At 48.6% G+C, this 41,322-nt stretch carries 39 protein-coding genes, 1 tRNA gene and 1 riboswitch; of the genes, 3 read left to right on the top strand and 37 right to left on the bottom strand.

Annotated elements, in window-relative coordinates:
• Positions 1 to 1,498: 1,498 nt before the first annotated feature.
• From LKD71_RS13400 to mgtE, 14 genes are all read right to left on the bottom strand, one after another.
• The gene (locus LKD71_RS13400; protein ID WP_227615848.1) at positions 1,499 to 1,897 is read right to left on the bottom strand and encodes a hypothetical protein; all 399 of its coding nucleotides are present in this window, start codon (positions 1,895 to 1,897) and stop codon (positions 1,499 to 1,501) included.
• Positions 1,858 to 1,953: a helix-turn-helix domain-containing protein gene (locus LKD71_RS18580; protein WP_255633052.1), complete on the bottom strand. Its 96-nt coding sequence runs from the start codon at positions 1,951 to 1,953 to the stop codon at positions 1,858 to 1,860. The genes LKD71_RS13400 and LKD71_RS18580 overlap by 40 nt, the downstream gene beginning before the upstream one ends.
• A gap of 127 nt (positions 1,954 to 2,080) precedes the next feature.
• Positions 2,081 to 2,151, bottom strand: a tRNA-Trp gene (locus LKD71_RS13390).
• Positions 2,152 to 2,166: 15 nt separating this feature from the next.
• Positions 2,167 to 3,069: a trans-sulfuration enzyme family protein gene (locus tag LKD71_RS13385; RefSeq protein WP_227615847.1), complete on the bottom strand. Its 903-nt coding sequence runs from the start codon at positions 3,067 to 3,069 to the stop codon at positions 2,167 to 2,169.
• Between the two features lie 162 nt (positions 3,070 to 3,231).
• Positions 3,232 to 4,608: a DNA repair protein RadA gene (radA, locus tag LKD71_RS13380; protein ID WP_227615846.1), complete on the bottom strand. Its 1,377-nt coding sequence runs from the start codon at positions 4,606 to 4,608 to the stop codon at positions 3,232 to 3,234.
• 202 nt (positions 4,609 to 4,810) lie between these two features.
• Positions 4,811 to 5,224, bottom strand: coding sequence for an endosialidase (locus LKD71_RS13375; RefSeq protein WP_178047289.1), 414 nt, complete (start codon positions 5,222 to 5,224; stop codon positions 4,811 to 4,813).
• 115 nt (positions 5,225 to 5,339) lie between these two features.
• Positions 5,340 to 7,820 carry an ATP-dependent Clp protease ATP-binding subunit gene (locus LKD71_RS13370; RefSeq protein WP_227615845.1) on the bottom strand — a complete coding sequence of 827 codons (2,481 nt, stop codon included), beginning with the start codon at positions 7,818 to 7,820 and terminating at the stop codon, positions 5,340 to 5,342.
• An 11-nt stretch (positions 7,821 to 7,831) separates the two neighbouring features.
• Positions 7,832 to 8,206: a GntR family transcriptional regulator gene (locus LKD71_RS13365; RefSeq protein WP_178047287.1), complete on the bottom strand. Its 375-nt coding sequence runs from the start codon at positions 8,204 to 8,206 to the stop codon at positions 7,832 to 7,834.
• A 308-nt stretch (positions 8,207 to 8,514) separates the two neighbouring features.
• Positions 8,515 to 9,651, bottom strand: coding sequence for a cadherin-like beta sandwich domain-containing protein (locus tag LKD71_RS13360; protein ID WP_227615844.1), 1,137 nt, complete (start codon positions 9,649 to 9,651; stop codon positions 8,515 to 8,517).
• A 22-nt stretch (positions 9,652 to 9,673) separates the two neighbouring features.
• On the bottom strand, positions 9,674 to 10,945 hold the full coding sequence (gene purD, locus LKD71_RS13355; protein ID WP_227615843.1) for a phosphoribosylamine--glycine ligase: 1,272 nt from the start codon (positions 10,943 to 10,945) through the stop codon (positions 9,674 to 9,676).
• 17 nt (positions 10,946 to 10,962) lie between these two features.
• Positions 10,963 to 11,589, bottom strand: coding sequence for a phosphoribosylglycinamide formyltransferase (gene purN / locus LKD71_RS13350; protein ID WP_227615842.1), 627 nt, complete (start codon positions 11,587 to 11,589; stop codon positions 10,963 to 10,965).
• Positions 11,583 to 12,608: a phosphoribosylformylglycinamidine cyclo-ligase gene (gene purM, locus LKD71_RS13345; protein WP_178047283.1), complete on the bottom strand. Its 1,026-nt coding sequence runs from the start codon at positions 12,606 to 12,608 to the stop codon at positions 11,583 to 11,585. Before purM ends, purN begins: the two co-directional genes overlap by 7 nt.
• 55 nt (positions 12,609 to 12,663) lie before the next feature.
• Positions 12,664 to 13,173: a 5-(carboxyamino)imidazole ribonucleotide mutase gene (purE, locus tag LKD71_RS13340; RefSeq protein ID WP_178047282.1), complete on the bottom strand. Its 510-nt coding sequence runs from the start codon at positions 13,171 to 13,173 to the stop codon at positions 12,664 to 12,666.
• Positions 13,174 to 13,485: 312 nt separating this feature from the next.
• Positions 13,486 to 14,883, bottom strand: coding sequence for a magnesium transporter (gene mgtE, locus LKD71_RS13335; protein ID WP_178047281.1), 1,398 nt, complete (start codon positions 14,881 to 14,883; stop codon positions 13,486 to 13,488).
• A gap of 834 nt (positions 14,884 to 15,717) precedes the next feature.
• On the opposite strand from mgtE, the gene LKD71_RS13330 reads away from it, so the two are divergent.
• A complete protein-coding gene (locus tag LKD71_RS13330) occupies positions 15,718 to 16,572 on the top strand; it encodes a DegV family protein (RefSeq protein ID WP_227615841.1) in 855 nt (284 codons plus the stop codon).
• 84 nt (positions 16,573 to 16,656) lie between these two features.
• Here LKD71_RS13330 and LKD71_RS13325 read toward each other — a convergent pair whose 3' ends face one another.
• From LKD71_RS13325 to LKD71_RS13240, 18 genes are all read right to left on the bottom strand, one after another.
• Positions 16,657 to 18,708: an aminopeptidase gene (locus LKD71_RS13325; protein WP_227615840.1), complete on the bottom strand. Its 2,052-nt coding sequence runs from the start codon at positions 18,706 to 18,708 to the stop codon at positions 16,657 to 16,659.
• Between the two features lie 3 nt (positions 18,709 to 18,711).
• Entirely contained in the window at positions 18,712 to 19,299 is a 588-nt protein-coding gene (locus tag LKD71_RS13320; RefSeq protein WP_178047321.1) for an HD domain-containing protein, read from the bottom strand.
• A gap of 155 nt (positions 19,300 to 19,454) precedes the next feature.
• Positions 19,455 to 19,772: a DUF6142 family protein gene (locus tag LKD71_RS13315; RefSeq protein WP_178047279.1), complete on the bottom strand. Its 318-nt coding sequence runs from the start codon at positions 19,770 to 19,772 to the stop codon at positions 19,455 to 19,457.
• Positions 19,765 to 20,223 carry a VanZ family protein gene (locus LKD71_RS13310; RefSeq protein ID WP_178047278.1) on the bottom strand — a complete coding sequence of 153 codons (459 nt, stop codon included), beginning with the start codon at positions 20,221 to 20,223 and terminating at the stop codon, positions 19,765 to 19,767. Before LKD71_RS13310 ends, LKD71_RS13315 begins: the two co-directional genes overlap by 8 nt.
• A gap of 11 nt (positions 20,224 to 20,234) precedes the next feature.
• Entirely contained in the window at positions 20,235 to 20,387 is a 153-nt protein-coding gene (locus tag LKD71_RS13305) for a hypothetical protein (protein ID WP_178047277.1), read from the bottom strand.
• A gap of 23 nt (positions 20,388 to 20,410) precedes the next feature.
• Entirely contained in the window at positions 20,411 to 21,085 is a 675-nt protein-coding gene (gene pyrE / locus LKD71_RS13300) for an orotate phosphoribosyltransferase (protein ID WP_227615839.1), read from the bottom strand.
• Between the two features lie 117 nt (positions 21,086 to 21,202).
• Positions 21,203 to 22,603: a family 43 glycosylhydrolase gene (locus tag LKD71_RS13295; protein ID WP_227615851.1), complete on the bottom strand. Its 1,401-nt coding sequence runs from the start codon at positions 22,601 to 22,603 to the stop codon at positions 21,203 to 21,205.
• A gap of 59 nt (positions 22,604 to 22,662) precedes the next feature.
• The gene (locus tag LKD71_RS13290) at positions 22,663 to 23,514 is read right to left on the bottom strand and encodes a carbohydrate ABC transporter permease (RefSeq protein ID WP_227615838.1); all 852 of its coding nucleotides are present in this window, start codon (positions 23,512 to 23,514) and stop codon (positions 22,663 to 22,665) included.
• A 20-nt stretch (positions 23,515 to 23,534) separates the two neighbouring features.
• Positions 23,535 to 24,482: a carbohydrate ABC transporter permease gene (locus LKD71_RS13285; protein WP_227615837.1), complete on the bottom strand. Its 948-nt coding sequence runs from the start codon at positions 24,480 to 24,482 to the stop codon at positions 23,535 to 23,537.
• A 36-nt stretch (positions 24,483 to 24,518) separates the two neighbouring features.
• Entirely contained in the window at positions 24,519 to 25,808 is a 1,290-nt protein-coding gene (locus tag LKD71_RS13280; RefSeq protein WP_227615836.1) for an ABC transporter substrate-binding protein, read from the bottom strand.
• Between the two features lie 134 nt (positions 25,809 to 25,942).
• Positions 25,943 to 27,706 (bottom strand): sensor histidine kinase, encoded by a 1,764-nt coding sequence (locus LKD71_RS13275; protein WP_178047271.1) that lies wholly within the window; start codon positions 27,704 to 27,706, stop codon positions 25,943 to 25,945.
• Positions 27,703 to 29,175, bottom strand: coding sequence for a response regulator transcription factor (locus LKD71_RS13270; protein WP_227615835.1), 1,473 nt, complete (start codon positions 29,173 to 29,175; stop codon positions 27,703 to 27,705). Before LKD71_RS13270 ends, LKD71_RS13275 begins: the two co-directional genes overlap by 4 nt.
• A gap of 105 nt (positions 29,176 to 29,280) precedes the next feature.
• Positions 29,281 to 30,186: a dihydroorotate dehydrogenase gene (locus LKD71_RS13265; RefSeq protein WP_227615850.1), complete on the bottom strand. Its 906-nt coding sequence runs from the start codon at positions 30,184 to 30,186 to the stop codon at positions 29,281 to 29,283.
• Entirely contained in the window at positions 30,186 to 30,962 is a 777-nt protein-coding gene (locus LKD71_RS13260; RefSeq protein WP_227615834.1) for a dihydroorotate dehydrogenase electron transfer subunit, read from the bottom strand. The genes LKD71_RS13265 and LKD71_RS13260 overlap by 1 nt, the downstream gene beginning before the upstream one ends.
• A 72-nt stretch (positions 30,963 to 31,034) precedes the next feature.
• A complete protein-coding gene (gene pyrF, locus LKD71_RS13255; RefSeq protein WP_227615833.1) occupies positions 31,035 to 31,961 on the bottom strand; it encodes an orotidine-5'-phosphate decarboxylase in 927 nt (308 codons plus the stop codon).
• Between the two features lie 24 nt (positions 31,962 to 31,985).
• The gene (locus tag LKD71_RS13250) at positions 31,986 to 33,299 is read right to left on the bottom strand and encodes a dihydroorotase (protein WP_227615832.1); all 1,314 of its coding nucleotides are present in this window, start codon (positions 33,297 to 33,299) and stop codon (positions 31,986 to 31,988) included.
• Positions 33,300 to 33,472: 173 nt separating this feature from the next.
• On the bottom strand, positions 33,473 to 34,969 hold the full coding sequence (locus LKD71_RS13245; RefSeq protein ID WP_227615831.1) for a serine hydrolase domain-containing protein: 1,497 nt from the start codon (positions 34,967 to 34,969) through the stop codon (positions 33,473 to 33,475).
• Positions 34,970 to 34,991: 22 nt separating this feature from the next.
• A complete protein-coding gene (locus LKD71_RS13240; RefSeq protein ID WP_227615830.1) occupies positions 34,992 to 35,225 on the bottom strand; it encodes a hypothetical protein in 234 nt (77 codons plus the stop codon).
• 228 nt (positions 35,226 to 35,453) lie between these two features.
• On the opposite strand from LKD71_RS13240, the gene LKD71_RS13235 reads away from it, so the two are divergent.
• Together LKD71_RS13235 and LKD71_RS13230 are read left to right on the top strand one after the other, a co-directional pair.
• Positions 35,454 to 36,407, top strand: a complete 954-nt coding sequence (locus tag LKD71_RS13235) for a TIGR01212 family radical SAM protein (RefSeq protein ID WP_227615829.1) — start codon at positions 35,454 to 35,456, stop codon at positions 36,405 to 36,407.
• Between the two features lie 10 nt (positions 36,408 to 36,417).
• Positions 36,418 to 36,948 carry a DUF4364 family protein gene (locus LKD71_RS13230; RefSeq protein WP_178046357.1) on the top strand — a complete coding sequence of 177 codons (531 nt, stop codon included), beginning with the start codon at positions 36,418 to 36,420 and terminating at the stop codon, positions 36,946 to 36,948.
• A gap of 43 nt (positions 36,949 to 36,991) precedes the next feature.
• On the opposite strand, the gene LKD71_RS13225 is transcribed toward LKD71_RS13230, so the two are convergent.
• The 5 genes from LKD71_RS13225 to LKD71_RS18385 form a co-directional block, all read right to left on the bottom strand.
• Positions 36,992 to 38,305, bottom strand: coding sequence for a replication-associated recombination protein A (locus tag LKD71_RS13225; protein ID WP_227615827.1), 1,314 nt, complete (start codon positions 38,303 to 38,305; stop codon positions 36,992 to 36,994).
• Between the two features lie 11 nt (positions 38,306 to 38,316).
• A complete protein-coding gene (locus LKD71_RS13220; protein WP_227615825.1) occupies positions 38,317 to 39,000 on the bottom strand; it encodes a polysaccharide deacetylase family protein in 684 nt (227 codons plus the stop codon).
• Between the two features lie 72 nt (positions 39,001 to 39,072).
• A complete protein-coding gene (locus tag LKD71_RS13215) occupies positions 39,073 to 39,576 on the bottom strand; it encodes a hypothetical protein (RefSeq protein WP_178046360.1) in 504 nt (167 codons plus the stop codon).
• Between the two features lie 78 nt (positions 39,577 to 39,654).
• On the bottom strand, positions 39,655 to 40,197 hold the full coding sequence (locus LKD71_RS13210) for a nitroreductase family protein (RefSeq protein ID WP_227615823.1): 543 nt from the start codon (positions 40,195 to 40,197) through the stop codon (positions 39,655 to 39,657).
• 142 nt (positions 40,198 to 40,339) lie between these two features.
• A riboswitch (cyclic di-GMP riboswitch) is annotated at positions 40,340 to 40,423 on the bottom strand.
• 102 nt (positions 40,424 to 40,525) lie between these two features.
• A complete protein-coding gene (locus tag LKD71_RS18385; protein ID WP_227615849.1) occupies positions 40,526 to 41,239 on the bottom strand; it encodes a LytR/AlgR family response regulator transcription factor in 714 nt (237 codons plus the stop codon).
• Positions 41,240 to 41,322 lie beyond the last annotated feature (83 nt).

The following is a 41,322-nucleotide window of genomic DNA, read 5'->3' as shown; positions in this document are numbered from 1 at the left end:
TGGCTACGTCGATTGACGACAACGCAGCAGATGAAAAATCAGACAAGTCAATATGGCGGTTACTTAATATTCACTGTGCTAGATAGTCCGACAGGATATGGTACAGCGCCGTCCCGATCAGAACCACTCCCACCAATCCCAGCAGGAACTCAGGAAGGTGACTGTTTTTCTTTTTCATCGTATGGTATTCTCCAGTTTGTTTTTTCTAACTTCTCTCTGAGGTATACCATAGAGGGGAGTTTACTGTCAATATTTTTTGTCTTTTCTTAGATTATGCGGCGCAAAAATCTGATTGGTTTTACTTTTCTATTGTTGCTTTTTATATTGCATATATCAAGTTTTACTATTATAATAAAAATATAATATGCTTACCCAGGGAGCTGGGGGACGTGCTCTCACCCGATCCGAGACCTTACGGAAGAGGTGATTTTATGAGTACATATGAGGAATTTATGGTCATTATAGCGATTGCAAGCTTAATTGTATCGATTCTGAATTTGACGCATAAAAAATAGCCGTCCCGCTCTCGACAAAGTTTGGACGGCTACTTTTTGTAGGAAGTTTTAATTTTCGCCGGGTCGGGTGATCTGCACTCACCTTCCGGCTCCCTTGTTAAACATATTATAAATCCATTTCGTTTATTTGTCAAATCTTTATTTCATTATTGCAAAGGAAATGACTGCTATAACAAATTTATTTAACCTATAGGCTGCACCATAAAATAAATTATATTTTTTCTCTTACAAAGTTGTGATACATTTAAAAACCGGATAAAAAACGGCCTGCACCTTTGCGGTGAGGCCATTGGTATTTCCAAATCGAATGAGTATTTACTGGAAAGGGCTTAGCCAATGAGTATTTTGGATTTCATTGCAGTCGTGAGCTTTGGACTCACCTGCTTCTGTGCCGGATACACATTCGGCAGAGATAATAACAAGATACAAAAATAACCGCCCCAGCCTGCAAAACTGAACGGTTACTTTTGTAAGTAACAAATATGCGGACTAACCGTCTATCGGTAGTGCCCTTTTCAATAATCACATTAGCACGCATTTATAGAAATGTCAAGTTCTTTTGAATTTATGCAAAGTTTTTCTTGTGAATACTAGACTTAAACCTATCTTCCGCAAAAAATCTAATATGCTTACCCAGGGAGCTGGGGGACGTGCTCTCACCCGATCCGAGACCTTACGGAAGAGGTGATTTTATGAGTACATATGAGGAATTTATGGTCATTATAGCAATTGCAAGCTTAATTGTATCGATTCTGAATTTGACGCATAAAAAATAGCCGTCCTGACTTTGGCGAGCTGGCGACTATTTTTTAAACTATTAATTTTTCGCCGGGTCGGGTGATCTGCACTCACCTTCCGGCTCCCTTGTTAAGCATATTATAAATCCATTTCATTTGTTTGTCAAATCTTTATTGCATAATTGCAAAGGAAATGACTGCTATGGCAGATTTATTTAATCCATAGGCGGCATCATAAAATCATCTTTAATGGTCTGTATTATTTGCCCGGATAATTGTTACAATTCCAAGCACCAATGCTACTCCTCCAATAATCCCAATCACAATCACTGCCGGAGGAAAATTTCCGATCCGTCCAGCTACAAAGACTGCCGTCGGTCCGTCGCTTCCCGGCAGCATGAAAGTCCATGTGCGCGTTATAAAAAGCTTCAGTGCGTACAGCAGCATGAACATACCCGCAATGCACAACACTCCGCCGCCGGCAATCCTTTTAACCATTCTTTTCCTCTGACTCCTCGCAATCTCAAGACTCGCTATGATTTCTTCATCCCGTGCACAGTTCATCAGCTCCGTCAGTGTGATCCCAAGCGCGTCCACCAGCGGTTCTAACGTATTGATATCCGGATATCCAATCCCCGTTTCCACCGGCTCACCGCCTTGTCTGTCACATGCAGCCGCTCTGCGAGCTCTGCTTGCGTCATCTGTTTTTCCTTCCGCAGATCTGCGATCACATAGGGATGAAAGAAATCTCTGACGTGCAACTTCTTTTTTGTCTGAAAAACAAAAAAACGGAAAACCTTGATTTCCAAGATTTCCCGGCTTCAGTAACAGGGGATGAGAGAATCGAACTCCCACTAAGAGTTTTGGAGACTCCTGTCATGCCATTTGACCAATCCCCTATGGATTTGCGTTACTCATATTTTATAACACATTTTTTCAGGGATGTCAACGATATTTTTGAAATAATTTGAAAAAATTAACGCAATTTCTACATTTTCCACACAGTCCTGCTTTTTCAGCCACTCTGCTGCTGCCAGGGCATTGCTCTGATGGCGCTCCATCCGAAGTGCCAGAGTTTTCAGGCCTCTCAGACAAAGCCAGCTCTCAAAGGGGGCCAGCGTGCCGCCGGTCGTTTTGGATATCAGACGGAAATGCTGAGCCAGTTTTTGATCCTTGCTGCAGAGGAAGCCGCAGATCGTATCGTTATGGCCGCTTAAATATTTTGTGCCTGAATGAATGACTACATCTGCTCCGAGGCTTAACGGATTCTGGAAGTACGGCGTCATAAAGGTATTATCCACGATCAGAAGAGCGCCTGCTTCTTTTGCAATCTCAGCCGCTGCCCGGATATCCGTCACATGCATCATGGGATTGGTGGGCGTCTCAAAATAGATGGCCTTCGTATTTTCTCTGACTGCCGCCTTCAGAGCCTGAAGATCACTGGTATCCACATATTCGACCTCAATGTTATTTTTCGCGCTGATCACAGCCGCCAGCCGCACCACGCCTCCATAGAGGTCTTCGCCGCAGATCACATGGTCTCTCGGCTTGAAATATTCAAACACCGCCGCAACGGCAGCCATTCCGGAAGCAAAAGCGACAGTATCACAGGCTCCCTCCAGCGCGGAAACAGTCTCCTCCAGAAGACCTCTCGTTGGGTTGGACTCTCTGGTATAACCAAAACCATTTGGATTATGGCCCGGCGTCAGATGACTGAATGAGGCGGTCTGATAAATCGGATAGCTGATGGCATAATTCTGGTCCTTCACTGCATGTTCTTTGCCATGCACACAGATGGTATCCATTGATTTTGACATAACGTAAAACCTCCTTTTTCTGCCGTTATTATACGCAGGGAGGTTTTGAAGCGTCAATCACAAATAACCTATAGCTCATCATAGGAAATTTATATAGGCAACGCCCTACAAAGGATGCCTACGAATTGCTTCGCTGCTCTGCAGTTCACGCAATTCTACATCTTACAGACTCCGCAGCACATCCTTCAGCGTGCGGACGCCGATAATCTCGATGCCGTCTATTTTTCCCATGCCGCGGATGCTGACCGCTGGCATGATAACTGTGTGGAAGCCCAGTTTTTTGGCTTCCTGGACGCGCTGGGCGGCCTGGCTCACGGCACGAACCTCGCCGCTTAAGCCCACCTCACCGAAGACAATCGTTTTCTCGTCGATAGGCTTATCCCGGTAGCTGGAAAGAATCGCCATAACGATGCCAAGGTCCATGGCCGGCTCGTTCATCCGGATGCCGCCAGCGATGTTCACATAGGCATCGCAGACGCCAAGGCGGAGACCGAGACGTTTTTCCAGAACCGCCATCAGAAGGTTGACACGGTTATAATCGGCTCCGTTGGCCGTACGGCGGGGCATCGGAAGGTTACTCTGGCAGACCAGGGCCTGGATTTCCACCAGAATTGGCCGGGTTCCCTCCATCGAGCAGGCCACCACGGAACCGGAAGCGTTCTCCGGCCGTCCGCTCAGCATGTATTCCGAGGGGTTTGGCACCTCTACCAGACCTTTTTCCTGCATCTCAAAGACGCCGATCTCATTGGTGGAGCCGAAACGGTTCTTCACTCCCCGGAGCACCCGGTAGGAAGCGTGGCGGTCTCCCTCAAAATAAAGGACTGTATCCACCATATGCTCAAGGACTCTGGGGCCAGCCACAACGCCCTCTTTCGTCACATGGCCCACGATAAAAATCGTGATGCCTAAGACCTTCGCCAGCTGCATGAGGATTCCCGTGGCCTCGCGGACCTGGGAAACGCTGCCCGGAGCGGAATTGACGGACTCGCTGTACATAGTCTGGATGGAGTCGATGACCACGATCTCCGGTTTGCTCCGTTCCAGAATCTCCCGGATGTCACCGAGATTGGTCTCACAGAGAATCAGAAGATCGTCACCGGCCTCGCCCACCCGGTCGGCCCGGATCTTGATCTGCTGGGCGGATTCCTCTCCGGAGATGTAGAGCACTTTTTTTCCCCTGTTTGCGAGGGTCTTACACACCTGCAAAAGCAGGGTGGATTTTCCGATACCCGGATCGCCGCCCACCAGCACCAGCGAACCGGTGACGATGCCTCCGCCCAGGACCCGGTCCAGCTCTTCCATTCCGGTGGAAATCCGGAGATTTTCCTGGGGCTTGATACTTACGAGGCGCGAGGGCTCCTGAAGCTGCATCCGTCTCGTGCTTCCGGCAGCTGCGGAGGTCTTTGTGCCGGTCGTTTTTACCACGGGTTCCTCCACGAAGGTGTTCCATTCCCTGCAGGCCGGGCACTGGCCCATCCATTTGGCGGACTCGTAGCCGCAGTTCTGGCAGAAAAATGCGGTTGTTTTTCCTTTCGCCATTTGCTCCACTCCTTTTCTTTCATGGAAAAAGGCTGGCGGGAGTTGCTGTCCGCCAGCCTTTCTTAAATTATTCAGAGCCATCTCGATTCCGCTTCGCTTCATCTCGATGTGGCTGCTCGCCACATAGCTTGCTGGTCAAAAGTGCTCATTCATGCAAGCATGAGTCACACTTTCGTCCAACAAGCTGCATGGCTCTGAAGAATTACATTTTTTCGATTTTAATAGAAGCTTTTCTGGAGGGATCCAGCTCTACACTCAGAGCCAGCTTGCCACCCAGGTTTGTCTTCATCTCGCCGATCTCTTTCTCGTCAACGAATACCTGATAGGAAGTATCCTCCTCAAGCTCTACGGTGATCTGTGCATCTACAGCTCCCTCTACCTGGAAGGTCATGCCATTCTCAGTTACCTGCAGATGATCCACGGTGGTTCCCGGAACGGACTCATAAACGAACATGCCGTTGCGCTCCAGTTTGGTGATCTCCTTGAAGGTTTTTACTTTATATAAATCTCCCTGATGCTCGAAATCCTGTTTTTTGGATTTGCTTTCCAGTTCGTAGTTTCCAAAGCTTAATGTACCATCTGCTTCTGAGCGGATGAGTTCGCTGATTACTGACATCTCTTATGTCCTCCTGATCGTCTTTCTGTTCTTCCATTATGCAAGAAACGCATGTTATCTCTCAACGGCCGCCCGAAAGACAGCCGCTGAAATTTGAATCTCATTTAAAATTTTATCATAAATCGTCGTTTTTTTCCAGTTCTTTATGGTTCTTTACCACGAATTTCACTTCTTTTTTAGAAACGCCCACGGCAACAGTATCTCCGGCTTTCACTCTGCCCTCCAGAATCTCCTGGGCCAGAGCGTCCTCCACCTTGGTCTGGATGGCCCGTTTTAAGGGGCGGGCTCCGTATTTCTCATCAAAACCGGCCTCTGAAATCAGCTCTTTCGCGGAGGGCCGCACCTCCAGCGTGATATTCAGCTGCTCCTTGCACCGTCTGGAAAATTCATTCAGAAGGATACCGGCGATCTTTTTCACATGGTCCTTATTCAGTGAATGGAAAACGATGATCTCGTCGATTCGGTTCAGAAACTCCGGCTTGAAGATCCGGCGCACCTCTTCCATGACATTGTCCTTCATCACCTGATAATTCCGCTTCTCATCGTCCACGGCGGCAAACCCAAGCTTCTTCGGCGACATGATGGAGGACGCGCCTGCGTTGGAGGTCATAATGAGGATCGTGTTCTTGAAGTCCACCTTTCTTCCTCTGGAATCGGTGATGTGGCCGTCATCCAGCACCTGAAGCAGGATGTTGAACACATCCGGATGGGCTTTCTCGATCTCATCAAAAAGAATCACGGAATAAGGATTTCGGCGGACCTTCTCGCTGAGCTGGCCGCCCTCCTCATAGCCCACATAGCCTGGTGGGGAACCTACCAGCTTGGAGACGCTGTGCTTTTCCATATATTCGGACATATCGACGCGGATCATGGCCTGCTCGCTGCCAAATACTACCTCCGCCAGTGTCTTGGAAAGCTCTGTTTTTCCGACGCCGGTGGGGCCCAAAAACAAGAAGGAACCGATGGGTCTCTTCGGGTCCTTAAGGCCCACTCTGCCACGGCGGATGGCTTTCGCCACGGCCTGAACTGCCTCATCCTGGCCCACCACCCGCTGATGAAGGGTGTGCTCCAGCTTCAGGAGACGGTGGGATTCCTTCTCTGCCAGACGCTGCACCGGAATCCGGGTCCAGAGAGCCACCACCTCGGCGATATCCTCCTCCCGGACTTTCGTGGCGTTCTCACCGGCTTTTTTCTGCAGGCGTTTGCGCTGCTGCTCGAATTTCTGCCGGACCTCCACCTGTTCCTTCTTATAATCTGCAGCCTTGCCGAAATCATTTTCCACAATCGCAGCTTCTTTTAACTCTTCCAGCTCCTCCGCCCGGTTTTTCAGTTCTTCCAAAGCCTTCGGAATCTTGTAACCCTGGAGCTGCTTTCTGGCGGCTGCCTCATCCAGAAGGTCGATGGCCTTGTCCGGAAGGAAGCGGTCGTTGATATAGCGCTCGGACAGGGTGACTGCCGCCTGGACCGCCTCGTCAGTGATCACAACGCCGTGATGTTTCTCATAAGCCTTGCGAAGGCCTTTGAGGATCTCCACGGTCTCCTCCATCGTGGGCTCCTCCACGGTCACAGGCTGGAAACGCCGCTCCAATGCAGGGTCTTTCTCGATGTATTTCCGATATTCCTCGATCGTGGTAGCGCCGATGAGCTGGATCTCGCCGCGGGCCAAGGAGGGCTTCAGGATGTTGGAGGCATCCATGGCTCCCTCCGCTCCGCCGGCTCCGATGATCGTATGGAGCTCGTCGATGAAGAGAAGAACCTCCTGGCTCTCCTCCGCCTCCTTGATGACACGCTTGATCCGCTCCTCAAACTCTCCCCGGTATTTGCTTCCTGCCACCATACTGGCCATATCGAGAGTCAGAAGTCTCCGGTTCTGTAAGGGAGCCGGAACTGCGCCCATGGCGATCCGCTGGGCCAGACCTTCCACAATGGCAGTCTTTCCAACGCCCGGCTCGCCTACCAGACAGGGATTATTCTTGGTCCGGCGGCTCAGGATCTCCATGATCCGCTCAATCTCCTGCTCTCTTCCCACCACAGGATCCAGTTTTCCCTCTTCTGCCAGGGCAGTGAGGTCCCGGCTGTACTGCTCCAGAGTCGGCGTATTTCCACCCTCACTCCGGTTTGCATTTCTGGCTCCCTGGTTCATCTCCCGGTAAACCTCCTCCGGGATGCCCATGCTGTCCAGAATGGCCCGATAAAGCTTCTGGAGATTCACGCCCATCGTGTGAAGAAGCCGCGTAGCCACGCACTCCGGATCCTTGATGATCGTGAGCAGGATGTGCTCGGTTCCCGCCTGCTCCATATGAAAAAGCTCTGCCTCCCGGACACTGTTTTCCAGGATCGCGGAAGCTCTGGGGGTGTAACCCTCCCGGGATGCCAGTCCCACGCCGCCTTCCGGGGCGATGAGCTGGTCGATGAGGCTTTTAAGCTTCTCCTCCTCCACCCCGGCTCCGATCAGAACCTGGGCTGCGGTTCCCTCCCCCTCTTCCAGAAGTCCCAGAAGAAGGTGCTCGGAACCGATATAGCTATGGCCTCTCCGTCTGGCCGCCTTCGCGGCAAGCTTCAGGGCACTGGCTGCTTTCTTTGTAAACTGCTCCATCTATCGTCCTCCTACTTGTCGTCATATCCGTCAAAAATTTCATCCACCATATCGTGGATTTCCTGCCTCGTGATGTTCTTGCATCTGCCTTTTGCCAGCAGTACTCTTAAGTTCTTCTGCATTTCATCCAAAGCCTGCAGCTTATCCACATCCAGACTCACGATGGCTCCCCGACGCCGGTCGATGGTCACAAAGCCTTCCTGCCGCAAAACGGAGTAGGCCTTATTCACCGTATGCATGTTGATGCCGATATCCTCAGCCAGCTGGCGCACGGAGGGCAGCACGTCTCCCTCCCGCAAAGTGGAGGTGGCGATGCCTAAAATAATCTGATTGCGAAGCTGGATATAGAGAGCCTCGTCGCTTTGAAAATCAATCTTTATCACCATATTTTACCGCGGAACTTTTGCCCGCGCTTCACCTCGTTTCTGTTGTTATACACATAATAGCACAGATACCTCCTGATTGCAAGATACAAGTTCGCCCGCCTTTCTATAGTACAGTAAATATTAAGTAACCGCCATATTGACTTGTCTGATTTTTCATCTGCTGCGTTGTCGTCAATCGACGTAGCCACCGCTACGCCTCATTTCTCCGCCTTGCATATGAAGAAATCATCCTGCGTCAATATAGCAGATACTTAATTTTCACTGTACTAGGCACGAAAAAAGGAGCTTTCGCTCCTTTTTCCTCATGATCAAAGCTCGACCATGGTTACATCTACATCTTTTTTCTCGCCGTCAGCTGCTCCCTGGTTCTCCGGCTGTGCTTGGGGAGCAAAGGCTTCCTCCATGCTGGGGACCTGCTGCTGGGGAGCCTGATTTACTGGCTCTGCCTGCTGGTAAGGATTCTGCTGCTGGTAAACCGGCTGCTGTGCCTGCTGGTAAGGGTTCTGCTGGTAGACCGGCTGCTGCTGCCAGGTCTGCGGTCCCTGCTGCCAGGTCTGGGGTGCCGGATCCTGATAATTCATCTGGCGGCCATCCTGCTCCGGCTGATAAGCTCCATTGCCGGAGTTCTGGTAAGCATCTTGCTGCTGCTCGGGCTGGTTGCCTTTTTTCTTATTGCGTTTTTCTTCTTTCGCCCGCTGTTTTTCTTCCTTCTTGACCTGCTTTTTCTCCTTGCGGGTCATGGGTTTCGCGGGTTCTTCATAGTAGTTTCCGTTGTCTCCGTAGGTTTCCTGGCCGTAACCGCCCATGTTTGCTCCCATCTCCTCCATGTCGCGGAGATCATCCTTGAGATCCTTATTTCTCAGAATCTGGTTGATGATGATGAAGAGAAGCAGAACAGAGAAAGCGATCAGTCCGTAAATGATCTTCATAGAGAGATCCAGACGCTCTTTGTAGGAATTTACCTGATTGTTCAGCTTGATATAAGCTTCGTTCTGGGTGATCTCCGTAGCCGGAGTCTCGGTAACGGCCTGGGTAGGCGCCTCGGTCGGTGCTTCCGTCGCGGGCTCGGTCTCACTCTCCGTCTCCGGAGCCAGGCTCTCATCCACAGATACATGAAGTGTGTAGGTAAAAGCGCTGCCATTCTCGGCGGTGACAGTGATCAGTACGGTTCCGGTTCCGTTGTCCAGGGTGGTTCCCTCAATGGAAGTCACGGAAGCGTTGGAATCAGATGTTGTGGGGTTCAGGATCAGTTCTGTGGTTCCCGGTGCTACCTTTACGTCGTACTCCCAGGTGCTGTACACAAAATCCGGAGAAACGGTTCCGTTCTCCACATTCAGTGCGGACAGAGAGTTATCAGAGGACGCCAGCGCCGTGACACTCATCATAAAGAGAAGGATCAGGCCAAGGATCAGCGCGCCCTTCCAGTTTTTCTTTGTTTTGTTCATAAATCTTGTACCTCTCTTACTTTCAAGCCTCGTCGATGGCTTTTCCAATATCATGACGATAATACTTGTTGTCAAAATCAATCCATTTGACAGCTTCGTAAGCATTGGCTCTGGCAGCTTTCAGGTTTTCGCCCTTTGCCGTCACACCCAGCACACGGCCGCCGTTGGTGACAATCGTATCTCCGTCAAATTTTGTTCCTGCGTGGAATACATAGTATCCCTCTTTTCCCTTGAAGTTTTCCAGTCCGCGGATGGGCAAGCCTTTGTCATATTTCACCGGATAACCTTCACTTGCAAGAACCACGCAGACAGCTGCATTGTCCTCAAACTGAAGATCTACCTCATCCAGTTTTCCATCGATGCAGGCCTCGCAGACCTCCACCAGATCATTTTTCATCCTAGGAAGAACCACCTGTGCCTCCGGGTCGCCGAAACGGGCGTTGTACTCCAGCACGCGCGGGCCTTTTTCCGTCAACATCAGACCGAAGAAAATGATTCCCTTGAACTCACGGCCTTCTTTTGCCATGGCATCCACCGTTGCCTGATAGATGTATTTTTTGCAGAAATCATCGACTTCATCCGTATAGAAGGGGCTCGGTGAAAAAGTTCCCATTCCGCCGGTGTTCAGTCCCGTATCGCCGTCTCCTGCCCGCTTGTGGTCCTGAGCGGAGGTCATGGTCTTGATGGTCTTGCCGTCCACGAAGGAAAGGACGGAAACCTCACGGCCGGTCATGAACTCCTCGATGACCAGACGATTTCCGGCAGAGCCGAATTTCTTGTCGGTCATGATCTCCTTGACGCCCTCTTTTGCCTCATCGAGGTTCTGGCAAATCAGAACGCCTTTTCCGAGAGCCAGGCCGTCGGCTTTGAGAACGATGGGGAAATCAGCATTTTCCAGATAAGCGAGCGCCGCCTCCGCGCTGTCGAAGGTCTCATAGGCAGCTGTGGGAATCTGATATTTTTTCATCAGGTCCTTGGAAAATGCTTTGGAGCCTTCCAGGATGGCCGCATTTTTTCTCGGACCGAAAACCCGTAAGCCCTGGGCCTCAAAGGTATCCACGATACCACCCACCAGAGGATCATCCATTCCCACAATCGTAAGATCTACGCTGTTTTCTTTTGCAAATGCAGCCAGCTTGTCAAACTCCATGGCTGTAATAGGAAGACATTCTGCATACTCTGCGATACCGGCATTTCCCGGCGCGCAGTAAATCTTGTCTACTTTGGGGCTCTGAGCCACTTTCCAGGCAATGGCATGCTCTCTGCCGCCGCTGCCAACAATCAATACTTTCATCTTTGTATGCTCCTTTATCATTCGGAGATCACTGTCCGGTGATCCACTACCTTTACTTTTCCGTTTGCAATCAGATCAATGGCCTTCGGCATGATGACCCACTCAGCCTCCTCCATGACACGGCGCTGGAGAACCTCCGGCGTATCGCCGTCCTTGATTTCCACAGCCTTCTGGAGAATGATCGGGCCGGTATCCGTACCGTCGTCCACGAAATGTACCGTGGCTCCCGTTACCTTCACGCCGCGCTCAAGAGCCGCCTCATGAACCTTGAGTCCATAATAGCCGGTTCCGCAGAAGGAAGGGATCAGGGACGGATGAATGTTGATGATCCGGTTTGGATAGGCATCCACCATGATCTTCGGGATGACCACAAGGCAGCCGGCCAGCACCACAAGATCCACCTGATAGGACTGGATTTTCTCAAGGAGAGCCCGGTTGAAGGCCTCCCGGGTCTCATAATCCTTCGGGGACACCACAGCCGCGTCGATACCGTTCTGCTTCGCCCTCTCAAGAGCGTAAGCAGAGCGGTTATTGCTGATTACAACGGCGATCTCAGCGTTGGTCACGGTTCCGTTTCCAATGCTGTCAATGATCGCCTGGAGATTGGTCCCGCCGCCGGAGACCAGGACTGCCATTCTCAGCATACGGTTACTCCTTTTTCTCCTGCCTCGATGTGACCGATGACATAGGGAGTCTCGCCTGCTGCTTTCACAGCCTCCAGAACGGTATCTACATCCTTCGGATCGATGGCAAGCACCAGACCAATACCCATGTTGAAGGTATTGTACATCATATGCTCCTCGATATCTCCCTCTTTCTGGAGCATGCGGAAGATGGCCGGAACTTCATAGCTGCTCTTCTCGATGACAGCGTGAGCGCCCTCCGGAAGCATACGCGGAACGTTCTCGTAGAAACCGCCGCCGGTGATGTGGCTGCAGCCTTTTACGGTAACGCCTGCCTTTTTGATGCTCTTCATGGTCTTTACATAGATTTTGGTCGGAGCCAGAAGGGCCTCGCCAAGGGTTTTTCCAAGCTCTTCATGGTAGGTATCCAGAGTCTCTTTGTCCATCTTGAAGACGCTGCGGACCAGAGAAAAGCCGTTGCTGTGAACGCCGCTGGATGCGATTCCGACAAGGGTATCGCCTGCTTTGATGTTTGCTCCGGTGATGAGATCCTTCTGATCTACCACGCCAACTGCGAAGCCGGCCAGATCATACTCATCTTCCGGATAAAAGCCCGGCATCTCGGCAGTCTCGCCGCCGATCAGAGCTGCGTCGGACTGGATGCAGCCGTCAGCCACACCTTTTACGATGGAAGCGATTTTCTCCGGATAGTTTTTGCCGCAGGCAATGTAGTCCAGGAAAAACAGCGGCTCGCCGCCTGCACAGGCAATGTCGTTCACGCACATAGCCACACAGTCGATACCGACGGTGTCGTGTTTGTCCATGATAAATGCCAGTTTCAGTTTGGTACCCACACCGTCGGTTCCGGATACCAGCGTCGGATGCTCCATGCCTTTGAACTTGTCCATGGAAAATGCACCTGAGAATCCACCGATCCCGCCAAGCACTTCCTCGCGCATGGTTTTCTTTACATGCTCTTTCATAAGCTCTACTGATTTATAGCCAGCCTCGATATCTACGCCTGCCTTCTTGTAATCCATTTGTAAAGTCCTCCTTATTTATCTGATCTCGTGTTTCTCTTAACGCCTTTTCGCATTATTTGTTCATGTATTCCTTATATCCGACCTTGTCAAGCTTCTCGGCTTTGGCCACTACCTGCTCTTTCATCTCCTGGGAGTATGCTTTCAGTCTCTCAAGAAGCGCCTCATCAGAGGTAGCAAGGATCTTGGCTGCCAGGATACCTGCGTTGGCTCCGCCGTTAATGGCTACCGTCGCCACCGGAATGCCTGTGGGCATCTGAACGATGGAGTAAAGGGAGTCTCTTCCTCCCAGAGAGGTGGTGTGCATGGGAATACCGATGACCGGCATCGGGAAAATTGCCGCGCACATTCCCGGCAGATGAGCCGCCATACCGGCTCCCGCGATGATCACCTTGAAGCCTTTGCTCTCAGCGGATTTCGCATACGCAAAAAACTCATCCGGTTCTCTGTGTGCAGAAATAATAGTCATCTCATAATCGATTCCCAGTTTTTCCAGGATATCCGCAGCTTTCGCCATAACCGGCATATCCGAATCACTGCCCATTACAATACCGACTTTTGCCATGATTCATAATCTCCTTTAAGTATGTATATTATTTTTTCAGTTCCTATCCTGTTATTTTACTAACTCTTACTGGCATTGTCAACTGATCTTCCCTAACGCTTTTCATAAAAGTTCAGAGCCACCTCCAAAATGCTACGCATTTCGTCGGTTTGGCGTATCCGCCAAATAGGCTTCAAGACAAAAGTGCTCATTCATGCAAGCATGATTCGCATTTTGCATTGAAACCTGCTTGGCTCTGAACAATAAAAAAATCCCACGAACTTTATGAAAGCATTTTCACAAAATCCGCGGGAAATCTTCCTATATAAATAGTTATCCGGCCAGATGCAGGACACCCACAAGCAGGAGGCCGCAGAGACCATAGTAGGAAATAACTGCCACCAGGTCGTTGATGGTGGTGATCAGGGGACCGGAAGCTACAGCCGGGTCCACATGAATCTTCTTGAAAAACAGAGGGATGCAGGTTCCCACCGCCCCGGAAATGACCATGGCCAGCACCAGGGAAAGGCCGATACAGCCGGACACCGCGTAAGCAAAACCGAAGGTCTTGCCCTTGAAAAGCGCGATGTAAAGACCGATGATCAGGAAGGAAAGGACTCCCAAAATCACACCGTTGGAGAAACCGATCCGCATTTCCTTCCATACCAGCTCCAGCTTCTGTTTGCCGGTGAGGGACTCATCCATCAGGACACGGATGGTAACAGCCAGGGACTGGGTACCCACATTACCTGCCATGTCAAGGATCAGAGACTGGAAGCACATGATGATGGTCAGCTGGCTGACCACCTGCTCAAATACGCCCACGACGGAGGATACCACCATGCCAAGGCCCAGCAGTATCAGAAGCCAGGGGAGACGTTTCTTGATGCTCTCCTTTAAGGGCTCCTTCAAATCCTCCTCTGCGGTCAGACCTGCGAACTTCGCGTAGTCCTCTCCCATCTCGTCATCGACCAGCTCTACAATGCTCTGAGAGGTGATGACACCCAGAAGCTTGTTGTCGTTGTCGAGCACTGGAATGGAGTTCTCGGAATAATCCTTCAGTTTTTCGATACAGTCATCGATCTGCTCCTGGCCGTAAACGTACGGGTAGGAGGTCACGATCTGATCTTCCAGAGGGGATTCCTGCCGGGCGATGATGAGATCCTTCAGATCGATGGCTCCATAGAAAGTACCATCCTCTGTCACCACAAAGATTGTGGAGATGTTGTCATTTTTTGCCGCCTGATCGATGAGGCCGCTCATGGCCTGTTTTACCGTGAGGTTCTCACGGATCACGATGCAGTTGGTTGTCATGCGGCTACCGATCTCCTCGTCATCGAAGGAAGCGATGACTGCCATATCTTTTCTGGCTTCCGCATCCATGAGATCGATGAGAACCGGCCGTTTTTCTTTGGAGGTCATCCGCAGAACGTCCACGACTGCATCTGTCTCCATACCGGAAAGGATAGCTGCCGCTTTCTTGATATCCATCTCATCGAGGTAGGCAGCTGCCTGTTTTTCATCAATGTGTTCAAAAATATCGGAAAGCATCCCAATGTCGAGAATGCGGTACACTTTCCGTCTTTCCGTGATCGTCAGCTCCGGAAACACCTCTGCCAGATCGTTCTCATGATAATCTTCCAGTTTATCACGCATGATCCCCGGTGAGGCGTTGCTTCTGACAATGTCAAGGATTTCTGATTTGTAATCTTCCTGTACGTTGTTTTCCATTTCGCCCTCCTGTTTTGTCTACTTACTTTACATGATGTTGGGGTCAAAAGGTCTTTTGCCCCCAACTGATGCCTACGAATTGCTCCGCTGCAAAGCAGCTCCCGCAATTCTACAAACATTCGAAATTCGCTGATTTACTGCGTAAATCGCTACTTTCTCATGTTTGGCGGGTCTCAAGTTCAAAAGCCTTATCATGCAAGCATGAACGGCTTTTTGACCTTTTGACCCTGGCATCTTTACATTTGCCCACGCAAAAAAGATGCTGCTGTCGAAAAAACACTTTCGACCATGACATCAAAAGAAATGAAGAACGATTCGTCCTTCACAAACAGTTGCAGTTATAGCGATGTTCAGGCTTGGAATTTGAAAACAGAACAGGAAATATCAGAGTGAACAGAACAGACTGCCGCTCATTTCCCGTTCCATATTTCTACTTCGCCCATGACTGTCGCAACCGTCCATTCTGTTCACCTGCCTTTATCTTTGAAATGTTGGAAAAAAGACGAGCCGGGAGTTTCCCGACTCCTTTGCTATTATATTACCTTTCCCCGGAAATTGCAACATATTCCAAATACTGTTCTTGCAATTATCAGCCCCAATCTGTATAATATTGGAGTAACAGAGCAGAGAATCTCCGAATTGAATAGTCAAACTACACAAGCTTGCTCGTGGTAGGCTGATGATTCAATTTGGGATGGGCGGAACGCCCATAAGCCGCAGACAAGAGCTGCAACAGCAACGGATAATGCATGCAACGCATGCATGGGTCTGTGGCTTGCTGATCTCGTACTTGCTGATTTCACACCAGAAGACACCAACTAAAGGAGAATATATATGAGCGTAGCAGTCATGACTGACACAAACAGCGGACTTACCCCGGCGCAGGCGAAGGAACTTGGCGTTTATCTTCTGCCCATGCCCATCCTCATCGACGGAAATGCTTACTATGAGCATCAGTCCATCACCCCGAAGGAATTTTATGAGAAAATGCGGGCCAAGGCAGATATCAGCACCACCCAGCCCTCCCCGGCTGACCTGATGGATCTCTGGGAGGAGATCTTAAAGACCCACGACGAGGTCGTACACATCCCCATGTCCAGCGGTCTTTCCGGAAGCCATGAGACTGCTGCCGGTTTCGCCAGAGAATTTAACGGCCGTGTCCATGTGGTGGACAACCACCGGATCTCCGTTACCATGCGCCAGTCCGTTCTGGAAGCTCTCCAGATGACGAAAGACGGAAAAACAGGAGCTGAGATTAAAGCTTACCTGGAAAAAGACGGCCTGGAATCCAGCATCTACATCGCTGTCAATACCCTGGAATACCTGAAAAAAGGCGGCCGTGTCACCGCTGCCGGCGCTGCCATCGGCACCGTCCTCAACATCAAACCGGTCCTCCAGATCCAGGGTGGAAAGCTGGATGCCTACAAAAAAGTCCGCGGCATGAAAGCCGCCATCAAGGCCATCATCGACGGCCTGAAGGAAGATGAAACCGTCCGCTTCAAAGGCCAGAAGCTTCTGATCCGCGCCGCTTACTCCGGAGACGACTCCGTGGGCGAGATGTGGCAGGCAGAACTCCAGAAAGCCTTCCCGGATTACAAGATTGAGAAAGATCCCCTTCCCTTAAGCATCGCCTGCCACACAGGCGCCGATGCCCTGGGTGTCGGTATCATGAAGGATATCATCCGGTAAATTATTTTTCCGAAAAAACAAACGCCGTGAAAGACAGTTTCGTTTCTGTCTTTCACGGCGTTTCTTCTTATTATAAATATCCCTTTATTCGTCCAGTGGCTCGTTGAGCTCTTCCGTTACCGGCAGGACGAAGCGGCCATTCTCGATAATGGAGATTTCGCTTCCGTCAGCCTTAATGACACGGACAGCTCCCAGTTCCTTATAGGGCACGGTAATGTCGGTGTGACAGCCGAAGTAAGCTTTAGATACATCTTCTTTTCGGAGAATGGAAACCTCGTTGTCCCGGGCGATGATCTCCTTGCCGTCCGGATTGTAAACCGGACAGTCCTCGCCCCAGCTGTAGCAGGTATCGCCCACAGCGAAATGCGGTCCCATCTTTTCCGCAATCAGCACCGGCAGCTGATCGCCGATGCCATACTTCTCAGACACAGCGTAGGCCGTGGTGTTTGTGCCAATCGCAAACTCACCGATGGGAAGGCTCTCGTGGCGGTTCATGATCGTCTCTTTCAGATACTCGAGGTTCTTCTCCTCAGAGTCAAAGTTGGAACAGTGATACTCTGTCACCATACCATCCCGGAATACCACCCGGAGATCCTTATAGTAAAAGCCGGCCAGGAAGGTCTCGGTCACTTCCAGCACACCATTGGTTCCCGCAAGCTTCGGTGAAGTGAAGACCTCTCCCACGGGAATGTTACAATCCGCCACGCAGTTTTCAAAGATCGTCTCCTTTGCAGGATCCTTAAGCTCATGGAGAGCCACGGTGATATCCGTATGGTTCGCTCCTCTTCCCAGCACATGAACCTTCACGCCCTGATCCAGGGTGTCGATAATGGTCTGCTGAATCGTCTGATATTTCTTATAATCCAGCGTGTTGATCCGGATAATCTCGCGGAAGATCTCCGGGAACTTCTCTCCTACCTCCGGTGTCGGAAAGCAGAGCACGGTAAAGCCGGTCTCCTCACCGTTGATGTAGCGGTTCCGAAGCTGGGCCAGATCATTCTGATATTCCAGCGCAAGCTTCTGCTGCCGCTCGGAGAGATGGCAGGCGCTCTCTTTGTCCACCGGAGCAAAAGGCTTACCGCCGAAGACCTCCTGGCAGGCCGGACCTGCAAACACAGCCGCCAGCTCTTTGTTCTTCTCATAGGCCGTCCGCATGACGCCCAGTCTTCTCTCGTTATAATTTCCATCCAGGAAAAGGGCCTCGTCCGCCCGGTGGTCATAGGCAAACTGCTTGTTGGGGATGCCGCCGCAGTAACCGACCGGACGCACGCCCGGGGCTGCCCGGTAGATCACAGGCTCCAGTCCCATGGCCCGGAAATTTTCCACCGCTTTTCGGATCATCCGCTCGAAACCAATGACAAAACGCACATTGACGGTCTTCTTTTTGGAGAGGTCTTTCCGGCTCTGTACAAAATACAGGCGCAGGCCTTCGCTGTATACATCTGCCATGCGCTGAACAGTCTCCTCCGACAGCTGGTTGATGTATTCCGCCATCTTCAGCTCATTATCGGAAATATACTCGCCATATTTATAGAGATAAGAGAGGTCGGAAAGATCTGCTTCCATCAGGATCTTCTTGGCAAAATCGTGATCCGGATTAAGCTGATCCTCCAGCCGCTCCGTCAGGAAAAGCTCACTGTAATCGCTCTTGAACCAATAAAGGATCTGCTGAATCTCCCGGTAGGAGGGAAGCTCTTCGCCCTCAAAGGCATTGTATACTTCAATGAAAAGCTCTGCCAGAACCACGATCTCCTCCAGCCGCTGCTCAAAGGCGCTGACGATCATCGTCCGAAGTTCTGTATACAAAAAACACAGGAGTCTGCTGTGGGTCTCACCCAGCTGCTCCAGGGCGTAATCCGGGTTTGCATAGCTTTTCTCATAATGTTCCGGAAGAATATCCTGATAGAGACTCCAGTTCAGAGTCTGCCACTCTTCCAGTGTATACTTTTCTGTGTGACCGTTTTTTATTTCGCCGTAGAGACCTTCCATAGTCAGGATAAAACCGGCGGTTCTTCTGAAATAAGGCTGATAGGCTTCCGGCACCGTAGCCTCCCCGGCGATCTCACCGATCCGCTCCATGGCCAGAGCGAAACGCTCCCGGAGCACGCCGTTTTCTTCGTTATTTTTCGTTTCCATGTTCTACCTCGTTTTGATATTTCCGTTTTTTACATTTTCATCCAGAATGTTTTTTGTATACTCCCAGAGAACCTCGCTGCCTTCATGTACCCGGGCATCGCGTTTCAAGATCTGATCAATGTATACCGTATGACTCGTCCAGGAAACGCCGCCTGCAGCGTCGTTGAGGATTGCCGGCTGGATCTTGTCCAGTGTGTTGGCAAATTTGGACTCCGGTGTCTCCATGGCCTCGAACTCATCCCAGAGTTCTCTTGCCATTTTGGCCTGATCCGGAGGAAGAAGGTTGTAGATCCGGTCTGCGGCTTTCAGCTCCCGCTCCTCCTTGCTCTTATTCGCCTCCTCGTCGTAAGCATAGGTATCACCCGCATCAATCTCCACCAGATCATGCATGAGTACCATCAGCATCGTGTGAGCCACATCAATTTTCTCATTGGAATACTCTGAGAGAAGGGCACACATCACAGCCAGATGCCAGGCGTGCTCCGCATCCGTCTCCTGACGGCTTGCATCGGTGATCAGTGTCTGACGCTTAATATTTTTCTCTTTGTCAATCTCCAGAATAAAGTCCATCTGTTTTTTCAGTCGTTTCATATCCATTTGATTTTCCTCCAAATCTAACTTCCCGTTTAGATCAAGCCACAGACCCGTGCTTCGCACTCTCGCTGCATTCGCAGCTTCTGCTCTGAACTGCTGTCTAAAAAAACGCCGCAGAGCGACAGTTCCGCCCTGCGGTGAGGTGACTACATTTACGATACGCCCAGCAGGATCACGAAGATCCACAGCACCAGCGCCACACTGCTGACGATGGAACCCGCCTTGGAAAACGTATACAGGATATGTTTTTCACGGAAACTGGTCAGACCGCTGACCAGGCCGCAGAGAGCAAAAACGATTCCCGTAACTCCTAAGGATCCGAGGATCGCTCCCCCTTCACCGTAAGACCACCAGGCAAAGTAAGTCAGCGCGATAAAAATGACCACAGAAATGCTCCCCAGCACCGTGGAGGTGATCCCTTTTCTGGAATGGCGGCGTTCGGAAAATGTATACATTTTTTTCTTAGCCATAAATATGTCTCCTTATCCGGTCGCACAGGGCAAAAAATAAATACCCGAGCACAGCCCCCAGGGTGTTCAGCATCAGATCATCCACATCAAAGGTCCCCACCCGGGTCACAAGCTGGGTACACTCCACCAGAAGGCTGAAGGAAAAGCCCAGAAGCATCACCCGGAAAAAGCCCCGCATCCTTCGGCTGATCACCGGCAGGATCGCCCCGAACGGCACAAAGGCCAGAACATTTCCTGCCAGATTGATGAACACTGCTTTAAGCCCCAGAAATTCCCGGTAGTTCCAGAAACGGCGGATCTCCAGAAACGGAGTCAGATTGTAGCTGAATTCCCGCTCTGCCGTCCTGCCGTATTTTTCCGAAAAGAAGAGAAAATACGTCAGAACTGCCAGATAGAGGAAAAACAGAATCACTCCGATCACCCTGATTCTATTTTTTGTTGATTTTTTCATAATTTAAAATTTCAGAGCAGGATTCCCTTTTTCTTTTTCAGAAGATTTGCTCCGGAAACGATCAGCAGGATTCCGCTGGCGATCCCTGTCACCAGAGTCACGATTCCAACTGCAATATTCAGTGCTCCGGTATTTTTCATGGCCTTATAAATCTTTTCGCTCATGGAAATTCCTCCTTCTTGTCTGCTTATTTTGCTCCGTACTGCTCATAGTATGCGTCGATGGCTGTTTTGATGCCATCATCGATAACAACTTTTCCGCCGCACTCTTTGTTGTAAAGGTGCTCGGTCACTTCTGCCATATTTACGATGGCATTGGCCGGGAAACCGTATTTCTCCTGGATTTCCTCCAGAGCGCTCTTCGTTCCCTGCCCTCTCTCCATGCGGTTCAGAGATACGATCAGCCCTTTGATCTCTACTTTTCCCTGGGCCTGGATGATAGGGAAAGTCTCCTCGATGGATTTTCCGGAAGTGGTCACGTCCTCAATGATCACCACGCGGTCGCCGTCCTTGATGGGGCTTCCCAGCAGGATTCCCTTGTCTCCATGGTCTTTGACCTCCTTACGGTTGGAGCAGTAGCGGACATCTTTTCCGTAAAGCTCGCTGATTGCCATAGCGGTGGCAACGCTTAAAGGAATTCCCTTGTATGCCGGTCCAAAAAGAATATCAAAATCCAGTCCGTAATGATCGTGAATGGCCTTCGCATAATACTCACCCAGCTTGCGAAGCTGTGTTCCTGTGGTGTAGGCACCTGCATTCATAAAAAACGGTGATTTTCTTCCGCTTTTCAGGGTGAACTCACCGAACTTCAGCACGTCACTGGCAACCATAAACTCGATAAACTCCTGCTTGTAGCTTTCCATTTATTGAAACCTCCTGTGTTTTTCCGATTTTCTTTCTTATTTTAACATAAGCTTTGGCAAATAACAATCCTTTCCGAAAAAAGCCCGCATGTCACTTTCTGACACGCGGACTTATTGTTATTTGAGACCTGTATATTGAAAATCCTGAAACAGCACTGCATTTTCTCCCACGGCAAAGATTCCCGGCCGCAGGCTTAAAAAACCATTATAGGCATGCGTATTCTGGCTGGCCGTATTGATCACATAATTCATTTTATGATAGCTCACACCATCTTCACTGTAGTAGAAAGAGACGTACTGCTCTTCGTTTCTCATTTTCAGCCAGTAGGCTTTCTTTCCTGTTTCTTTTGCTGCCAGGCATTGTCCAAGGCGGTAAATTTTTAAACAGCCATTTTTTAAACTGATGGCATTATAAATCTTATCATCATATTGTAAAATGATTCCCGCTTCACAATTCTTTTCCGGTGATACATGTATTGTGATTTCATAACTATGATCGCCTGTAATAATCGTCAGTGGATGTCCCATTCCAATGGTCATATTTACCGCTTTTATAAGCAGTCCTTTTTCAGATTTTTGATACCTTGTCCAGTCCTTTTCTTCCCATGAACGCCAGCCCTTTATCTCATCTCCCTGAAAATCATCAGAAAAGCAACTGTTATCTTCGATTACTTCTCCAACAGGTTTCAACGTAGCTTCATCTGCAGGCTTTGTTACCCGAAACCAACCATCCGCCATAAATTCTACCGGAGACAGCAATAATTTTCTTCCCAACGCATCATAACCTTTTTCATAGGAATGATAGATCACCCACCATTTTCCTTCTATATCTTCCACAAAATGACCATGCCCTTTCGAATGCCATTTTTCTTCTCTGCTCCAGGTATGGACAATGGGATTGTAAGGTGACATTTCCCATGGTCCATACAGATTTTTAGCTCTCGCAGACATAATCATATGTGAAGTAGCCGGCCCCGAGGTTCCGCCATCCGCATAGGTCAGATAGTAATACTCACCCCTTTTAAATACATTGGGGGCCTCCGGAAAGGCACCTTCAATATCCCAGGATTCAGAAATCGGCGGAGCTTTCAGCACCTGCACCATCTCTCCGGCAACCGAAAGGCCATCATCCGAAAGGGGAACCAGATAATTATCCGACAGGAACAAATATCTCTTTCCCTTTTCATCAGCCACATGCCCTGGATCAATATGACCTACATGGAGATCGATCGCTTCACTCCATTTTCCATCGATTTGATCCGACCAGATCACCCAGTTGCTTCCCTCGGCGCAAAAATAGATGTAGTATTTTCCATTCATTTTCAAAATATCCGGTGCCCAGACAGAACCCTCAAATTTTTCCAAGGGATGGCAAAGCAATCTCCAGTTTACAAGATCCTTCGACTCAAAAATTGACAAACCTGGCCGGTATTGGCCGGTAGAAACCGTCAGATAATACGTTTCTCCTTCCCGAAAAACTGCCGGATCTGCATAATCTCCATCCAATATCGGATTCATATAGTAACCATTTCCAAGATCTGCCTTATGTACCAATTCTTTAAACATATTTTTTCTCCTTATCCCTTCAATCCACTGGTAACAACGCCCTGTACAAAATATTTCTGGCAGGTCAGATAAAGAATAAAGGTTGGAATGACGGCAATCAACGCCGCTGCCATCATCGGGCCCATGTCAAGGGTCGCTCCCTGCGATGCCTTCAGCATGACTAGTCCAACCGCCAATGTATATTTTTCCATATCGTTCAGATAGATCAACGGCCCGAAAAAGTCATTCCAACTGCCAACGAAACAGAACAATGCTACGACAAACATGACGGTCTTGGAATTTGGAAGCAAAATGCGCCAGAAAACCCCAAAATAACTGCACCCGTCCAATCTGGCCGCTTCATCCAGTTCTTTTGGAAACGACAGGAAAAACTGCCGTAGGATAAAAACAGAAAAGGCATTCGTCGCAAGAAATGCAGGAACCGTCAATGGCAAGATTGTATTCACCCATTTTAATTTTGTATACATTCCAAACTGGGGAATGATAAGTGTAAAATTAGGAATCATCATCGTCGAAAGAAGAATGGTGAACCAGATATTTTTTTCTTTACAGTTAAATCTGGAAAAACCATAAGCCACAAGGCTGCAGCTTAACAGCGTTCCAAAAATATTAAGCCCCACAATTACTAGGCTGTTTCGGATATATTTAAAGATCGGGCTTATCGCAAACACTTCTTTAAAAGCCCTCAAGCTGAAGGGCCGCGGAATAAAGGTCGGCGGATAATCCACACACTGAGGACCTGTCTTAAATGCCGTAGATAACATCCAGATAAACGGAAGCACAAACAAGATTGCAAGTATTCCCATAACGATGTACCAGATCACAGCTTCCACGTTTCTTCTGGTTTTACTTCTCTTTTTCATCTTTTATCCCCTCCTTTCTGTCAGCGATCATAGACAACTTTCCGGTTCATCAGTTTCATGACTATCACCGTGAGTACCACTAATAATAGGCAAAGAATCCAGGATTGTGCTGCGGCTTCTCCGAACTTGAAGAACAAAAATCCTGTATTATAAATCAGCATTCCATAGGTATAGGTCGCCTTCATCGGTCCGCCTTCCGTCATGATAAAGGGCTGGTTGAATATCTGAAATGCGGAAATCAGCCCCATTACGGTATTTAGAAGGACAACCGGCGAAATCATCGGAACAGTAATTTTTATAAATTTATCCCACTCGGAAGCACCGTCAATCTCAGCGGCTTCATAGTAAGTGAGAGGAACCTGCTTTAGCCCCGCCAAAAAAATCAACATTGCCTGGCCGCAGAATGTCAGATTCATGATAATCAAGGACGGCATCGCCCATTCCGTACTGGTGAGCCATCTCGGTCCTTCTATTCCGATCAGAGAGAGCAGATAATTAAATACACCTGTCTCTGAATTAAACAGCCATATCCATACCATATAAACTGCTGTTCCGGCAGCTACCGAAGGAAAGTAAAAAAGTGCCTGAAAAATTCCGGCTCCTCTATGTTCTTTATTTAAAAGAAAGGCTAAAAATAATGCAAAAATAATACTTGTTGGAACAGAAAATACTGCATACACACAGGTGTTAGTTAAAGCTCTTTTGAAATCCTGATTACTAAAAATTGTACGGCTGTAGTTTTGTACCCCTTTAAACACCGGTGCTGACATTCCATCCCAATCACATAATGCACAGTAAAATGAATAAATCATTGGTCCCACGGTCAGACAAAAAAAGCCAATCAGCCATGGAGATATAAAGAGATAAAAGTATTTTCTCTCTCTTTTTTCTAATATACTTACTCTGTTTTTCATCCCTGACATAGTATCAACTCCTGTTTTAGCAAGACAGGGAAGGATCTCATCCACCCTTCCCTGTCTTTCCTCTTTTTCGCTGTTATTCTATCATTCTGCGTCAAAAATCTTCTGACCATCTGTCTGTATATTTTCAAGCACGGTTTTCAGGTCTGTAGAATCCGGTTTTAAGATCAGGCGCTCAATTTCAGGTTTGATAACATTATTATTGATCTCCGCAACGGTTCCTGTATTTCTCCAGGTTACACTGTTTGCCAGAGCATCAAGGGCAAGCTGCTTATTGAAGTGTTTTGCACCGTCTGCAAATTCATTCAGGAACTCAGTGTCTCCGGATATTTCTTTATTAACCGGCAGTGAAACAGAATTTGTCTGGATATCTCGGTTTTCCAGTGTCCATTTGATATACTCAAAAGCAGCATCTTTCTTTTCACTGTTGGCTGAAATAGAAAGTGCATTTGCATACATCTGCGTTCTCCACTGACCATAGGTTTCATTAGTCGGAAGCGGAATCAGATCCCATTCAAAGGAATCCTGTACAACCTTATGAATTTCAGCAATATCCCAGAATCCGATAAGCGCCATTCCGTACTTTCCGGTTTCAAAACCACCGCCGATATCTTTACTGTTCAAAACTGCCGGTGCGGCTTTCTCGTTCAACATCAGATCATTTATCCACAAATCCCAGATATGATATAAGGCATCGTTGTCCGTGGCCTGCATTTTCTTTGCATTCCAGTCATAGATCTGTGTCTCGCCATTTCCGTAAATAGCTCTTCCCCAATCTATAACACCAGCGCCAAGCATAACTCCATACTGTCCTTTTGATTCATCCGTCATCTTGACTGCCGCATCACGAAACTCTTCTTCCGTCCATGATTCTGTAGGAAATTCCAGTCCAGCTTCCTCAAAAAGCTTTTTATTTCCTACCATCACACAAGCGGATGCCTGAAGCGGAACTGCATAAATCTGATCTTCATAAGATAACCCTTCCCACAAATTATCTTCAACCAAGTCTTTTAATCCAGCATTCTCGATCATTCCGTCCAGTGGTTCAAACATTCCTTTTTTTGTATACTCATCACCGTAATCCACTGCAACCTGTACAATATCCGGAAGTGTATTGGATGAAGCATACGCACTCAGTTTCTGAAGATAAACGCTTGGATCAATACCTGTTCCCTTTACCTGAATATCGGTATGAGACTTGTTAAATGCATCAATTGTCCCCATAATCGTATTGATTTCTGACTGATTCCCCCAGAACAGATATTCAACAGTCGTAACATCATCTGCTGATACATTCAGCGGTCCTGCCAAACCGCAAAGCATAGAAGCTACCAGTCCACTCATCAGTACCTTTTTTCCCCAGTTTCTTCTCATTCTCGTTTCCTCCTTTATCTTGGAATTTATCTGATGAACTCATTATACGGGATTACTTGTAATTTTCCTATTTCATATTCCTTGTTGCTTTATGGATAAGATCAGCTTTTTCCTTTCTCTCTATGGACTTTTTCTTATTTTTCATGAATATCTATGAGAATTTCCATTTTGGTACCTTCATTTTCTTTACTTTCCATATTTAATGCAGCTGCCGATCCATAATAAAGCATTAGGCGATCCTTGAGATTTGAAAGAGCCACTGATTTTTGCTCTTTTCCTTTTCCTTCCCTTAATCGTTTTAGTTTCTCATAAGGAATTCCAACTCCGTTGTCCTCTACCTGCAAATGTAAAAACTCATCTTTTTCAAAAATGTGAATGATCAGTATGCATTCTCCCTGTTTTGCCTCAAGCCCATGCTTCATTGCATTTTCTACAAGCGGTTGTAAAGAAAGTCTTAATATATTTCTATCCATCAAATTCTCCTGTACTTTATAATAAACTTGAAACTTATCTTCAAATCTAATTGTTTGAATCAGCACAAACTGTTTGATACATTCCAGTTCCTGCCCAATCGTAACCACATTTTCCTGCCTGAGACTATATCGCAAAACTGCCGATAATGCTGTAGATAGTTCTTCTATCTCTTTCACATCATAACAAACACCTATATTTCGAATACATTCAATTGTATTATATAAAAAATGTGGATTCATCTGACTCTGCAATGCAAAAAGCATAGCTTTTGATTTTTCTGCTTCTTCTTTGTAAAGCCCCGTGGTCAGCTGGATGTTTCGATCCATTAGTTGTTTTACGCTTTCCATCATATGATTCAGTCCATCCGTAATCTGGTTAAACTCTTTTTTATCCATTCTTTCCAGCTTGGCATCCAGATTTCCATCTCCTATCTCTTTCATATGCCTTACACAATTATTTACAAAAGAATTGAGAGATTTCAGAAGCGGGAAGGCAACCATAAACACACACAGCAGAAAGACCAGCCAGACAACCAGCCATCGAAAGCCATCTTTTTCATAAAAGATCCGTTCTTTCTCCGGTGATACCAAAAGAAGCTTCCAGCCATTGGAGCCAATAGACTTCATATTGATCGCATATCCTTTTTTCTGAATGGAAAGGATTCCATTTTCTGCTGTTTCAAGGCTGCTGATGTTTTGCCGAATATCCTCCCAGAGCATTTCCTGCCCTTCGGGCATCAGCATCACTTCTCCTTTTTGATTCAAAAGATAGACCGAGCAGCCATGCCCCTGTATCTTCTCCATTTCCTTTCTCAAAAAATCAGCTTTTACCGTGAAAATACTTGCCCCTATGACCTTATCCTTTGATATGGTATATCCCAGACCTGCATTTTCAAATTTATGAATTTCCCCCGTCATAGCAAAACACAGAGAACTTCCCAACTCAAAAATATCAGAGATGCTTCCGTCTTTATCAAAACTGTTATCCTCGATAAATTCCATCAGCGTGCTGTCATTCTGATACCGCGCATAATAATAAAGCCGGTTGTTCATATCTCTTACATATACGTCCATCAGTTCGCTGTCCAGAAGGGAATAATTATAAAGCATATAAGTAAGGTTTGTTTCCATATCATTGATTGGCGTTAAGATTTCATAGGAAGACGCTCCTGAACCGCTTAAAATTCTCTGCAAATTTTCATTATATTCACAGGCTGACATGATACTGCGTATTTTATAGTATTTTTCCATATAGCTTTTTTCAATTTCAAACAAGTTTTCCTCGCACCAGGCATCATATTTGGCCTGATTGGAATGGATTACGGTAATAACCGAATACCCGCATGCCAAAATAATTCCCAGAACAACGACACAGATCAGATAACCAATCTGCGTTTTTAAAGAGCTTATCTTCCTTCTCCTCATTTTTTCTCCTTATCCTGCTGATTTTCTCTCCATTCCGTCGGTGTAATCCCCGTTAATTTTCGGAAAACTCTGGTAAAATAAAAATAATCGGTATATCCGGAGGCATCTGACACCTCATAGATTTTCAAATCCGTATTTTCCAGCAGCCATTTCGCTTTTTCCATCTTCTTCTCTGTGATATAGTCTTTTATATTTTTATTGAATTTTTTCTTGAAAACGCGGCTGATATAATTTTGGTCCATATGAAAATACTGAGCCACATCCCCCGTAGAAATCTGTTCTGTATAATGCATATCGACATATCTTCTTATATCTTCCGCATCGGCTCCACTGTCTCTGATCTCTGAAAATACCTGTCGCACTCCATCTTCCAGATCATGAACATAATCTTCTGCATTTTTATATTTTTCCATAAAAACTGTCATGGATTCCAACCCGAATTGCTGGAAATAGTCAATTTCCTGGCTGTTCAGATTAATGCAAATATAATTTCCTATTCCTATCAGATCCTGCACCGTATAGTGATTTTTACAAATCCAATCTAAAATCCCTTTCAAAAAAGAAAGAATACTCTCTCCTTTTTCCAGAGAAAGTTCTGTTCTGAGCATATGATAAACAGAATCTTTTTTAGATAGCCTCTTTTGTTTATCGTAAAAATTCAAAATATCGGGTGTTTCCAATAAAAACTGCAGACTGCTATTCTGAGCCTGTTGGACATAAGTATATATAGGATCCTTCGCAGAGAGCAATTCACTTACCCCCAGAAAAGCCATATCTTCATTCGCCGCTTTTTCCATTTTGTAATAAAAACCTGCCAAATCCTGCTCCTTCACAGCACAAAGATAATACAAAAAATTCTTATCCTGAAGAAAAATCACTGAAGACTCTAATTGTTCTTTAAATACATCAATCACTCGGTTCAGATGAAAATAATTTCTGGCACAGCAAAAAATTTGAAACTTTCCATCCTGGAAATCTGTCGACCAGATTTCTTTTGCACAGATCTCACTGTGATATTCCAAAAGCAACTCTTCCAGTTCCCGGCTCTTTCCACCTTTTTTCTGATCCAGTGCAGATTTTAATTTTTCCAGAACCTGTACTAATTCTGCTTTTTTTAACGGCTTTATTAAATAATCAAATGCTCCGAGTTTTAAAGCTTTATGTGCATATTCAAATTCTTCATACGCACTGATTAAAATAAACTCCGGTCGTTCTTTACCCATATGCAAAGACTGCTCTAATAATTCCAAACCATTCAAGGATGCCATACGGATGTCCGTGATCACTGCATCCGGTTTTAACAGTGCGATTTTTTCCAGCGCACTAATACTGTCTGTTGTCGTATAAACAATCTCAAAACCTAATTCTTCCCATGGAATCATTTTCATCAATCCTCTGATAACCCAGATTTCATCATCCACCAAAAAAAGTTTATACACTATGCTCACTCCCTTTATTTTCTGTATCATTACCCCTTCATCTTATCACAATCAAATGTTTATTATAAGAAAAAAACCACAAATCCGTCTGTGGATTCATGGTTTTTTATAATAAGGCTTTTGAAAAGAATATTTTTATTTCACCGCTCCGATCAGCTCATGGATATCTTTCACTCCATATTTCTCCATGTAGGCCTGGATGCCGTCGATGACGTCGATGGTGGCCGTGGGATTTACAAAGTTGGCGGTTCCGACGGCTACGCCGGTGGCTCCTGCAAGGATAAATTCCAGCGCATCCTCAGCGGTGGTGACGCCGCCCATGCCGATGACGGGGATCTTTACGGCGTTGGCCACCTGGTAGACCATACGCACAGCGATGGGGTGAACGGCCGGGCCGGAGACGCCGCCGGTCTTATTGGCCAGGGCGAAGGTACGGCGGTTGACATCGATCTTCATACCGGTGAGGGTATTGATGAGGGAAACCGCATCGGCTCCGCCTGCCTCTGCTGCCCGGGCGATCTCAGCGATATCCGTTACGTTCGGGGTCAGCTTCATGATTACCGGCTGCTTTGCGATCTTTTTGATCTCGGCCGTGAGCTCCTCCACATGCTTCGGATCCTGGCCGAAAGCGAGGAAGCCCGCGTTGACGTTGGGGCAGGAAATGTTGATCTCCATCATATCGATCTTTTCCTCTGCCAGCCGTTCAACCACAGCCAGATATTCTTCCGGCGCATGACCGCAGACGTTGACGATGATCTTCGTGTCATATTTCTGAAGGAAGGGAATATCTCTCTTGCAGAAAACGTCGATGCCGGGGTTCTGAAGGCCGATGGCGTTCATCATGCCGCCGTAAGTCTCTGCCACTCTCGGAGTCGCGTTTCCCGGCCAGGGCACGTTTGCCACGCCTTTCGTCACAACGGCGCCCAGGCGGTTGAGATCCACAAATTCACTGTATTCTTCACCGGATCCAAAGGTTCCGGAGGCTGTCATCACCGGATTTTTCAGCTCCACACCGGCGATATTCACGCGCATATCTGTCATCATAACTCCACCTCCGTTGAAAGGAATACCGGTCCGTCTTTACATACCCGCTTGTTGTGGACGTGGGAATGACTGTCCACCTCTTTGGACTTGCAGACGCAGCCAAGACAGGCTCCTACGCCGCAGGCCATCCGCTCCTCAAGAGAAAGCCAGCACTCGATGCCTTTTTCCTCTGCATAAGCTTTCAGCGCCCGAAGCATCGGGGTGGGGCCGCAGGCATAGATCACATCGGCACTTAAGCCCTCCGCGCAGATTGCATCCAGCACATTTCCTTTGGTTCCGGCGCTTCCGTCCTCGGTAGCGAGATAAACGGTTCCGTTTTTCGCAAGCTCCTCATTGAGGAAAAGCTCATCGCGGTAGCCCAGGATGATCTGCTTCTCTCCTTTGAGTTCTCTGGAAAGTTCCAGCATGGGCGGAATACCGATGCCGCCGCCGATGAGGAAGGCTTTCTTTCCTTCTTCCATCCGATCCAGCGGAAAGCCATTTCCCAGGGGTCCAAGTATCTCGACCTCGTCTCCTTTGGAATAACCGGAAAATTCTGCGGTCCCTTTTCCGGCCACGCGGTAAACGATCCGGAGCTGTCTTTCTTCTTTATTTACTTCACAGATGCTGATGGGTCTCGGGAGCAGACGGCTGCCATCCTGACAGTAAAGATTGATAAACTGTCCCGGCTTCGCCTCTCCTGCCACCTGTTCGGTCTGAAGCCACAGGCTGAAGATCCCGGTTCCGATCCGCTCCTGGCTCACTACTTTTGCACATTCTTTAAATTTTGCCACTTTTTTCTCTCCATACTCTGATAACTGCCAGATGCATTTTTCAACACAACTGGCAGTTTCTTTTTTCTATATTTATCTGTTTTTCAGTGCGCCATCGATATCTGCGATCATATCTTCCACAGCGGCTCTGGAGGCCTCTGCGAAAGCAGCCTCGCCATACTTCGCATATTTCTCCTGCTTCCATGCGGCGATGATACCGCGGGAAGAGTTGACAATGGCTCCCAGTCCGTCTTCATTGAAGAAATGAACCAGATCCTTGCCTTTTCCGCCCTGTGCGCCGTAGCCCGGCACCAGGATGAAGGCCTTCGGCATGATTTTTCTCAGGATTTTACCCTGCTCCGGATAGGTAGCGCCGACAACAGCTCCTACATAGCTGTATTTGTCGCCCATGCATTCCTCGCCCCAGGCAGCGACATGCTCGCCCACGATCTCATAGAGGGGACGGCCGTCGATGAGACGGTCCTGAAACTCTCCGCTGGAGGGATTGGAGGTCTTCACCAGTACGAAAATACCTTTTTTCTCCTCTTTGCAGACGTCGATGAAGGGTTTGATGCCGTCGGTTCCGAGATAGGGGTTCACGGTAGCGAAATCCTCATCAAAACCGGCAAATTTCTGGCTTCCCACCTGTACTTTCCCCAGATGGCCTACTGCGTAAGCTGCGGAGGTGGAGCCGATATCGCCTCTCTTGACGTCGCCGATGACTACCAGATCTTTTTCCTTACAATAATCGACGGTCTTCTTGAAAGCGATGAGACCTTCGATACCGAACTGCTCGTACATGGCGATCTGCGGTTTCACCGCCGGGATCAGGTCATAAACATGGTCTATGATCTCTTTGTTGTACTGCCAGATGGCCTCTCCGGCTCCCTTTAAGGTCTCGCCGTACTCTTTGAAGGCTTTTTCCTGAATCTGTTTCGGAATGTAATTCAGCATGGGATCCAGGCCGACAACGATGGGTGCATGGGTTTTCTCGATTTTACTGATGAGTTTCTGAATCATTGTTCTTTCTCCTTATTCTTCTATTCACTGTTTCATCCGGTCAGCGGCATAAACGATTTTTCCGCCGCAGATGGTCATTTCCACCTCGCCGAAGACTTTTCTTCCGTGGAAGGGGGTATTTTTTCCCATGGAACGGAATTTATTCTTGTCAATCGTGTATTCCACTTCCGGATCGATGATGGTCACGTCCGCGATCTTGCCCTCAGCCAGATTTCCTTTGTCAATCCCTAAGATTCTGGCGGGATTGGTGCTCATCTTGGCTGCCATCTGAAGCGGAGTGATCACGCCGGGGCGCACCAGTTCGCTGATGGTCAGCGGAACGGCGGTCTCCAGACCTACGATACCGAAGGGTGCGTTCTGCATCGTGCGGAGCTTCTCCTCCTCGCTGTGGGGCGCATGGTCCGTCGCGATGACATCCATGATATTGTCGTGAAGGCCCTGCTTTAAGGCTTCCACATCCTCTTTCGTACGGAGAGGCGGGTTCATCTTGTAGTTGGCGTCATTTCCCGGAATATCTGCGGAGGTCAGCGTAAAGTGATGGGGGCAGACCTCGGCGGAAACGTCCACGCCGTCGAGTTTGGCTGCTTTCACCATGCGGACGCTGTCCTTCGTGGAGCAGTGGCAGAGATGCAGTCTCGCTCCTGTCTCTTTTGCCAGCAGAATGTCTCGGGCCACAATCACATCCTCCACCGCATTGGTGATGCCCTTCCAGCCCTTGGCTGCCATGTCTTTATCTGCGTTCACCACGCCTCCTTCCACCATGTTGATATCCTCACAGTGGGCCAGCACCGGAATGTTCAGAGATTTGGCGATCTTCATAGCCTTCCGGTAAAGTCCGGAGTTCATGACGGATTTGCCGTCCTCGCTGATGGCGGGGGAACCGGCTTTTACCATACTCTCAATGTCAGAAAGTTCCTCGCCTCTCATGCCTTTTGTCACGGCTCCGGCCTGAAGCACGTTGATGAGGCCCAGCATTTTCGCCTTATTGTGTACATAGGAGACCCGGTGGCCTTCGTCCATGACCGGTTTCGTGTTGGGCATGGCCACAATCGTCGTGAAGCCGCCGTGGGCTGCTGCCTCAGCTCCCGTATCCACGGTCTCTTTATAGGTAAAGCCGGGGTCACGGAGATGTACATGCAGATCGATGAGTCCCGGCATCACATAACAGCCGGAAGCATCCACGACCCTGCAGTCTTCTCCGGAAGCATCCGACTCTTCCTTATCCGTATTCTGTTCCTTTACTTTCCAAATTTTGCCGTCACGAATCCACAGGTCATAAAGACCATCGCGCTCATTTACCGGATCCAGAAGACGGCCGCCTTTGATCAAAATATCCATATACACTACATCCTCCCACTCTTATAGCAATGTCTCGTACTACAGATTTTTTTGCTCTGAATTTATTCTATCATAGGATAGTGGTGGGGGCAAACTTTTTCTTTTTCAAATTCACAGCAATTTTCCGCATTTGAAAAGGACGGGAAATTTTCCCGTCCTCAGAGCACCGGCTTTTATTTTCTTTTTGCAACAATTGTCGGCATTTCCAGTTTGAAAGCCAGAGTATCTTCGTCTTCTATCGTTACCTGGTCTTCCTTAAAGTTAAACGTAAGTGTCTCTTTTCCGCAGGTCTCGATCTTACGCAGTTCGATAACAAGGACATTTTCCTGCTCCCACCAGGCGCTCGCCAATACCTGGCCAGCCAGCCTTCCCGGAATCAGATTCTGTCTTCTTGAGCCGTCCATTGCAGCCCAGAGATCGAAGGTTTCGTCTCCGTCATCTGTGGAAATACATAACGTATCACAGGTAAAATGAAGCGTAAAACTTTGAACTGCCGACGGAAGCGGCGTTCCTCCCATAATCATTTCCACCCCGTCGCAGCCCAGATAAAAGTTTCCTTCTTCTACCTGATAGCTGCTTCCATCTACTTTTTCCATGTACGGGCTGAAGGGATGATATTTCGGAGCGGGAAGAGAAAGAGCGCTCATACGTTTTTTCAATGCGTCCGACGCTGTCTTATTTTCCCCAGCTGCGGGATTTTTTCGGATTCTCTCAAGAAAAGCCCACATGGTATCCAGGATTGCCTGTGCCCAGTGTGCTCCCGATGCATTCTCGGTAATGGCAATGAGCATATCCAGATCCGGAACAACGATCGTGAACTGCCCCATCGCGCCGTCTGCACGGTATACGCCTTCGGGCTGGCACATCCAAATCTGATAACCATAACCGACAAAGTTATCTCTGGCCTCCGGATTTCCGATCGCCTCTGTCGCCGACTCATTCTGAAGGCTGGTCGCCCGTTTCACATAGTCTTCCGCCAGAATCCTCTCATTGTCCCAGACTCCGCCATTCGCATAAAGCTTCATAAGGCGAAGATTATCCTCGGTGGTCGAAAACAGGCCGCCTCCGCCCATCTCCGTACCGTCCGGCATTTTGATCCAGCGATGGTTATCGGAAAGGATGCCGATCTTATCATACAGGCGGGGTTTCAGATATTCATGCAGTCCAAGTCCTGTTTTCTTTTTGATAATCGCTGCGAGAACCGAAGAACCCACACTGTTGTACATATAGGTCGTTCCGGGTTTGTGTTTTACCGGGGTATGAAGGAAATCATGAAGCCAGTTTACCGTCGGTTCCGGCATCTCGTCCATTCCGCAGCCCATGCAAAGGACATCGTGGATTGTCAGAAGCTTCAGATTTTCTGAGGGGTTCTCCGGTGCTTCTTCCGGGAAAATATCAATCAGTCTTTCATCCAGCTTTAACAGGCCTTCGGTATACGCAATGCCAATCGCCGTCGCCGCATAGGTCTTGGAATGAGACTGCTGGCCATGGCGGATTCCGGGAGCATAGGGGCTCCACCAGCCTTCCGCACAAATTTTTCCATGCCTCATAATCATTAAGCCATGGGGTTCTGTGATCCCGCTCTCCAGCTGATCCAGAAGCCACTCGATGTCTTCCGAACAAATGCCGGCCTGTTCCGGTGTGATCCGTTCAAATTCTTTTCTTGTCATAATTTTTCCTCTCCTGTTCTATTTATCTTTTTTTCTTATTTTTCAGGCGATATTTTCTCTTCAGGGCTTTTTCTTTCAGGCGGTATTTCTCTTTTGTCAGTTTTTCTTCCTGGCGGGCGTTCTCAGCCAGAATTTTTTTCCGGTATTTCCGGTAGAGCCGGCCTTCCTGAATGAGGGCTGCTCCGGCAAAGGCTGCGAATACCGCCGCCTGGAGCGCTACGGTGAGCTGTTCTTTCTGCTTTTCTGTCAGATTCATAGGGCACCTCCGTTTCTCATAGTTTCTCATAGTTTTTCCTAACTGGTCTCATTATACCATAATTTTCCCCTGGCTGTTACAGTTGAATTATGATTTTGGAAATGGTATGATAGAAGAGCAAGCGATTTACGCAGTAAATCAGCGGATTCTGAATGTTTGAAGGATTGCGTGAGCTGCTCTGCAGCGTAGCAATCCGCAGGTACGACATACGAAGGGAGTTTCTGTTTTATGACTGTGAAAAAACCGGCAGCCTCCACTCCTCTCTGGGGCGAGAAGCCTTATCGCTCCCTGGACTATGAGTGGAAAAAACAGTACGGTGAAAAAATATACAAAGTCTCCTTAAACGGCGGTATGACCTGTCCCAACCGGGACGGCACCGTGGGAAGCGGCGGCTGTATTTTCTGCAGCGCCGGAGGAAGCGGTGACTTCGCCGCGGACGCCCGCCTTTCCATCAGAGAACAGATCGAATCCCAGGAAGAAAAGCTCCGGACGAAGTTTCCGGCGAAGCATTTTGTGGCTTACTTCCAGGCTTATACCAACACTTATGCTCCGGTGGACTATCTCCGGAAAATTTTCACCGAGGCCATCACACACCCGGATATCGTGGCCCTTTCCATCGGCACCCGGCCTGACTGCCTGCCCGACGATGTACTCGATCTTCTTTCTTCCCTGAATGAGATCAAGCCCGTCACTATAGAGCTGGGCCTTCAGACCATCCATGAGAAAACGGCGGCTTTTATCCGCAGAGGCTACGCCCTTCCCTGTTTTGAAGAAGCAGTACAGAAGCTCAGAAGCTGCGGTATTTCCGTGGTCGTTCACACGATCCTTGGGCTTCCCGGCGAAACGGAGGAGGATATGCTCGCTACGATCCGTTATCTCAATCACCAGGATATCCAGGGCATCAAGCTTCAGCTTCTTCACGTTCTGAAGGGGACCGATCTGGCTGCCTGGTACGAAAACCCGGGCTTTCCCGTTTTTACCGAGGAGGAATATATCGATCTTGTGATCCGCTGCATCGACGAACTTTCACCGGATATCACGATTCACCGTCTCACCGGAGACGGCCCCAAAGAGCTTCTCATTGCCCCGCTCTGGAGCAGCCGGAAGCGCTCAGTCCTCAATGAGATTCACCGGCAGCTGAAATTGCGTGGCTCCTGGCAGGGGAAATTTTTTCAACCATAAGGAGGGAACTATGGCAGAACCTTTAACCTTATACAAACTCATCATTCTATATATGCTGAAAAAAGTGGATTTTCCGCTGACCAACGCCCAGATTTCTGAATTTGTGCTGGACCAGGAATACACCACATATTTCACACTCCAGCAGGCCATCTCGGAGCTGGTGGAGGCCGGGCTTATCCGTATGGAGACCATCCGGAATACTTCCCAGTATTACCTCACCGAGGACGGCGATATGACCCTCGGCTATTTCACTCAGAAGATCTCCGCCCCCATCCGTGAGGACATCGACCGCTATATCCAGGAAAACAAAATGGCCCTCCGAAACGAAGTGGCCATTGTCGCTGACTATTATAAAAATACCGCAGGTGAATATTCCGTCCACTGCGAAGTCAAGGAGAAAAAAGGCGATCTCCTGGATCTCACCATCAGCGTTCCCGACAAAGAGCAGGCCATCGCCATGTGCAACCACTGGGGCAAACGCTGCCAGGAAATCTACGAATACGTCATGGGGACACTACTTACAGAACCGAAATCCGAATAAAAAAATGCCAGGCATAAGCTGGAAAGCTCTGCCTGGTGTTTTTTTATTCATGTATCCACTCCAGATACTTCTCAATCTCTTTCTCATACCCGTTTCCGCTGGGGCGGTAGAATTTGGTGTCACCCAGTTCTTCGGGGAGGTAGCGCTGGCGGGAGAAGTGTTTGGGGAAGTCGTGGGCATATTCGTAGCCGATGCCGTGGCCCAGTTTGGCGGCGCCTGGGTAGTGGGCATCTTTTAAGTGGACCGGAACTGTGGCCTTGCCGTTTTTCACGGCTTCCATAGCTTCAAAGATCGCGTTTGTGGCAGAATTGCTTTTGGGCGCAGTGGCCACATAGAGGGCGGCCTGAGCCAGAATCAGCTGGGATTCAGGCATGCCCACCCGCTCCACGGCCTGAGCTGCCGCCACTGCCACCTGAATGGCCTGGGGATCAGCGTTTCCCACATCCTCTGAGGCACAGATCATGATACGCCGGGCAATAAAGGTCACACTCTCCCCGGCATAGAGCATCCGGGCCAGATAATAGACCGCGGCATCGGGATCGGAACCCCGCATACTCTTGATAAAGGCAGAGATCGTGTCGTAGTGGTTGTCCCCGGTCTTATCGTACTGCACCACCCGTTTCTGGATGCACTCGGAAGCCACCTCCCGGGTGATATGGATTTTTCCATCCGCGCTGCGTTCCGTCGTGAGCACCGCGAGCTCAATGGCATTGAGGGCTTTTCTCGCATCGCCCCCTGCAATATCTGCCAGGAACTCCTCCGCCTCCGGCTCCAGTACCGCGTCGTAGGAACCCATGCCCCGCTCCTTATCATAGACGGCCCGGTTCAGAAGCACACCCACATCCTCCTTTGTCAGAGGCTTGAGTTCAAAGATCACCGACCGGGAAATCAGAGCGCTGTTCACCTCGAAATACGGGTTCTCCGTCGTGGCTCCAATCAGAATCAGCGTTCCGTCCTCCACAAAGGGAAGAAGATAATCCTGCTGCCCCTTATTGAAGCGGTGAATCTCATCCACGAAAAGAATCGTTTTTTTCTGGTACATTCCGAGGGTATCCTTGGCTTTGGCCACGACCTCCTCCATGTCTTTTTTCCCAGCGGAAGTGGCGTTAATCTGGGTAAATTCCGCGCTGGTGGTGTTGGCGATGACCTTCGCCAGCGTAGTCTTTCCGGTTCCCGGCGGGCCATAAAAAATGATGGAACCCAGCTTGTCCGCCTTGATCGCGCGGTAGAGCATCTTGTCCTTTCCGATGATATGCTGCTGCCCCACCACCTCATCCAGGGTCCTCGGGCGTATTCTGGAAGCCAGAGGGGCTTCCTTTTTCATCGTATTGCTTCTTGCATATTCAAATAAATCCATGACGTTCCTTCCTATTCCAATATCAGTTCATCCGCTGTCACAAACTGAAAGCCTCTGCTTTTCAGAGTATCGATAATCTCAAGGGCCGCTTTTACCGAGGAAGCATAGCAGTCGTGAAGCAGGATCACATCCCCATCCTTCACCTTTTCCGTGCCCCGGCGCACCACATCGCTGACATTCTCCGTAGTCCAGTCCAGAGTGTCCACAGTCCACAGTACGGGAAAAAGGGTCAGCCCGCACTCGAGGCTCTTATCCCACTCTCCGAAGGGCGGGCGTATGTATTCCGCAGGCTTTCCCGTGATCTCCTGAATCAGGTCGGAGGTTTTTCGGATCTCCTCGCAGGCCGCCTCAGGAGCCATACCAGAAAGTTTCACATGGCTGTAGGTATGATTTCCGATGAGATGCCCTTCCTCTGCCATGCGCCGGACGATCTCCTCCTTGCCGGAAATATTTTCCCCGATGAGAAAAAACGTCGCCTTCACGTCCCGCTCCTTCAGGCCGTCCAGAAGCAGCGGCGTATAGGTTTTATGGGGACCATCGTCAAAGCTGATGGCCACCCGGGGCGCCAGTTCCTCAGCACTCTCCGTCTCATTTTTCTCAGATACAGTCTCCACCGCATCCCTGCTCATCCAGACAGCGGCCGCACAGAGAAATACCGCCGTCAGCAAAATCAGATATCCTTTTCCAGCCTTCATGCACACTGCCATCCATCGTCTGTCAGTCTGATTATATGAAAGAAAGGGCCGGCATATGCCGCCCTCCCTTTTTTACTGCTCGTCTTCTTCGTCATCCACCGGCTTTACCATAGCCGCTTTCTCACGGATGGAAACTTCTTTTTTCTGTACCGGAGCCTGTTTCTTATGAATTTTCTCCGGGTGCTGGAACTCCAGCCGGAATTTCTTCTTCGCACTCAGCGTGTAAGCGTAAACCACGAGGCCAATCATGCCGACATTGCTGGCGCCGCCCCGGCCTGCGAAGATGACAAATACCAGAATTCCCATATATCCGGCAAAATCCATGGCCGCATATTTCTTGTAGGCTTTCTTCTGATCCTCCGTGACGCCCTCAAGAAGCTTCGTGAGCTTCGGCTCCAGAATATCCGTCGCAGCCCAGTAGCCCACAAGGTACAGACAGGCAATCAGCTGAAACGCCCAGATTTTAAGCCAGCCCATGAGGGTGCCGCCGATCATGACGGCGATAACGACAATCAGGGCAAGCAGCGTGATTATGCTGATCTTTTTGTGAATCTTTTTCCGTTCTTCCTTATCCATTTGTTTTCCCTTCTGCCGCCTTTCCGCGGCCATTTACTAAAGGAAAGGATAACACAGACAGTCTTAAAAGTAAAGCGATCAGCGCCAGGAAAGAAGCTCTTTCACGCTCTTTTTCTTCGGTGCTGCGGGAGCGCTTTCCGGATAGCCTGCTGCCAGAAGGGCGGAAACATTATCGCCCTCCGGAAGCTCCAGGATTTTTCCAAGAATCTCCTCGTCAAAAATGCCAAGCGTTACAGTGCCGACGCCGTACTCGTGGGCCGCCAGCATGAAGGTCTGGGAAGCGATGCCCGCGTCAAACATTTCCCACTTGTCCTTTTTGGAGGTGGTGTAGGAACCGTCCTTCTCATAACCGCAGATACCGGTCTTTGTCACAACGACGATCAGCACCGGGCAGGCGGAGATGATATCTTTATTATGGGTAAAATTCATCGTAGCTTCTGTGGCAATCCGCTCCTTAAGGGCCGCGTCCTCCACGGCGATATACCTTACGGTCTGGGAATTTTTCCAGGAGGGAGCAAAGGCAGCCGCCTCCACGATCTGTTCCAACACTTCATGCGGAACCTTTTTATCCTCAAATTTCCGTACGCTTCGTCTTGTCTTGATTCCATCAATTAACTGCATCGATCAATTCCTCCTTTTTTGTTTTTATTATAGGTAACTTTTTCAGCAGTGTAAAGTCTTAAAACGCAGAAAAACCGCGTACAGGATGTTGTCCTGCCGCGGCTTTTCAGAACCTTATGTAGAGAAAACTCCCGGTTTTCCCCACAGCAACCGGCTGTCATAGCTGTACGCCTTAGACCCATTGGTTTTGCGTCACTGCTTTTCAACAGGTTTGCTGAATTTAAAGTTCTCTTTCCCTCTCGAGAAAGAGTATATCAGAAAAAATCAGCTCCTGCACAACTTTGGCACAATCGGCAGGATTTTAAGCACAATCGTCGTTTCGCCTTACTTATTCGGCAAAATCTCCCTCTTTTCGACTGAGAAAATACCGATTATATGCGTCTATCAGCTCTTTTCTTCCACGCACCCGGATAGGGACCATATTTCCATTTTTCAGGATAAAATCTTCTTTCACGTCTGCCACCTGATCCATATTTACCAGGTAACTCTGATGACACCGCAGAAAACGCTTCTCTCCGATCCGGGACTCGATATCATTCAGTTTGTCCTGCGTCACAATCTCACTGCCATCTTTGAGATGGAGTGTGACGATATGACGGTTGCTGTCAATATAGAGGATATCATCGGTGTAGGGATAACGGAACTGCCGTCCCGTCTTTACTGCTACCCGGTTCCGGTCACCGGTTTTCAGTGTTTTCTCCAGAAGACGTACCAACTGAGATGCAGAAAAGGGCTTGAGGATATAGCCGGAAGCTTCCACTTCGTAACTTTCGACTGCAAAATCAGGAGACATGGTCAGAAAAACGATGGGCGCCGTGCAGGAAAGCGCTCGAAGTTTCACTGCCGTTTCCATACCGTTAATTCCGTTCATAAAAATATCCAGGAACAGAAGATCCATTCCCAGATATCCTTCTTCCACATCCGCTGTCAGCGATTCTCCTGAACTATATTCCTCTACAAGAGCCTCTTCCCCGCGGTCGTCAAAATATTTTTCCAGAAAATGTCTCAATATGCTCCGATCAATCTCTACATCATCACATATTACGATCTAAGACTTCCCATACCTAAAATGGGATTCGTACCTTAAAAATTCAATATTTCAGCTAACAAAATAGTGATTTATGC

Source organism: Fusicatenibacter faecihominis (assembly GCF_020686945.1).
GTDB lineage: Bacteria > Bacillota > Clostridia > Lachnospirales > Lachnospiraceae > Limivivens > Limivivens faecihominis.
The sequence above is the reverse complement of the archived record's forward strand: the minus strand, read 5'-3'. Positions and strand labels throughout refer to the sequence as shown.

What these genes read in the sequence shown, in the direction of transcription:
- LKD71_RS13290 (WP_227615838.1), bottom strand. Translation starts at nt 23,514, where the DNA reads ATGAAAAAGAGAAGTAAAACCAGAAGAAACGTGGAAGCTGTGATCTGG.
- LKD71_RS13330 (WP_227615841.1), top strand. Translation starts at nt 15,718, where the DNA reads ATGAGCGTAGCAGTCATGACTGACACAAACAGCGGACTTACCCCGGCG.
- LKD71_RS13365 (WP_178047287.1), bottom strand. Translation starts at nt 8,206, where the DNA reads ATGGTGATAAAGATTGATTTTCAAAGCGACGAGGCTCTCTATATCCAG.
- LKD71_RS13385 (WP_227615847.1), bottom strand. Translation starts at nt 3,069, where the DNA reads ATGTCAAAATCAATGGATACCATCTGTGTGCATGGCAAAGAACATGCA.
- LKD71_RS13235 (WP_227615829.1), top strand. Translation starts at nt 35,454, where the DNA reads ATGACTGTGAAAAAACCGGCAGCCTCCACTCCTCTCTGGGGCGAGAAG.
- radA (WP_227615846.1), bottom strand. Translation starts at nt 4,608, where the DNA reads ATGGCGAAAGGAAAAACAACCGCATTTTTCTGCCAGAACTGCGGCTAC.
- LKD71_RS13320 (WP_178047321.1), bottom strand. Translation starts at nt 19,299, where the DNA reads ATGAAACGACTGAAAAAACAGATGGACTTTATTCTGGAGATTGACAAA.
- LKD71_RS18580 (WP_255633052.1), bottom strand. Translation starts at nt 1,953, where the DNA reads ATGACGCAAGCAGAGCTCGCAGAGCGGCTGCATGTGACAGACAAGGCG.
- purE (WP_178047282.1), bottom strand. Translation starts at nt 13,173, where the DNA reads ATGGCAAAAGTCGGTATTGTAATGGGCAGTGATTCGGATATGCCGGTT.
- purM (WP_178047283.1), bottom strand. Translation starts at nt 12,608, where the DNA reads ATGGATTACAAGAAGGCAGGCGTAGATATCGAGGCTGGCTATAAATCA.
- LKD71_RS13270 (WP_227615835.1), bottom strand. Translation starts at nt 29,175, where the DNA reads ATGATACAGAAAATAAAGGGAGTGAGCATAGTGTATAAACTTTTTTTG.
- LKD71_RS13275 (WP_178047271.1), bottom strand. Translation starts at nt 27,706, where the DNA reads ATGAGGAGAAGGAAGATAAGCTCTTTAAAAACGCAGATTGGTTATCTG.
- LKD71_RS13295 (WP_227615851.1), bottom strand. Translation starts at nt 22,603, where the DNA reads ATGAATCCGATATTGGATGGAGATTATGCAGATCCGGCAGTTTTTCGG.
- LKD71_RS13230 (WP_178046357.1), top strand. Translation starts at nt 36,418, where the DNA reads ATGGCAGAACCTTTAACCTTATACAAACTCATCATTCTATATATGCTG.
- LKD71_RS13315 (WP_178047279.1), bottom strand. Translation starts at nt 19,772, where the DNA reads ATGGCTAAGAAAAAAATGTATACATTTTCCGAACGCCGCCATTCCAGA.
- LKD71_RS13215 (WP_178046360.1), bottom strand. Translation starts at nt 39,576, where the DNA reads ATGGATAAGGAAGAACGGAAAAAGATTCACAAAAAGATCAGCATAATC.
- LKD71_RS13375 (WP_178047289.1), bottom strand. Translation starts at nt 5,224, where the DNA reads ATGTCAGTAATCAGCGAACTCATCCGCTCAGAAGCAGATGGTACATTA.
- LKD71_RS13245 (WP_227615831.1), bottom strand. Translation starts at nt 34,969, where the DNA reads ATGACAAGAAAAGAATTTGAACGGATCACACCGGAACAGGCCGGCATT.
- LKD71_RS13360 (WP_227615844.1), bottom strand. Translation starts at nt 9,651, where the DNA reads ATGAACAAAACAAAGAAAAACTGGAAGGGCGCGCTGATCCTTGGCCTG.
- LKD71_RS13250 (WP_227615832.1), bottom strand. Translation starts at nt 33,299, where the DNA reads ATGGATATTTTGATCAAAGGCGGCCGTCTTCTGGATCCGGTAAATGAG.
- pyrF (WP_227615833.1), bottom strand. Translation starts at nt 31,961, where the DNA reads ATGATTCAGAAACTCATCAGTAAAATCGAGAAAACCCATGCACCCATC.
- purN (WP_227615842.1), bottom strand. Translation starts at nt 11,589, where the DNA reads ATGCTGAGAATGGCAGTCCTGGTCTCCGGCGGCGGGACCAATCTCCAG.
- LKD71_RS13210 (WP_227615823.1), bottom strand. Translation starts at nt 40,197, where the DNA reads ATGCAGTTAATTGATGGAATCAAGACAAGACGAAGCGTACGGAAATTT.
- mgtE (WP_178047281.1), bottom strand. Translation starts at nt 14,883, where the DNA reads ATGGAAAACAACGTACAGGAAGATTACAAATCAGAAATCCTTGACATT.
- pyrE (WP_227615839.1), bottom strand. Translation starts at nt 21,085, where the DNA reads ATGGAAAGCTACAAGCAGGAGTTTATCGAGTTTATGGTTGCCAGTGAC.
- LKD71_RS13310 (WP_178047278.1), bottom strand. Translation starts at nt 20,223, where the DNA reads ATGAAAAAATCAACAAAAAATAGAATCAGGGTGATCGGAGTGATTCTG.
- LKD71_RS13220 (WP_227615825.1), bottom strand. Translation starts at nt 39,000, where the DNA reads ATGAAGGCTGGAAAAGGATATCTGATTTTGCTGACGGCGGTATTTCTC.
- purD (WP_227615843.1), bottom strand. Translation starts at nt 10,945, where the DNA reads ATGAAAGTATTGATTGTTGGCAGCGGCGGCAGAGAGCATGCCATTGCC.
- LKD71_RS13325 (WP_227615840.1), bottom strand. Translation starts at nt 18,708, where the DNA reads ATGGAAACGAAAAATAACGAAGAAAACGGCGTGCTCCGGGAGCGTTTC.
- LKD71_RS13225 (WP_227615827.1), bottom strand. Translation starts at nt 38,305, where the DNA reads ATGGATTTATTTGAATATGCAAGAAGCAATACGATGAAAAAGGAAGCC.
- LKD71_RS13240 (WP_227615830.1), bottom strand. Translation starts at nt 35,225, where the DNA reads ATGAATCTGACAGAAAAGCAGAAAGAACAGCTCACCGTAGCGCTCCAG.
- LKD71_RS13370 (WP_227615845.1), bottom strand. Translation starts at nt 7,820, where the DNA reads ATGGAGCAGTTTACAAAGAAAGCAGCCAGTGCCCTGAAGCTTGCCGCG.
- LKD71_RS13265 (WP_227615850.1), bottom strand. Translation starts at nt 30,186, where the DNA reads ATGACAGATATGCGCGTGAATATCGCCGGTGTGGAGCTGAAAAATCCG.
- LKD71_RS13280 (WP_227615836.1), bottom strand. Translation starts at nt 25,808, where the DNA reads ATGAGAAGAAACTGGGGAAAAAAGGTACTGATGAGTGGACTGGTAGCT.
- LKD71_RS13305 (WP_178047277.1), bottom strand. Translation starts at nt 20,387, where the DNA reads ATGAGCGAAAAGATTTATAAGGCCATGAAAAATACCGGAGCACTGAAT.